The sequence below is a fragment of the Streptomyces sp. NPDC086077 genome (assembly GCF_040686175.1).
GTDB lineage: Bacteria > Actinomycetota > Actinomycetes > Streptomycetales > Streptomycetaceae > Streptomyces.
In genome coordinates this window covers 1-50,539 of sequence record NZ_JBFBJT010000044.1, presented here as the reverse complement: position 1 = coordinate 50,539, position 50,539 = coordinate 1, and the positions used below count along the sequence as shown (strand labels likewise).

47 protein-coding genes and 6 pseudogenes are annotated in these 50,539 nt (G+C 70.5%); 35 read left to right on the top strand and 18 right to left on the bottom strand.

What is annotated here, in order from left to right; all coding sequences use genetic code 11:
* From AB0O67_RS15615 to AB0O67_RS15595, 5 genes are all read left to right on the top strand, one after another.
* On the top strand, positions 1-889 hold an 889-nt coding region (locus AB0O67_RS15615), incomplete at its 5' end, for an LLM class F420-dependent oxidoreductase (RefSeq protein WP_365450164.1).
* Between the two features lie 3 nt (positions 890-892).
* Positions 893-1,663, top strand: coding sequence for a glucose 1-dehydrogenase (locus AB0O67_RS15610; RefSeq protein ID WP_365450162.1), 771 nt, complete (start codon positions 893-895; stop codon positions 1,661-1,663).
* 95 nt (positions 1,664-1,758) lie between these two features.
* A complete protein-coding gene (locus tag AB0O67_RS15605; RefSeq protein ID WP_365450160.1) occupies positions 1,759-2,877 on the top strand; it encodes an LLM class flavin-dependent oxidoreductase in 1,119 nt (372 codons plus the stop codon).
* 4 nt (positions 2,878-2,881) lie between these two features.
* A complete protein-coding gene (locus AB0O67_RS15600; protein WP_365450158.1) occupies positions 2,882-4,633 on the top strand; it encodes a D-aminoacylase in 1,752 nt (583 codons plus the stop codon).
* A complete protein-coding gene (locus AB0O67_RS15595; protein WP_365450156.1) occupies positions 4,630-6,105 on the top strand; it encodes an aldehyde dehydrogenase family protein in 1,476 nt (491 codons plus the stop codon). The genes AB0O67_RS15600 and AB0O67_RS15595 overlap by 4 nt, the downstream gene beginning before the upstream one ends.
* A 12-nt stretch (positions 6,106-6,117) precedes the next feature.
* On the opposite strand, the gene AB0O67_RS15590 is transcribed toward AB0O67_RS15595, so the two are convergent.
* Both AB0O67_RS15590 and AB0O67_RS15585 read right to left on the bottom strand, forming a co-directional pair.
* Positions 6,118-7,521, bottom strand: a complete 1,404-nt coding sequence (locus AB0O67_RS15590) for an alpha/beta hydrolase (RefSeq protein WP_365450154.1) — start codon at positions 7,519-7,521, stop codon at positions 6,118-6,120.
* Positions 7,522-7,590: 69 nt separating this feature from the next.
* A complete protein-coding gene (locus AB0O67_RS15585) occupies positions 7,591-8,001 on the bottom strand; it encodes a nitroreductase/quinone reductase family protein (RefSeq protein ID WP_365450152.1) in 411 nt (136 codons plus the stop codon).
* An 81-nt stretch (positions 8,002-8,082) separates the two neighbouring features.
* Between AB0O67_RS15585 and AB0O67_RS15580 the strand changes: the two genes are divergently transcribed.
* Complete coding sequence (locus AB0O67_RS15580; protein WP_365450150.1) at positions 8,083-8,898, top strand: endonuclease/exonuclease/phosphatase family protein; 816 nt, start codon at positions 8,083-8,085, stop codon at positions 8,896-8,898.
* A 6-nt stretch (positions 8,899-8,904) separates the two neighbouring features.
* Here the strand turns inward: AB0O67_RS15580 and AB0O67_RS15575 are convergent, their stop codons facing one another.
* The gene (locus AB0O67_RS15575) at positions 8,905-10,422 is read right to left on the bottom strand and encodes a CehA/McbA family metallohydrolase (protein ID WP_365450148.1); all 1,518 of its coding nucleotides are present in this window, start codon (positions 10,420-10,422) and stop codon (positions 8,905-8,907) included.
* A gap of 119 nt (positions 10,423-10,541) precedes the next feature.
* On the opposite strand from AB0O67_RS15575, the gene AB0O67_RS15570 reads away from it, so the two are divergent.
* The 3 genes from AB0O67_RS15570 to AB0O67_RS15560 all read left to right on the top strand — a co-directional run bounded on the left by AB0O67_RS15570 (position 10,542) and on the right by AB0O67_RS15560 (position 14,659).
* A complete protein-coding gene (locus AB0O67_RS15570) occupies positions 10,542-11,390 on the top strand; it encodes an LLM class F420-dependent oxidoreductase (RefSeq protein WP_365450146.1) in 849 nt (282 codons plus the stop codon).
* 38 nt (positions 11,391-11,428) lie between these two features.
* The gene (locus tag AB0O67_RS15565; RefSeq protein ID WP_365450144.1) at positions 11,429-14,014 is read left to right on the top strand and encodes a bifunctional FO biosynthesis protein CofGH; all 2,586 of its coding nucleotides are present in this window, start codon (positions 11,429-11,431) and stop codon (positions 14,012-14,014) included.
* A gap of 81 nt (positions 14,015-14,095) precedes the next feature.
* Positions 14,096-14,659: a hypothetical protein gene (locus AB0O67_RS15560; protein WP_365450142.1), complete on the top strand. Its 564-nt coding sequence runs from the start codon at positions 14,096-14,098 to the stop codon at positions 14,657-14,659.
* On the opposite strand, the gene AB0O67_RS15555 is transcribed toward AB0O67_RS15560, so the two are convergent.
* The 3 genes from AB0O67_RS15555 to AB0O67_RS15545 are packed head-to-tail and all read right to left on the bottom strand — an operon-like array spanning position 14,652 to position 16,187.
* A complete protein-coding gene (locus tag AB0O67_RS15555; protein WP_365450140.1) occupies positions 14,652-15,167 on the bottom strand; it encodes a DUF2165 domain-containing protein in 516 nt (171 codons plus the stop codon). The two genes, AB0O67_RS15560 and AB0O67_RS15555, sit on opposite strands and share 8 nt — an antisense overlap.
* 34 nt (positions 15,168-15,201) lie before the next feature.
* Positions 15,202-15,378 carry a DUF397 domain-containing protein gene (locus tag AB0O67_RS15550; protein WP_365450138.1) on the bottom strand — a complete coding sequence of 59 codons (177 nt, stop codon included), beginning with the start codon at positions 15,376-15,378 and terminating at the stop codon, positions 15,202-15,204.
* Entirely contained in the window at positions 15,375-16,187 is an 813-nt protein-coding gene (locus AB0O67_RS15545) for a helix-turn-helix transcriptional regulator (protein WP_365450136.1), read from the bottom strand. The genes AB0O67_RS15550 and AB0O67_RS15545 overlap by 4 nt, the downstream gene beginning before the upstream one ends.
* Positions 16,188-16,302: 115 nt before the next feature.
* Between AB0O67_RS15545 and AB0O67_RS15540 the strand changes: the two genes are divergently transcribed.
* The 7 genes and pseudogenes from AB0O67_RS15540 to AB0O67_RS15510 all read left to right on the top strand — a co-directional run bounded on the left by AB0O67_RS15540 (position 16,303) and on the right by AB0O67_RS15510 (position 20,395).
* A complete protein-coding gene (locus AB0O67_RS15540) occupies positions 16,303-16,737 on the top strand; it encodes an ATP-binding protein (RefSeq protein ID WP_365450134.1) in 435 nt (144 codons plus the stop codon).
* Between the two features lie 240 nt (positions 16,738-16,977).
* Positions 16,978-17,289: pseudogene (locus AB0O67_RS15535) on the top strand (helix-turn-helix domain-containing protein); the annotation flags it as partial.
* A 53-nt stretch (positions 17,290-17,342) separates the two neighbouring features.
* A pseudogene (locus tag AB0O67_RS15530) lies at positions 17,343-17,673 on the top strand (DUF6247 family protein); the annotation flags it as partial.
* Positions 17,674-17,831: 158 nt separating this feature from the next.
* Positions 17,832-18,947: an ADP-ribosylglycohydrolase family protein gene (locus AB0O67_RS15525; RefSeq protein WP_365450132.1), complete on the top strand. Its 1,116-nt coding sequence runs from the start codon at positions 17,832-17,834 to the stop codon at positions 18,945-18,947.
* A gap of 99 nt (positions 18,948-19,046) precedes the next feature.
* Positions 19,047-19,478 carry a TM2 domain-containing protein gene (locus tag AB0O67_RS15520; RefSeq protein ID WP_365450130.1) on the top strand — a complete coding sequence of 144 codons (432 nt, stop codon included), beginning with the start codon at positions 19,047-19,049 and terminating at the stop codon, positions 19,476-19,478.
* Positions 19,471-19,896 (top strand): DUF2752 domain-containing protein, encoded by a 426-nt coding sequence (locus tag AB0O67_RS15515; RefSeq protein ID WP_365450128.1) that lies wholly within the window; start codon positions 19,471-19,473, stop codon positions 19,894-19,896. Before AB0O67_RS15520 ends, AB0O67_RS15515 begins: the two co-directional genes overlap by 8 nt.
* A 235-nt stretch (positions 19,897-20,131) precedes the next feature.
* Positions 20,132-20,395, top strand: a complete 264-nt coding sequence (locus AB0O67_RS15510; protein WP_365450126.1) for a TM2 domain-containing protein — start codon at positions 20,132-20,134, stop codon at positions 20,393-20,395.
* Positions 20,396-20,470: 75 nt separating this feature from the next.
* Here AB0O67_RS15510 and AB0O67_RS15505 read toward each other — a convergent pair whose 3' ends face one another.
* Together AB0O67_RS15505 and AB0O67_RS15500 are read right to left on the bottom strand one after the other, a co-directional pair.
* Entirely contained in the window at positions 20,471-22,042 is a 1,572-nt protein-coding gene (locus tag AB0O67_RS15505; RefSeq protein ID WP_365450124.1) for a sodium:solute symporter family protein, read from the bottom strand.
* Positions 22,043-22,190: 148 nt separating this feature from the next.
* Entirely contained in the window at positions 22,191-22,979 is a 789-nt protein-coding gene (locus AB0O67_RS15500) for an SDR family oxidoreductase (RefSeq protein WP_365450122.1), read from the bottom strand.
* Between the two features lie 76 nt (positions 22,980-23,055).
* Between AB0O67_RS15500 and AB0O67_RS15495 the strand changes: the two genes are divergently transcribed.
* Positions 23,056-23,886 carry a hypothetical protein gene (locus AB0O67_RS15495; RefSeq protein WP_365450120.1) on the top strand — a complete coding sequence of 277 codons (831 nt, stop codon included), beginning with the start codon at positions 23,056-23,058 and terminating at the stop codon, positions 23,884-23,886.
* Here AB0O67_RS15495 and AB0O67_RS15490 read toward each other — a convergent pair whose 3' ends face one another.
* A complete protein-coding gene (locus tag AB0O67_RS15490) occupies positions 23,887-25,776 on the bottom strand; it encodes an MFS transporter (protein WP_365450118.1) in 1,890 nt (629 codons plus the stop codon). It lies immediately after the preceding gene.
* A gap of 205 nt (positions 25,777-25,981) precedes the next feature.
* A complete protein-coding gene (locus tag AB0O67_RS15485; RefSeq protein ID WP_365450116.1) occupies positions 25,982-28,636 on the bottom strand; it encodes a D-alanyl-D-alanine carboxypeptidase in 2,655 nt (884 codons plus the stop codon).
* Between the two features lie 234 nt (positions 28,637-28,870).
* Here AB0O67_RS15485 and AB0O67_RS15480 point away from each other — a divergent pair, with 234 nt between their 5' ends.
* From AB0O67_RS15480 to AB0O67_RS15470, 3 genes are all read left to right on the top strand, one after another.
* Positions 28,871-29,620, top strand: coding sequence for a GPP34 family phosphoprotein (locus tag AB0O67_RS15480; RefSeq protein WP_365450114.1), 750 nt, complete (start codon positions 28,871-28,873; stop codon positions 29,618-29,620).
* 451 nt (positions 29,621-30,071) lie between these two features.
* Positions 30,072-30,929 carry a helix-turn-helix transcriptional regulator gene (locus AB0O67_RS15475; RefSeq protein WP_365450112.1) on the top strand — a complete coding sequence of 286 codons (858 nt, stop codon included), beginning with the start codon at positions 30,072-30,074 and terminating at the stop codon, positions 30,927-30,929.
* Between the two features lie 190 nt (positions 30,930-31,119).
* Positions 31,120-31,311 carry a DUF397 domain-containing protein gene (locus AB0O67_RS15470; RefSeq protein WP_141311170.1) on the top strand — a complete coding sequence of 64 codons (192 nt, stop codon included), beginning with the start codon at positions 31,120-31,122 and terminating at the stop codon, positions 31,309-31,311.
* A 117-nt stretch (positions 31,312-31,428) separates the two neighbouring features.
* Here AB0O67_RS15470 and AB0O67_RS15465 read toward each other — a convergent pair.
* The 3 genes and pseudogenes from AB0O67_RS15465 to AB0O67_RS15455 form a co-directional block, all read right to left on the bottom strand.
* A pseudogene (locus AB0O67_RS15465) lies at positions 31,429-32,324 on the bottom strand (MerR family transcriptional regulator).
* A 52-nt stretch (positions 32,325-32,376) separates the two neighbouring features.
* Positions 32,377-32,886, bottom strand: a complete 510-nt coding sequence (locus AB0O67_RS15460) for a glutathione peroxidase (protein WP_365450109.1) — start codon at positions 32,884-32,886, stop codon at positions 32,377-32,379.
* Positions 32,883-33,875, bottom strand: a complete 993-nt coding sequence (locus AB0O67_RS15455) for a winged helix-turn-helix domain-containing protein (RefSeq protein ID WP_365450107.1) — start codon at positions 33,873-33,875, stop codon at positions 32,883-32,885. The genes AB0O67_RS15460 and AB0O67_RS15455 overlap by 4 nt, the downstream gene beginning before the upstream one ends.
* Before the next feature lie 73 nt (positions 33,876-33,948).
* On the opposite strand from AB0O67_RS15455, the gene AB0O67_RS15450 reads away from it, so the two are divergent.
* The 7 genes and pseudogenes from AB0O67_RS15450 to AB0O67_RS15420 all read left to right on the top strand — a co-directional run bounded on the left by AB0O67_RS15450 (position 33,949) and on the right by AB0O67_RS15420 (position 41,264).
* A complete protein-coding gene (locus AB0O67_RS15450) occupies positions 33,949-35,232 on the top strand; it encodes an MFS transporter (protein ID WP_365450105.1) in 1,284 nt (427 codons plus the stop codon).
* Positions 35,213-35,512, top strand: coding sequence for a CU044_2847 family protein (locus AB0O67_RS15445; protein ID WP_365450103.1), 300 nt, complete (start codon positions 35,213-35,215; stop codon positions 35,510-35,512). The genes AB0O67_RS15450 and AB0O67_RS15445 overlap by 20 nt, the downstream gene beginning before the upstream one ends.
* Before the next feature lie 5 nt (positions 35,513-35,517).
* A pseudogene (locus AB0O67_RS15440) lies at positions 35,518-36,081 on the top strand (trypsin-like peptidase domain-containing protein); the annotation flags it as partial.
* A 9-nt stretch (positions 36,082-36,090) separates the two neighbouring features.
* Positions 36,091-38,889, top strand: coding sequence for a response regulator (locus AB0O67_RS15435; protein WP_365450166.1), 2,799 nt, complete (start codon positions 36,091-36,093; stop codon positions 38,887-38,889).
* Between the two features lie 276 nt (positions 38,890-39,165).
* A complete protein-coding gene (locus AB0O67_RS15430; RefSeq protein ID WP_365450101.1) occupies positions 39,166-40,485 on the top strand; it encodes a phosphatase PAP2 family protein in 1,320 nt (439 codons plus the stop codon).
* A gap of 2 nt (positions 40,486-40,487) precedes the next feature.
* A complete protein-coding gene (locus tag AB0O67_RS15425; RefSeq protein WP_365450099.1) occupies positions 40,488-40,679 on the top strand; it encodes a VOC family protein in 192 nt (63 codons plus the stop codon).
* 150 nt (positions 40,680-40,829) lie between these two features.
* Complete coding sequence (locus tag AB0O67_RS15420) at positions 40,830-41,264, top strand: VOC family protein (RefSeq protein WP_365450097.1); 435 nt, start codon at positions 40,830-40,832, stop codon at positions 41,262-41,264.
* Positions 41,265-42,294: 1,030 nt separating this feature from the next.
* Here the strand turns inward: AB0O67_RS15420 and AB0O67_RS15415 are convergent.
* Complete coding sequence (locus AB0O67_RS15415) at positions 42,295-42,759, bottom strand: hypothetical protein (RefSeq protein WP_365450095.1); 465 nt, start codon at positions 42,757-42,759, stop codon at positions 42,295-42,297.
* 249 nt (positions 42,760-43,008) lie between these two features.
* Between AB0O67_RS15415 and AB0O67_RS15410 the strand changes: the two are divergent.
* A pseudogene (locus tag AB0O67_RS15410) lies at positions 43,009-43,508 on the top strand (YfbM family protein).
* 484 nt (positions 43,509-43,992) lie between these two features.
* Positions 43,993-44,553, top strand: a pseudogene (locus AB0O67_RS15405) (site-specific integrase); the annotation flags it as partial.
* A 275-nt stretch (positions 44,554-44,828) separates the two neighbouring features.
* Here the strand turns inward: AB0O67_RS15405 and AB0O67_RS15400 are convergent.
* Positions 44,829-45,395: a Uma2 family endonuclease gene (locus tag AB0O67_RS15400; RefSeq protein ID WP_365450093.1), complete on the bottom strand. Its 567-nt coding sequence runs from the start codon at positions 45,393-45,395 to the stop codon at positions 44,829-44,831.
* Positions 45,396-45,812: 417 nt separating this feature from the next.
* Positions 45,813-45,986, bottom strand: a complete 174-nt coding sequence (locus tag AB0O67_RS15395) for a hypothetical protein (protein ID WP_365450091.1) — start codon at positions 45,984-45,986, stop codon at positions 45,813-45,815.
* Between the two features lie 153 nt (positions 45,987-46,139).
* Here AB0O67_RS15395 and AB0O67_RS15390 point away from each other — a divergent pair, with 153 nt between their 5' ends.
* Together AB0O67_RS15390 and AB0O67_RS15385 are read left to right on the top strand one after the other, a co-directional pair.
* Positions 46,140-46,361, top strand: coding sequence for a hypothetical protein (locus AB0O67_RS15390; RefSeq protein WP_365450089.1), 222 nt, complete (start codon positions 46,140-46,142; stop codon positions 46,359-46,361).
* Between the two features lie 35 nt (positions 46,362-46,396).
* Positions 46,397-46,882, top strand: a complete 486-nt coding sequence (locus AB0O67_RS15385; protein WP_365450087.1) for a tyrosine-type recombinase/integrase — start codon at positions 46,397-46,399, stop codon at positions 46,880-46,882.
* 150 nt (positions 46,883-47,032) lie between these two features.
* Here AB0O67_RS15385 and AB0O67_RS15380 read toward each other — a convergent pair whose 3' ends face one another.
* Positions 47,033-47,554, bottom strand: coding sequence for a GNAT family N-acetyltransferase (locus tag AB0O67_RS15380; protein ID WP_365450085.1), 522 nt, complete (start codon positions 47,552-47,554; stop codon positions 47,033-47,035).
* Positions 47,551-48,333: a GntR family transcriptional regulator gene (locus AB0O67_RS15375; RefSeq protein ID WP_365450083.1), complete on the bottom strand. Its 783-nt coding sequence runs from the start codon at positions 48,331-48,333 to the stop codon at positions 47,551-47,553. Before AB0O67_RS15375 ends, AB0O67_RS15380 begins: the two co-directional genes overlap by 4 nt.
* Before the next feature lie 447 nt (positions 48,334-48,780).
* On the opposite strand from AB0O67_RS15375, the gene AB0O67_RS15370 reads away from it, so the two are divergent.
* From AB0O67_RS15370 to AB0O67_RS15355, 4 genes are all read left to right on the top strand, one after another.
* On the top strand, positions 48,781-49,044 hold the full coding sequence (locus tag AB0O67_RS15370; protein ID WP_365450081.1) for a DUF6284 family protein: 264 nt from the start codon (positions 48,781-48,783) through the stop codon (positions 49,042-49,044).
* Positions 49,041-49,931 (top strand): DUF2637 domain-containing protein, encoded by an 891-nt coding sequence (locus AB0O67_RS15365; RefSeq protein ID WP_365450079.1) that lies wholly within the window; start codon positions 49,041-49,043, stop codon positions 49,929-49,931. The genes AB0O67_RS15370 and AB0O67_RS15365 overlap by 4 nt, the downstream gene beginning before the upstream one ends.
* On the top strand, positions 49,931-50,278 hold the full coding sequence (locus tag AB0O67_RS15360; RefSeq protein WP_365450077.1) for an RRQRL motif-containing zinc-binding protein: 348 nt from the start codon (positions 49,931-49,933) through the stop codon (positions 50,276-50,278). The genes AB0O67_RS15365 and AB0O67_RS15360 overlap by 1 nt, the downstream gene beginning before the upstream one ends.
* A gap of 1 nt (position 50,279) precedes the next feature.
* On the top strand, positions 50,280-50,539 hold a 260-nt coding region (locus AB0O67_RS15355), incomplete at its 3' end, for a hypothetical protein (RefSeq protein ID WP_365450075.1).

The following is a 50,539-nucleotide window of genomic DNA, read 5'->3' as shown; positions in this document are numbered from 1 at the left end:
CACCCCCCACCCCCCCCCCCCGGGGGGGGCGGGCGGGGGCGGTCACGGGGGGGGGGCCGTCGCCCGCGCCGCCGACCGCGCCGGGTTCTGCTACGTCGCCTGGTGCGACCACGTCGGCGTCCCGCGCCGCCTCGCTCCCGCGATGAGCACGGTCTGGTACGACCCTGTGGCCACCCTGGCCCACCTGGCCGCCGTCACCGAACGCGTCCGGCTGCTCTCCCATGTCGCCGTGGTCGGCCTGCGCCACCCCCTGCTCACCGCCAAGCAGTACGCCACCCTCGACCATCTCAGCGGGGGGCGGCTGATCCTCGGCGTCGGCGCCGGTCACGTACGGGAGGAGTTCGAGACGCTCGGGGTGGACTTCACCCAGCGCGGGGCCGTGCTGGACGAGACCATCGACGCGCTGCGGGCCGCGCTCGGGCCGGAGGAGTTCCCCGTCCACCACGGAAAGCTCCACGACTTCGAGGGACTCGGGCAGCTGCCCCGGCCCGCCCAGCGGCACGTCCCTCTATGGGTGGGCGGATCGTCCCCGGCGGCGGTGCGCCGGGCCGCGCTCAAGGGTGACGGCTGGCTGCCGCAGGGCGACCCCCGTGACCGGCTGCCCGGTCAGATCGCCACGCTGCGGCGGTTGCGCGCCCAGGCGGGCGTCGACACGCCGCTCACCGTCGGCGCGATCGCCGAGCCGCTGTACGTCGGCCGGCCCGCCTGGGACGTCGGGCGGCGCACGATCAGCGGCCCCCCCGAGGCCCTCGCCGAGTCGCTGCGCGAGTACCCGGCGATGGGCGTGCACCAGATCCAGGTGCGGTTGCGCAGCCGGAGCCGCACCGAACTCGAGGACCAGATCGAGGCGTTCGGGCGGGACATCGGCCCGCTGCTGACCCAGGAGTGAGATATGGGCAAACTGGACGGACGTGTCGTGATCGTCACCGGTGCGGCGCGGGGGCAGGGGGAGCAGGAGGCCCGGCTGTTCCGGGAGGAGGGTGCCGACGTCGTCGTCACCGACGTCCTCGACGACCAGGGCGAGGCCCTCGCCAAGGAGATCGGCGCGCGCTACGTCCATCTCGACGTGGGCCGCGAGGACCAGTGGTCCGCCGCCGTCGCCGCCGCCAAGGAGGCGTACGGCCGGATCGACGGGCTCGTGAACAACGCCGGCATCCTGCGCCTCAACGCCCTGGTGGACACGCCGCTGACCGAGTTCATGCAGGTCGTCCAGGTCAACCAGGTCGGCTGCTTCCTCGGCATCCGGGCCGTCGCCCCGGAGATGGCGGACGGCGGCACGATCGTGAACACCGCCTCGTACACGGGGATGACCGGCATGGCCGCCGTCGGCACGTACGCGGCGACCAAGCACGCCGTCCTCGGCCTCACCCGCGTCGCCGCGCTGGAGTTGGCCCATCGCCGGATCCGCGTGAACGCCGTGTGCCCCGGCGCGGTCGACACGGCCATGTCCAATCCGGCCGCGCTGGCTCCCGGCGCCGACCCCGAGGAGACACGCCGGGCCCTGGACGGGCTGTACCGCAAGCTGGTGCCGCTCGGCCGGGTGGGGCGGCCCGAGGAGGTGGCCCGGCTGGCCCTCTTCCTGAGCTGCGACGACTCCTCCTACATCACCGGACAGCCGTTCGTGATCGACGGCGGCTGGCTGGCCGGAGTCACCATCGTCTGATGGCCCGTCAGCTATTGACGGTGCGCACAGGTGGTGCCACAGTCGGCCGCACGACGATCTGACGGAGCGTCAGAAACAGAGGACGGTGAACCTCCGTGGAATTCGGGCTCTTTGTACAGGGATACGTGGGCAAGCGCGCCGAGACCGACCCGCTCGCCGAGCACAAGGCGCTGATGGAGGAGACCGAGTACGTCATCGAGGCGGACCGGTCCGGCTTCAAGTACGCCTGGGCGTCCGAGCACCACTTCCTGGAGGAGTACTCGCACCTCTCCGCCAACGACGTGTTCCTCGGCTACCTCGCGCACGCGACCGAGCGCATCCACCTGGGCTCGGGCATCTTCAACCCGCTCGCCCAGGTCAACCACCCGGTGAAGGTCGCCGAGAAGGTCGCCATGCTCGACCACCTCAGCGGCAACCGCTTCGAGTTCGGCAGCGGCCGGGGCGCGGGCTCGCACGAGATCCTCGGGTTCCTCCCCGGCATCACCGACATGAACTACACGAAGGAGATCTGGGAGGAGACGATCGCCGAGTTCCCCAAGATGTGGCTCCAGGACGAGTACGCCGGCTTCCAGGGCAAGCACTGGTCGCTGCCGCCCCGCAAGGTGCTGCCCAAGCCGTACGGGAAGTCCCACCCCGCGATGTGGTACGCGGCCGGGTCACCGCCGTCCTACGCCATGGCGGCCCGCAAGGGGCTCGGGGTGCTGGGCTTCAGCGTGCAGAAGGTGGCCGACATGGAGTGGGTGCTGGAGCAGTACAAGACGGCGGTCGTGGACGCGGAGCCGATCGGGGACTTCGTCAACGACAACGTGATGGTGACGACCACCGCGATCTGCGCGCCGACGCACGACGAGGCGATACGGATCGCCGTGAACGGTGGGCTGCACTACCTGCCCTCGCTGGTGTTCCGGTACCACGACACCTTCCCGCGGCCCGAGGGGTTCCCGGTGTGGCCGCAGACGCTGCCCGAGTACACGGCGGAGTTCGTGGAGGTGCTCATCGAGGAGGAGCTGCTGATCTGCGGTGATCCGGACGAGGTGCTGCGGCAGTGCGAGCGGTGGGAGCAGGCGGGTGCGGACCAGCTGAGCTTCGGGTTGCCGGTGGGGGTGCCGAAGCAGGAGACCCTGCAGACGATCCGGCTGGTCGGGGAGCACGTGATTCCGAAGATCGACACGGATCCGGTGCACAGGACGTCCCGGTTCCGGCAGGGGGTCTGAGGAGTTGAGTTGCAGGAGGAGCGTCATGCTTGATCACGTCATCAGAGGCGCGTCCGTCGTCGACGGCACCGGGGCGGCCGCCCGCAGCGCCGACGTCGGCATCCGGGACGGCCGGATAGCCGCCGTCGGCCACCTCACCGAAGCGGCCCGTACCAGCGAGGACGCCGCCGGGCTCGTCCTCGCGCCCGGGTTCGTGGACCCCCACACCCACTACGACGCCCAGCTGTTCTGGGACCCGTACGCGACGCCCTCGCTCAACCACGGGGTCACCACCGTCGCAGGCGGGAACTGCGGGTTCACGCTCGCGCCGCTCCATCCGGACCGGCCCGAGGACGCCGACTACACGCGCCGGATGATGTCCAAGGTCGAGGGGATGTCGCTCGTCGCGCTGGAGGAGGGTGCCCCCTGGAACTGGCACGGGTTCGGGGAGTACCTGGACGCCCTGGAGGGGCGGATCGCCGTCAACGCCGGTTTCATGGTGGGGCACTGCGCCCTGCGCCGGTACGTGATGGGGCCGGACGCGGTGGGCGGCCGGCCGACCGAGGAGCAGCTCGCCGCCATGGTGCGGCTGCTGCACGACGCCATGGACGCCGGGGCCTGGGGGCTGTCCACCACCCAGTCGTCCACCCACTCGGACGGCGACGGGCAACCGGTCGCCTCGCGGCACGCCGGGCCCGCCGAGCTGCTGGCCCTCTCCCGCGCGGTCGGCGAGCGCGAGGGGACGCAGATCGAGGCGATCGTCGCGGGCTGCCTGGACCAGTTCAGCGACGCCGAGATCGACCTGTTCGTGGAGATGAGCGCGGCGGCCGGACGCCCCCTGAACTGGAACGTCCTGACGATCGACGCGTCGGTCCCGCAGCGTGTGCCCCGCCAGTTGCTGGCGAGCGAGCGGGCCCGCAAGGCGGGCGGCCGGGTCGTGGCGCTGACGATGCCGATCCTCACGCCGATGAACATGTCACTGGGCACCTTCTGCGCGCTCAACCTCATCCCGGGCTGGGGCGAGGTCCTCGGCCTGCCCGTGCCCGAGCGGATCCGGCGGCTGCGGGATCCCGCCGTACGGGCGGGGATGCTGGAGCGGGCGGCGTCCAAGGAGGCGGGCGTCTTCCGGCGGCTGACGGACTTCGGCCGGTACGTCGTCGGTGACACGTACAGCGCGGAGAACGCCGGGGTGTCGGGCCGGGTGGTACGTGACATCGCCGCCGAACGCGGTCAGGAACCCTTCGCCTGCCTGGTCGAGATCTGCGCCAACGACGACCTGCGCACGGTCCTGTGGCCCATGCCCACCGACAACGACGCCGCGTCCTGGGCGCTGCGCGCCGAGACCTGGCGGCACGAGGACGTCCTGCTCGGCGGCTCCGACGCGGGCGCGCACCTGGACCGCATGTGCGGGGCGCCGTACACCACGCGCTTCCTCGGGGACTGTCTGCGGGGGCGGAAGCTGGTGGGCCTGGAGCAGGCGGTGAAGATGCTGACCGACGATCCGGCCCGGCTCTTCGGGCTGAGGGACCGGGGCCGGATCCAGGAGGGCTTCCACGCCGACCTCGTCCTGTTCGACCCGGAGCGCGTCGACGCGGGAACGGCCACCCTGGTGCACGACCTGCCGGGCGACAGCCCCCGGCTCGACTCCCGGGCGATCGGCGTGCGGGCGGTCTGGGTCAACGGCGTCGAGGCGATCCGGGACGACGTGGTGAGCGGGGCGGTGCCGGGGCGGGTGCTGCGGTCGGGGCGGGACACCCGCACGGTGAGCACCCGGTGAGCCGGCGGCTGTACATCGACGGGGCGTGGGTCGAGCCGGACGGCGGCGCCTACGAGGTGACCGACCCGGCGACCGAGGAGACCGTCGGGTGGGCGCCGGAGGCCTCGCCCGAGCAGGTGCGCTCGGCCTGCGCCGCCGCCCGCGAGGCATTCGGACCGTGGTCGCGCACGGCACCCGAGGAGCGGGCGGCGATCCTCGCCCGGGCGGCGGACGTCATCGCGGGCCACCTGGAGCCGTACACGGAGCTGGCCCGCGCGGAGACCGGGGCGACCACGGTCACGGCGCGGCGCATGCAGGTCGGGGTCGCCGCCGCCCGCTTCCGCCGGTACGCGCGGATCGAGCCCGCCGAGTGGCCGATCGCGCCGCAGATCAACGAGGCCGGTGGGGGCACCTCCCACGCCTTCAGGGCAGTGGGGGAGGGGAGGGCCGGCGTCATGGGCGCGCTGGCCGTGCGCCAGCCCGTCGGTGTCGTCACCTGCGTCACCTCCTACAACAACCCCTGGGCGAACACGGCCGGGAAGGTGGCCCCCGCCCTGGCCATGGGCAACACGGTGGTGGTGAAGCCGGCCCCGCAGGACCCGCTCTCCGTGTACCGGATGGCGGAGGCGCTCCAGACCGCCGGTGCGCCCAGGGGCGTCGTCAACGTCGTCTCCGGCCGGTCGGCCGGCGTCGGCGAGGCGGCCGTCGAGTCCGGCGACGTCGACATGGTGAGCTTCACCGGCTCCACGGCCGTCGGGCAGCGCATCGCCGAGGTGTGCGGGCGGTCCATGAAGCGCCAGTTGATGGAGCTGGGCGGCAAGGGCGCGGCGGTCGTGTTCGACGACGCGGACATCACCTCCGCGGTGGCCGGCATCGGCACGACGTACTCCTTCTACAGCGGCCAGATCTGCACGGCACCGACCCGGGTGCTGGCCCAGCGGGGTGTGTACGACCGCCTGGTCGAGCAACTGGCCGCCTACGCGGGCCGTCTGAAGGTCGGTGACCCCCGGGAGCGGGACACGGTGGTCGGCCCGTTGATCTCGGCGGCGCACCGGGACCGCGTGGAATCGTACGTCGAACTCGGCCGCAAGGAGGGTGCGGTGGTCGTCACCGGAGGCGAACGGCCGCCCCTGGACACCGGCTTCTACGTCGCGCCGACCCTCCTCGCGGACTGCACCAACGACATGCGGGTGGCCCGCGAGGAGATCTTCGGCCCGGTGGTCGTCGTCGTCCCGTTCGACGACGAGGACGAGGGCGTGGCCCTGGCCAACGACAGCGACTACGGCCTCATCGACTACGTCTGGTCCGGTGACGTGGCCCGCGCCTTCCGGGTGGCCCGCCGTCTGCGGGCCGGCGGCGTCGGCGTCAACACGGTCGGGCGCAACATGGAGGCGCCGTTCGGCGGTTTCAAGCGCAGCGGCGTGGGCCGCGACGTCGGCTCGTACGCCCTGCACGCCTACAGCGAGGTGCAGGCGATCGTGTGGCCGGGGTGAGGGGCCGGGAGGTCAGTCGGCCGGCAGCGTCTCGTCCAGCCAGTCGAAGACGACCTCGCAGTGCTGCTGCGGTGCCATCGGGGAGCAGTGCAGCTGCGCTCCGGTGGCCGCGGTGAGCTTGACGTAGTCCTTGGGCGAGGTCAGTTTGTCGAACATCTGGCGGGCCTGGCCGGGGTAGAACTGCTCGTCCTCGTAGTCCAGGACCAGCGTGGGCATCTTGATCCGGCCCACGACGTCCGTGATGTCCAGCGCCTCGATGCGCTTGGCGGGCGTGTAGAAGTCGGTGAACATCCTGCCCTGGCGGGCGTCGAGCATCGCCTGCACGGAGAAGGGCTCGAAGCGCTTCCTCAGCGTCGCGGCGTCGGCGGCGGGCAGCTCGGGGACGACCTCCTTGTTCCAGATGTTGTTGGTCTCGGCCTTGTTCGGGGTGAGGATCTCTCGGACCTCCGGGGGGAAGCCCAGCCAGGGCGTCAGGCAGCCGGGCATCGCCACCACGGCGGCGAGCCGGTTCTCGTAGGCCGCGGCCCGGGGCGCCAGGTCGCCCGCCATGCTCAGCCCGGTCAGGGCGATCCTGTCCGGGTCCACGTCGGATCGGGCGGTCAGCCAGTCGACGAGCGGGCCGACGACCTTCTCCCAGGTCGGGGTGAAGACCACCTGGTCCACGAAGAGCAGCTGTCCCTGGCCGGGCCCGTCGTAGACGAGGGCGTTCCAGCCGCGTTCCAGGGCGGCCCGGACGCCGTACGTCCACATGTCGACGTTCTGCCCGTCGCTGCCGTTCGTGAGGATCACCGTGGGGCGGCGCCGCACGGACGTGTCCGGCCGGAAGAACCACACGGGCAGCGGCGTCCTCCCGTACGGGACGTTCGCGGTGACCGGTGCCGGATCGCACAGGCCGCAGAACTTGTCCCAGGCCCCACGTCCGGCCTGGTACATCCGCTCCTCGCTGCCCGGGTCGTCCGAGCCGAGGACGAAGAACAGCGCCTGGCCGTAGTACTGCGCGGCCCGCAGCGCGCGCCACCGGGTGGTCTGGTCGTCGGGCCTGCTGCCCGCGGGCGCCGCCATGAGCTGGTCGCCGAGCTTCTTGAAGGTGCTGACGAAGGACTGGGCGGACAGGCCCGCCTTGTTGATGGCGTTGACGGCGGTGAGCACCTCGCCGACCTCACCGGCGCCCTGGCCGGACCCGCCGAGCGCCATCAGCCCGCTGAAGTTGAACCCCGGATCGTCGAACAGCGTCATCACGCCCGGGGTGGGCCCGCCCGCCGTCGCGGATGCGGTGGTGGTGGCGCGGGCCGCGGGCGCGCTCGCGCCGGTCGGGGTGCACCCGGCGGCCAGTACGGCGCCGGCTCCGCCGACCAGCCCGGCGAGTGCGGTGCGACGGGTGGGCGTGGGCGCGCAGTCTCCGGAAACGTCCTTCATACGACGGGAAAATACGACTCCGGTCACCGGGCCCCGGCACGCCACGCGCCCGCCTCGCCCGAACGGCCGTCAGGGGCGGGCCTTGCCGTCCTCCAGGTCCACCCGCACCGTGAGCAGGTTCGTGCCGATGGCCCGCACCGCCGAGCTGTTCATCATCGGCAGGTCCCGCAGCCGGGCCTTCGGATCGTCGTCCGGCAGCAGGTGGGCGGTCCCTTCGTGCCACCGTCCGCCGAGCCGCACCCGCACCCTCGGATCGGCGTGGATGTTGCGGACGTACTGGGAGCGGTCGCCGAATTCGGAGACCAGCCAGAAGGAGTCGCCGACGCGGCGCCCGCCCACCGGGGTGCGGCGGGGGAGACCGGAGACACGGCCGGTGGTCTCCAGCAGGGTCTGGAGGGGGACCCGGCGCAGGACGGGGTTGAGGACGCGGCGCTGGAAGGTCGTGGCGACGCGGAATCTGAGGTCGTCTATGCGGCTCATCGGTGTGGCGACTCCTGTGTCGTGACGGGGCGGGTGTTGCTTCAATGGTCCTCGCAACGCGGCGCGACGAGGACGGTGGGCATGCGGGTCGTGACCTGGAACCTGTGGTGGCGGTTCGGGCCCTGGGCACAGCGGCAGAAGGCGATCCTCGGCGCGCTGCGCGAGCTGCGTCCCGACGTGGTGGGCCTTCAGGAGGTGTGGGAGGCCGGCGGCGAGAACCTCGCCGGGTGGCTGGCCGGCGAGCTGGGCCTGCACTGGACCTGGGCCCCCTCGCACGCCCCCGAGCGCTGGCAGCGACGCATCGGCGATCCGACGGTCGGCATAGGCAACGCCGTCCTCAGCCGCTGGCCGATCACCGAACAGGCCGTCCTCCCCCTCCCGGCGCCCACGGAGGTCGACGACGGCCGTCTGGCCCTCTACGCCCGCCTGGCCACACCTTCGTACGGCGTGCCCTTCTTCACCACCCATCTCACCTCGCAGCTGCACGCCTCGGCCATCCGCTGCGGCCAGGTCGGCGCGCTCGCCGAGTTCGTCGCCGAGCACCGGGCCGGCACCCCGTACCCGCCCGTCGTCACCGGCGACTTCAACGCCTGGCCCGACTCGGACGAGATCCGCCTCTTCGGCGGCTACCGCACCGCCCCGGCCGTGCCCCGCCAGGTCCTGCTCGACGCCTGGGAGTACGCCGACCCCGCCGCCCCGTCCCACACCTGGGATCCGGCCAACCCCTACGTGGCCGCCGGCCACCCGCCCGGCGCCCGCATCGACTACGTCCACGTCGGCCCGCCCGGCCCGGACGGACTCGGCCATGTCCGCTCCGTCCGGCGCGCGGGCGACGGCCCGGTGGACGGCGTCTGGCCCTCCGACCACCTGGCCGTCGTCGCGGACCTGGCCCTGTAGGTCACCTCACGCGCGCCCCAGGAAGATCGGGTTCGTGAACGCCGCCATCGCGCCCGGCAGCGGACCGAGAGCCGTCTCGTGCCGCAGTTCGGCGCGGACGTACGCCGCGTACGAGGGCGTGGTGCGCCACTCCACGACGCCCGCGCCGGACACCGGCAGCGGGGCGCTGGTGTGCAGCGGGCCCTGGTCGGTGACGAAGCGGACCACGCACCGCGGCGCCCCGCCCACCTCCAGGCGTACCGTCACCGGCGTCTCCCGGTCGACCTGCAACCGCTCGCCGATGCCCGCGTGTCGGGCCCGCCCGCCGGACGCCGTGAAGGACAGGGACACGCTGCGGGACTCGGCGACGTAGGAGCGGCCCGCGCGGATGCCCTCCTGGACGGCCTCGCGGGTCAGGTCGTCGGCGAGGACGACGGTCTGCGGGTGGCCGACGACGTCCGGGTCCCGGTGGGCGTCGCTGCTGCCCATCGCCGGGATCCAGTCCCGCCCGGCCTCCCGTCCCTCCGCGCGCGCGGACGCGGCCAGCATGCTGTCCCAGTCGGCCAGCGCCATCTCGTCGTCGGGCGTCCAGGGGCCGTTCCACACCTCGATCGCGTCCGCCTCGCCGAAGCCGAACTTCCAGTTGCAGCCGATGCAGTTGGAGTGCGGGTGGGCCGGTACGACCAGGCCGCCGGCCTTGCGGACCTGGCGGGCGAACCGGCCGTAGCGGTTGTCGCGGGCCCGGTAGCGCCAGTCGACGAAGGTGCCGGGGTCGGTGCCGAGCGCGACCACGTGGCCGTTGCGGGTGGTGATCTCCTCGCCCAGCATCACCAGCAGGTCCTCGCCCGCGACGTCGGCCCAGTGCGCGTGCCCGGAGTGGGTGTTGTGCTCCGAGCTGTTGACGAAGTCCAGCCCGGCCGCCCGCGCCAGCGCCCCGATCTCGGCGGGTGTACGGCGGCCGTCGGAGTGCCAGGAGTGCAGATGGCAGTCGCCCCGGTACCAGTCCCGGCCCCGCCCCCTGGCCCGCTCCGGCGGGTACACGACGGCCGGCGCCGCGCCGGGCTCGCCGTACGTCAGCGTGATCGTGATCTCGTACGTCAGCCCCTGCGGCGCCACCGTGTACGGGCCCAGCGCGATGTGCCACGTGCCGCGCCGCACCGGGCCCGGGAGGTAGCCGGGGGTCGCCTCGTCGGCCCGGATGAGGAACTCCGTGCGCGCCCCGCCCGACCAGCCCCGGAAGCCCTGGCCGCCCAGGTCGGTGCCGCGCTCGTCGAAGATGCCGATGTCGAGGGCGTTGCCCGCGGTGCCGGCGGGGACCGAGGGGCGGTCGTAGGTGTAGGCGACCTTGAGCTCCCGTACTCCGGCGGGGATGTCCACCGGCACGTACACGAAGTCGGGTGAACCGGGCGGGAGGGTGCCCCGCACGGTCTTCGTCTGCTGCCGGCCGGCGCCCGCCGCGAAGCTCACACCCGAGAGCGTAAGCGCGGCGGCGGTCCCCGTCACGAACAGCGTGCGTCTTCCGATCCCTGCGTCGTCGTCACACATGCCGCCCAGCATGGGCGCCCGGCGTGAACTCCGGAACACCTCGGGGCGGCACCTTCTGCACCACGTGATCCCGACCAGTCGGTATGGACAGATGGACGTTCCCCGGGTAGAGATGGGGCATGCGCATCTCCGTCACCATCTTCCTCACGGACGAGACCATCACCCCGACCCGGCTCGCCCGTGAGCTGGAGCAGCGGGGCTTCGCCGGGCTGTATCTGCCCGAGCACACCCACATCCCGGTCGAGCGGACCACCCCGTATCCGGCGGGCGGCGACCTGCCGCCCGAGTACGGCCGCACCCTCGACCCCTTCGTCGCCCTCGGCCAGGCCTCCGCCGTCACCGAGCACCTCGGCCTCGGCACCGGCATCACGCTGGTCGCCCAGCACGACCCGATCGATCTGGCCAAGCAGATCGCGACCCTGGACCACCTCTCCGGCGGCCGCTTCACGCTGGGCCTCGGCTACGGCTGGAACGTCGAGGAGGCCGCCGACCACGGCGTCGAGTGGCGGACGCGACGCGAACTGGTCCGGGACCGGATGGCGTTGATGCGCGCCCTGTGGTCGGAGCAGCCGGTCGGCCACGCAGGCGAGTTCGGCAGCGTACGCGCCAGCCACGCGCACCCCAAGCCCGTGCAGAAGCCGCGCGGCCCGGTCGTGGGCCCCCGCACGCTCGTCGGCGGCGCCGCGGGGCCGAAGCTGTTCACGCACATCTGCGAGTACGCCGACGGCTGGCTGCCGATCGGCGGGCGCGGCCTGTCCGAGTCGCTGCCGCGGCTGCGCGCCGCCTGGTCCGACGCGGGCCGCGACCCGTCCGCCCTCCAGGTCGTCCCGTACGCCGTCTTCCCCACCCCGGGCAAGCTCGCGCACTACGCGGAGCTGGGCATCGAGGAGGTCGTCGTGCAGTTGCCGCCGGCCGGTGAGGCGGAGGTGCTGCGGGCGCTGGACGGGTACGGCGGCTTCCTGGCGTGACCGCCGGGCACTGATCAGCTCGACCGTATGCTCGAAGAATGACGACTTCCGCGACCTCCGGAACCGGCCCCACCGAGAACTCCCTGCGTCGCGCCCTCAAACGCGCCCGTGACGGCGTCGCCCTCGACGTCACCGAAGCGGCCGTACTGCTCCAGGCCCGCGGCGAGGCCCTCGACGACCTCGCCGCGTCCGCCGCCCGGGTGCGGGACGCGGGACTGGAAGCGGCCGGCCGACCTGGCGTCATCACGTACTCGAAGAGCGTCTTCATCCCCCTGACCCGGCTGTGCCGGGACAAGTGCCACTACTGCACGTTCGTCACCGTGCCCGGCAAGCTGCGCCGCGCCGGGCACGGGATGTTCATGTCGCCGGACGAGGTCCTCGACATCGCCCGCAAGGGCGCGGCCCTCGGCTGCAAGGAAGCCCTCATCACCCTCGGCGACAAGCCCGAGGACCGCTGGCCCGAGGCGCGCGAGTGGCTCGACGCGCACGGCTACGACGACACCATCGCCTACGTCCGCGCCATCTCCATCCGCGTCCTGGAGGAGACGGGCCTGCTGCCCCACCTCAACCCGGGCGTCATGACCTGGACGGACTTCCAGCGTCTGAAGCCCGTGGCGCCGAGCATGGGCATGATGCTGGAGACGACGGCCGAGCGCCTCTGGTCGGAGCCCGGCGGCCCGCACCACGGCTCCCCGGACAAGGAACCCGCCGTACGGCTGCGGGTGCTGGAGGACGCGGGCCGCTCCTCGGTCCCCTTCACCTCCGGCGTCCTCATCGGCATCGGCGAGACCTACGAGGAGCGTGCCGAGTCCCTCTTCGCGTTGCGCCGCGTCTCCCGGGCCTACCACGGCATCCAGGAACTGATCATCCAGAACTTCCGCGCCAAGCCGGACACGGCGATGCGCGGCATGCCGGACGCCGAACTGGACGAACTGGTCGCGACGGTGGCGGTGGCCCGGCACATCATGGGCCCGTCGGCCTGCCTCCAGGCGCCGCCCAACCTGGTGGACGCGGAGTACGAGCGGCTGATCGGCGCCGGCATCGACGACTGGGGCGGCGTCTCCCCGCTGACCATCGACCATGTCAACCCCGAGCGCCCCTGGCCGCAGATCGAGGAGCTGGCGGAGAAGTCGGCGGCGGCCGGTTTCGAACTGCGCGAACGCCTCTGTGTCTACCCGGAGTTCGTGCGCCGCGGCGAGCCCTGGCTGGACCCGCGCCTGCGCCCGCACGTCGCGGCCCTCGCCGACCCGGAGACGGGCCTCGCGCGTGCCGGGGCGCTGCCCGAGGGGCTGCCCTGGCAGGAGCCGGACGAGGCGTTCGTCTCGTCCGGCCGTACGGACCTGCACACCACGATCGACACCGAGGGCCGCACCTCGGACCGCCGCGACGACTTCGACGAGGTGTACGGCGACTGGGGCGCCTTGCGCGAGGCGGCCGCCCCGGGCATGGTCCCGGAGCGCATCGACACGGACGTGCGCGCGGCGCTGAGGACGGCGGCGGACGACCCGACGCGCCTGACGGACGAGGAGGCGCTGGCGCTGCTGCACGCGGACGGCCCGGCGCTGGACGCCCTCACCCGCATCGCCGACGACGTGCGCAAGTCGGTGAACGGCGACGACGTGACGTACGTCGTCACCCGCAACATCAACTTCACCAACGTCTGCTACACCGGCTGCCGCTTCTGTGCCTTCGCGCAGCGCCGCACGGACGCCGACGCGTACACGCTGTCCCTGGACCAGGTGGCGGACCGCGCCCAGCAGGCCTGGGACGTGGGCGCGGTGGAGGTGTGCATGCAGGGCGGCATCCACCCGGACCTGCCCGGGACGGCGTACTTCGACATCGCGAAGGCGGTCAAGGAGCGCGTCCCCGGCATGCACGTGCACGCCTTCTCGCCGATGGAGGTGGTGAACGGCGCGAGCCGGACGGGGATGTCCGTCCGGGAGTGGCTGACCGCCGCCAAGGAGGCGGGCCTGGACTCCATCCCCGGTACGGCGGCGGAGATCCTGGACGACGAGGTCCGCTGGGTCCTGACCAAGGGCAAGCTGCCCACGGCGACCTGGATCGAGGTGGTCACCACGGCCCACGAACTGGGCATCCGCTCCTCGTCCACGATGATGTACGGCCACGTGGACCAGCCCCGCCACTGGCTGGGCCACCTGCGCACGCTGGCCGGCATCCAGCAGCGGACGGGCGGGTTCACGGAGTTCGTCACGCTCCCCTTCATCCACACGAACGCCCCGGTGTACCTGGCGGGCATCGCCCGCCCCGGCCCCTCGGTGCGGGACAACCGGGCGGTGACGGCGATGGCGAGGCTGCTCCTGCACCCCCACATCCCGAACATCCAGACAAGCTGGGTCAAACTGGGCGCGGAGGGTGCGGCGGAGATGCTCCGCTCCGGTGCCAACGACCTGGGCGGCACCCTCATGGAGGAGACGATCTCCCGCATGGCGGGCTCGTCCTACGGCTCCTACAAGTCGGTGCGCGACCTGGTGGCGGTGGCCGAGGCGGCGGGCCGCCCGGCCCGTCCCCGCACCACTCTGTACGGCGAGGTCCCCGAGGAGCGGCAGCGGGCGGCGGCGGCCTCCGACGGCCACCTGCCGGAGCTGCTGCCGGTGCTGGACTGAGGGAGGGGCGTTCAGGCACGCACAGTACGATGATCCGACCCTCGGTGTGTCGGGGGTCGGAGACTGAGGAGATGCGTGCCCGTGCCTGCCCGACGGCTTCCCTCCTGGGCCTGGGTGTCCGGCCTGACCGTGGGGGCGATCGCGGCGGTCGTCGTGCTGGCCGTGCAGGCCGGGCAGGGGCAGCGCCCCACGGCCGCGGCGACCCGGCCCAGCCCCTCGGCGTCCGTCAGCGCCAAGCCCAAGCCGAGCAAGCCGGCCCCGCCGGTCGTGCCCGACGACTCCGGGACCGGCCGGCGGATCGTCTACGCGCTGGGGGAGCGGCGGGTGTGGCTGGTCGACGCCAGTGACAGCCCCCGCCGCACGTTCACGGTGTGGCCCGGCACGGTCGACCCCGACCCCGGCACGTACACGGTCGGGACCCGGACGGACGCCACCACGGGCTCGGACGGCGTGGAGATCGAGCACATCGTCTACTTCGCCGGGAAGTCCGGTGTCGACATCGCCTTCTCCGCCGCGGTGGACGGCTCCTCGCCCCCGCCGGCCGCGTCCGGCACACAGACCGGCGGTATCCGCATGAAGTCGGCGGACAGCTCGGCGCTGTGGACGTTCGGGACGGCGGGGACGAAGGTCACGGTCGTCAAGTAGTGGGGTCGGCCTGACCGGTGGGCAGGTGGTTCACCAGCAGGACGACACCGCTGACCAGGAAGATCCGGGTCGCCGCGTCCAGCCCGTTCCAGTCCTGCGACTGCCACATCGCGAACCACTCACCGCCGATCGCGAGGAACCCGGCGCCGAACAGCAGCATCACCATCAGCAGCCCGTACGTCGATATCCGCCGGGCCAGCGCCTGGGGGCCGCGCGCCCAGAACCACGTACCCGCGAGGAGGACGAGCGCGGCGACCGTCTCCCACACGATGATCGCGACGTACGCCGCGTCCTGGAGCGCGGTGTCCGTGACGGCCCGCCACATCAGGTCGTCGTCCTTGAACGTGGTGTCCATGGCGAGAACATGCCGGACGAAGTCCTGGTTGGTGCCGAAGTCCGTGATGTTCCCGAAGGCGACGAAGGCGATGTAGAGGGCCAGGGTGCCGGTGAGGACCGTGGCGGCCAGGGGGAGGGTGCGTCTGGTGGTGCCTGAGGTGGTTGTGGACATGCCTATTCTCTACCAGCGTCAGGGCATGCCCAAGCTAACGAGTGCGCTCCACGAAGTCGCTCCAGGCCTGCGGCCCGAAGGTGAGGGGGGTGCGGCGCGGGTCCTTGGAGTCGCGGACGTGGATGGCGGGGTGGGATATGGCGACCTCGACGCAGTCGGAGTCGTCGTTGCCGCTGTAGCTGCTCTTGAACCACTCCAGGGCGGAGGTCATGTCTCTTCTCCCAACACTTTCTCGATGAAGGCCCGTGACTCCCGCGGTGAGAGGGCCTGCGCCCGGATCATTCCATAGCGCATCTCCAGGATCTGTACGTCCCGGGGTTCACTGATCACGCGGCTCAGGAGTTGCCCCTCCGAGTGCCCCAGAGACTTGCCGCTCCGGAGCTTCAGTACCCGCAACGGCCCCATCATGCCCGCGTGATCCTCCCGGTCCGTGGGCATCACTTGGATCTCGACGTGCCGCAACTCCCCCATCTTCAACAGATGTTCGAGTTGTCGCCGGAGCACCATTCTGCCCCCGATCGGCCGCCGCAGCGTCACCTCTTCCTGGACAAAGGTGAGGAGCGGTAGAGGTGTCCGCTCGAAGATGCACTGCCGAGCCATGCGGGCGGCCACGTGGCGTTCGATCTCATCCTCCGTGAAGGCAGGTTGCCGCATCGCGTACAGGGCACGTGCGTACTCCGGGGTTTGCAGCAGCCCGTGCATGTTGAGGCCGGCGTAGGCTCCCAGCTCGACGGCCTCCTCCTCCAGCTTCCCCAAGTCCCTGGCGTTCTTCGGGTACCGAGCCTTCTCCACGTCCTCCTTCATCACGGACAGCTTGCCGCCCGCCCCAAGCACCTCATCGGCCTTGTCCAGGAAGTCGGGCTTGGGAATCCGCCGCGCCCGCTCCACGGACGAGACCATTTCCTCCCCGTACCCGATCGCGGCCCCGAACTCCGCCTGCCTCATCCCGGCGGCCTCGCGCCACACCTTGATCTGCCGGCCGACCGCCCTGAGAACGGCCGCGGCCTCCTCGTCCTCCACGCGTCTTCCCCTCCCTCTGTACGAGCCGTACGACCCCGCTCAGCGTCCGGACAGTCACGGAACGTACCGAGGCCGTTGCTGTTCAGAGTAGGAGCGGATGACCACGCTGGGTGACATGAGCCAGAAATTCCCCCCGCAAGTCGTCAGCCTCACCCAGCACTTCACGGTCCTGTTGTCCGCCACCCGCAGGGGCGCACGCCTCGCCCGCCTGCTGACGGAGCGGCAACTGGAGGAGTGGGGCACGTACTTGGACGGCTCCGCTGACGTCGTCGCCGAGCTGGCCGCGAACGCCGTGACGCACGGTCGGGTCCTGGGCCGCGACTTCAGGCTGGCGCTGAGGCTGTACGAGGACGGCACCCTGCGCGTCGAGGTGACCGACGCCCGGGGTGACCGGCTCCCGCACATCCAGGAAGCGGGCGCGGAGTGCGCGGAGTCGGGACGGGGCCTCCTGATCGTCGCGGCGTACGCGGACCGCTGGGGCGTCGACCAGGCACCGGCCGGCGGCAAGACCGTATGGGCCGAAATGGCCCCGGATCGAGGTGACCTGTGACCCGGTCGGGCCCGACGCCAAAGACAAAGAACCAGGGAAAGAACCCACCCCGCCCCACCCAGCCCGTCATCAACCGCACCACTGGTCACCTGTTCGGGTGATCACCTCCAGTTCGACTGGTGGCGCGCCGAGTTGGTCGGGCACCGTCGACTTCACCAGACCCCGCACAACGAATCGGCCCCCGCCGGGACTGCCATCCCGAACGAGGGCCTGATCACCCAGGAAGAAGAGACCTTCCCGATGACTGAGAAGCACCTTAGCGCGCACGCGCGCCCCCGATCCGTCCGTTCCCACCTCGGAGTCGCCCACGTGGAAGCACGCCACGACGAGGAGTTCACCGTCATCGGAAATCATCTGGCCCAGCACCCCGACCTCTCGCTGACGGCGATCGGTCTGGCCACCCACATCCAGTCGCTGCCGGACGGAGCCCTGGTCGGCATCAAGGTCCTGGCGGCCAAGTTCCCCGAGGGCGAGACGCGGATCGCCTCGGCACTGCGGGAGCTGGAGAAGCACGGGTACCTGTCGCGCACCAAGGAGCGCCTGCCGTCGGGCTCCCGGGCCGCTGCCGCGACTGCCGCCACCCCGCTCGAGAGGCGGCGTAGGAGATGCCGGTAACCGGTCCGCCGATTCCCCTGCCGAGCTGACCCCGGACGCGCTGCGGCGCGCGGTCGCCCGCATTGCCCCGAGCCGGCTTCCCGCCCTCACGCAGCACCTTTCCGAGGCCACGACCAACGCGCCCAGCAGACCCGGAGCCTGGCGCCTCTGCGCGCGTTCGTGCACTCCTGGGCGGTGTTCGTCGCGATGGAACGCCATCCGGTGCGGGCTGAGCGCCTGCGGGAGCTGGAGCGACTCGTGGAGACCGGAGACCGGGACCCGTCCGAGGCGATCGCCGGGATCAGGGTGATCCGCGATGCGGCGGAGGCCGAGGCAGGGCTGTGCTCGCAGCCGCAATGTGACGCGGTACGGCTCATAAGCGACCGATCACGACCACGTCCAGCAGATCCCGCACACCGATCCGCCCCCTGAACGGACCGTTCCCCGTCGAATACAGTGCTGAGCTGTCGTACGTACGGACGGTGCCCTGGGGAGGTCTGGTGGATGCGACAGCGGGCGCCGTGTGGGGTCGTGCCGAGCAGCAGGACTTCCGTAGCCGGGTGCGCGGGACGCTGCTCGGTGCCGCCGTGGGGGACGCGCTGGGCGCGCCCGTCGACGGGCTGGACATCGACGGCATCCGGGCGGCGCACGGCCCGGAGGGCGTCGTGGACCTCGCCCCGGCCTACGGCAGACGCGGCGCCGTCACCCACCTCACGCAGCTCGCCCTCTTCTCCGTCGACGGGCTGATCCGCGCCCAGGTCCGCCGCGACACCGGCGCCTGGCACCCGCCGACCGACCTGCACCGGGCGTACCTGCGCTGGGCCGCCACCCAGCGCGACTGGGGCCCGGACGAGCGCCGCAAGGACGACGGATGGCTGGCCCGCGAGGAGTGGCTGTACGTCCGCCGGGACCCCGCGCGCACCCTGCTGCTCGGACTCGCCGACGAGATCATGGGCACGCTGGAGGCACCCAAGAACCCCGGCGAGACCGGCCCCGAGGCCGCCGCCCGCTCCGCGCCCTTCGGGTTGCTCGTAGGGTGGGAGCCGCAACTCGTCGTCCAGCTCGCCGTGGAGTGTGCCGCCCAGACCCACGGTCACCCCACCGCCTACCTCGCGGCGGGCGCGTACGCAGTCATCGTGCACACCCTGGCGCGCGGCGAGAGCCTCGACGGCGCCGTGCAGCGGGCGCTGGCGCTGCTCGCCGCCCGGCCCGGCCACCAGCCGGTTTCCGCCGCCCTCCAGCAGGCGCTGGGCGCCGTACGGCAGGGCATCCCGACCCCGGACCGCGTCGCCGACCTGGCCGGTGACGGCACCGCCGACCGGCTTGTCTCCGCCGCCGTCTACTGCGCCCTGGTGGGCGAGGACGTACGCCACGGCCTGCGCCTCGCCGCCAACCACGACGGCCCCTCCGCCGCCACCGCCTCCCTCACCGGCGGCCTCCTCGGCGCCCTGCACGGCGAGACCGCCCTGCCCCCGGCCTGGCTGGCCGAGCTGGAGGGCCGCGCCACGATCCTCGAACTCGCCGACGACTTCGCCATGGAAATGACCCAGGGCCCGGCCCTCCACACCCCGGCCACCGCTTCCCCGGCCTGGCTGGCCCGCTATCCGAGGTCCTGACCTGCGGGCGCGGCTTTCCTCCCGGCGGTTCACTCCTGCAAGATGACCTTCGTTCATCTCACTTGCCTTTCATGCGATCACCAACGGGAGAATCCTCACGTGTCCGAACAGCCGCAGCAGCCGTCTCAGCCGCCTCAGCCGCCTCAGCCCCCGCCGTCCGGGTACGGCTACCCCGGCTCGGGCCCCTACCCGGGCGGCCAGCCCGGCCCGTACGGCTACCCCCACCAGTACCAGCAGCAGCCGGGCTATGCCGGCCCGGTCCCGCCCGGCACCTACACCGGTGACCCCAACGCGCCCTACGGCTACGACCCTTACGGACGCCCGTACTCCGACAAGTCGAAGATCGTCGCGGGCGTGCTCCAGTTCGTCCTGGGCTGCTTCGGTGTCGGACGCTTCTACACAGGCCATGTGGGCATGGCTCTGGGCCAGTTGTTCACCTGCGGCGGGCTCGGCATCTGGGCGCTGATCGACGCGATCCTCCTGCTGACCGGGGACCACACCGATGCGCAAGGACGCGTCCTGCGTGGCTGAGACGGTCCGTCCGCCCCGCCGCGGCCCGGTTCTTCGGCTCCTGCCGAGACATCCGGCCACGGCGCCGCTCGCCGTGCTCGCCGCCGGGGCGGCCGGATCCGTCCACCTCTACGGCACCGACCCGCACCGGGCGGGGCAACTCCTGCCGCGGTGCCCGTTCCACTTCGTCACGGGGCTGCTCTGCCCCGCCTGCGGCGGCACCCGCATGGTGTACGACCTGATGCACGGCCGGCTCGACGCCGCCTGGCTGGACAACCGGGCGTTGCTGCTCGCCTCGCCCTTCGCGCTCGCGCTGCTGGGCTGCTGGATCCGCGAGGGGCTGCGCGGCCGGCACTGGCGGCCCCGCATCGGCCGGCGGACCCAGGCGCTGATCCTCACCGCCGCCGTGGTCTGGACGGTCGCCCGCAACGTCTGCTGACAACCCGCCCGATGGTCTTGATCACGGAACAGGCACAATCACTTCCCGCCACTCCCTTCGGCCTCGGTCGTCTCCATATGCTCCTGGTCATCGGGGGGACGGCCGGGCGTGACGAGGTCATGTGCGGGCGTATTCAGGACACGGCCGCAGGATGCGGACCTGGTCGGTGACGGCTGCCTCCTGCTGCCGGAACTCCCCGTTCCGGCCCTTCGCGTACTTCTCAGGAGCAGTTCACATGACCGTCCCCACCGCCGACGCCCCGTACGGTGTCGACCCGCTCGGCCGCCCGTACTCGGACAAGTCCAAGATCGTCGCGGGCATCCTCCAGATCTTCCTCGGCACCCTCGGCATCGGCCGCTTCTACGTCGGCTCCGTCGGCGTGGGTGTGGCGCAGCTGCTCACCTGCGGTGGCCTGGGCTTCTGGGCGCTGATCGACGGCATCCTGTTCCTCACCAGCAAGGACCGCACCGACAAGCAGGGCCGCGTGCTGCGCGGCTGACGCCGGCCGGCAGGCGGCGCAGGGCCCCGCTTCCCGGAGGAGCGGGGCCCTGCGCCGTATCCGTGTGACGTGTGCTCAGCTAGTCCTTGACCCCGCGCCGAGGCCGTCCTCCACGCCGCCGCCCTGCGCCGGCACCGTCGCCGCCGCGCTGTCGTCGTCCGTGTTGATCTTCTCGATGACCGCCAGCCGGTCCGGTGTGTCCTCCGGCTTCAGGTAGCCGATGAGGATGTACAGGACCAGCGACACCGCCAGCGGGATCGACACCTGGTACTGGAGCGGCACCCCGCCCTCGACGCTCCAGTTGATCGGGTAGTTGACCAGCCAGAAGGCCAGCAGCCCCGCCGCCCAGCTGGTGAGCGCCGCCGTCGGGCCGGAGCGGCGGAACGGGCGCAGCAGGCCGAGCATCATCGGGATGGCGATCGGTCCCATCAGACCGGCCACCCACTTGATGACCACCGTGATGATGTCCTTGAACGTCGGCGAGTTCACCTGCGTCGCCACCGCCATGGACAGCGCGAGGAACACCACGGTCGTCAGCCGCGCGCTGATCAGCCCGGACCGCTCCGACCAGGTGCGTGCCTTCGCCGACAGCACCGGTGCGACGTCCCGGGTGAAGACGGCGGCGATCGCGTTCGCGTCCGAGGAGCACATGGCCATCGTGTGGGAGAAGAAGCCGACGATGACCAGACCCAACAGGCCGTGCGGCAGGAGCTGTTCGGTCATCAGGGCGTACGAGTCGGAGCCGTCCGGCTTCTGCGCGTCGACCAGCAGCGGCGACATCCACATGGGGAAGAACAGCACCAGCGGCCACACCAGCCACAGCACCGCCGACAGCCGTGCCGACCGCTCGGCCTCCTTGGCGTTGGGGGTCGCCATGTAGCGCTGGGCCTGGTTGAGCATGCCGCCGTTGTACTCGAACAGCTTGATGAACAGGAACGCCAGCAGGAACACCGTGCCGTACGGCCCCACCAGCGGCTTCTCGTGGCCGGCCAGCTCCGGCCGGTCCCAGACGCCGAAGAAGCCGCCGTAGTCGCCGAGTTTCACCACGACCGCGACGAACATCGCGACGCCGGCGAGGAGCTGGATCACGAACTGCCCCAGCTCGGTCAGCGCGTCGGCCCACAGCCCGCCGATCGTGCAGTAGATGCCGGTGACGACACCGGTGATGAGGATGCCCTGGTTCAGGGAGACGCCGGTGAAGACCGACAACAGGGTGGCGATCGCGGCCCACTTGGCGCCCACGTCCACGATCTTCAGCAGGATCCCGGACCAGGCCAGGGCCTGCTGCGTCTTCAGGTCGTAACGGTTCTTCAGGTACTCCAGCGGGGAGGCCACATGGAGTCTGGAGCGCAGCCGGTTGATCCGGGGCGCGAACAGCTTCGACCCGATGGCGATGCCCAGCGCGATGGGGAAGGACCACGTCACGAACGACGTGACCCCGTACGTGTAGGCGATCCCCGCGTACCCGGTGAACATCACCGCGCTGTATCCCGACATGTGGTGCGAGATACCGGACAGCCACCACGGCATCTTGCCGCCGGCGGTGAAGAAGTCGCTGACGTTGTCGACGCGTTTGTGCGACCACACGCCGATCGCGACCATCACGCCGAAGTAGCCGATGAGCACGGCCCAGTCGAGACTGTTCATGTGTCAACCTTCCGGGATCCGCCTGGTGAACGGCCCGCTCATCCTGGGTGCGTCGACGCGAGCACGACAAGCAAGTGGAAGGTCAAGAGCAAGCAAAAAAGTTCTGCACGATGACCTGAGTTCATCTACTTGAACACTGGTGAAGAGGTCAGCGCATCAGCTCCCCCGCGTTGACCAGCAACGACTGCCTCGTGACGGCCCGCGCCCGGTCCGACGCCAGGAACGCCACAGCGTCCGCCACGTCCCCGTCCGTGGCCAGCTCCGGCAACGCCATCCGGTCCGCCAGGCGCGCCAGCACCTCCTCCTCCGGCACCCCCTCGGTGTGCGCCGTGAACCGCACGTACGCCTGCACCGGCGGGCCCCACATCCAGCCCGGGAGCACGGTGTTGACCCGGATCCGGTGCGGACCCAGCTCCCGTGCCAGCGAGTACATCGCGCTGGTCAGCGCCCCCTTCGACGCCGCGTACGCCGCCTGCCGCACCTGCGACGGGGCCGCCACCGCCGACTGCGTACCGATGAACACCACCGACCCCCCGCCGCGCTCCCTCATTCCCGGCAGGCACGCCCGCGTCATCCGCAGCGAGCCCAGCAGGTTCACGTCGAGCACCGCGAGCCAGGTGGCGAAGTCGGCGTCCTGGAGCCCGCCGAAGCAGCTGTCCCAGGCGGCGACGTGGACCACCGCGTCGATCCCCCCGAACCGCTCCCGCGCCAGCCCGGCCAGCGCCGCGCACCGCCCCTCGTCGGTGATGTCCGTCGCGCGGTACGCGGTGTGCGCGCCGTCCGGATCGATCGCGGCGGCGCTCTTGGCGAGGTTCTCCTCGGTCCGCGCGCCCAGCACCGCGTTCCCGCCGTCCCGGACCACGGCGGCCGCGACCTGGTGGCCGAGTCCGGCTCCGACGCCCGAGACGACGACCGTCTTTCCGGAGAGCAGCGACATGGGGGCCTCCCTGGGTCTGGCACGTCATCTGACGGAGCGTCAGAGTATGGGGGAGCACAGGAGGAGGGAAGGTTCGATGTCCGAGGAGACCCGCAGCGACCTCTACGCCGGGCTGGCCGCCGTCGGCCCCTACGGCGTCCACCCAGGCCACGCCCTGATCACCATGGTCGAGCCGCACCCGGGCCACGAGTACGCCTACAACCGCTGGTACGAGGAAGACCACTACTACGCCGGCGCGATGGCCATGCCCTGGATGTACGCCGGCCGCCGCTGGGTCGCCACCCGTGACCTGCAACTCCTGCGCCACCCCGAGAAGTCGGCGATCGCCCAGCCCGTCACCGTCGGCTGCTACCTCTCCACGTACTGGATCACCGAGGGCCGCCACGCCGACCACATGCGGTGGACCGTCGCGATCAACAAGCGCCTCAACCGCGACGCCCGCGTCCACCACGCCCGCACCCACGTCTTCACCGCGTTCCAGGACCACGAGGCGACCGTCTACCGCGACGGCGCCGCCGGGCCCCGCGACTTCCACGCCCTCGACCACCCCTACGCGGGACTCGTCCTCCAGGTCGTCGACGCAGAGTCGCCGCAGCGCCGCGCCGCCCTGCTGGAGTGGCTGCGCGACCGCCACCTCCCCAGGCGGCTCAGGAACTCCCCGGCCGCCCTGGTGACCGTCTTCCGCCCGGTGCCGCTGCCCGGCGACCGCATGACCTACGTCAAGCAGGTCGAGGGCGTCGACACCCGGCTGACCCTGCTGTGGTTCCTGGAGGCGGATCCGAGGGACTGCTGGGAGGAGCACTTCAGCGACCTCGACGTACCCCGCGAACTGGGCCGTACGGAGCTGGTCGCCCCCTTCATCCCCACCGTGCCGGGAACGGACCGGTACGTCGACCGGCTCCGCTGATCACCTGAGCTCCTCCGGGCACGACGTTCCCCGCGGCAGTTCGTAGGGCGACGCCAGCCGGTACGTCCCCGCGCGCGGTGCGACCAGCACCGTCCACTTGTCGCCCTCGGCGTCCTCCTCGGTCTCCATCAGACAGCCGTTCACGTTGCGGTACGTCTTCGGTGTGCCCTCGGGCCGGTCCTTGGAGGCCTCCGTCTCCTGCGGCGCCTGAACCCCCTCGCCCTTCGCGTCGACCAGCTTCAGCCACGGCGAGTACGGCACCCGTATCAGCACCCGGCCCGGCTGTTCCACCCGCAGCGTCATCTCGCCCTGCTCGGCCCGCTCGACGGTGGCCGGCGGATCGGCGAGCGGGGTCGGGTCGGTCACCTCGAACAGTTGCCAGTTCGCGTCCCCCCAGATCTGCGTCAGATACGGCAGCCCGCGCTGCACCAGCTGCCGCTCGCGCTCACCGCCGTCCCCGTCCGGCTCGTCCTTGGGCAGTACGACGTAGTGCACGGCCCAGCGCTTGAGCCACTCGTGGTAGTTGGCCGAGTTGAGGGTGTCGTCGTAGAAGAGCGGATTGCGCTCCATGTCCGCCTGCCGGTTCCAGCCCCGGGCGAGGTTGACGTACGGGGCGAGCGCGGAGGCCTCGCGGTGGGAGCGGGCCGGGACCACCTCGACGCGGCCCTTCCCGGCGGCGACCTCCTGGAGCTCGTTGACCAGCGGGGCCAGCTCACGCGCCCAGGACGCCCGCGGCGTCGTATGGACCACGTCGTCGACCGACTTGTAGCCGATCCAGACGACGAACCCGGTGAAGGCCACCGCGATCGCGTACCACTTGCGCGAGCGCGGCACCGCGAACGGGAGCGCGGCCAGCAGCGCCACCCCCGCGAACAGCATCGACAGCCGCGTGATGTTCGACCCGATCTGCGAGCTGATCAGCCACACCAGCAGCACCGACAGGCCGTACACGGCCGAGGTGATGCGGACCGTCGTCCAGTCGCGCGGGACCAGCAGGAAGACGAGCACCGCGTAGACCACGGGCAGCAGGGTCGACCCGAAGGACATCGGCTGGGTGCCGGAGAACGGGAACGCCCAGGCCGACACCGCCACCACCGCGGCGGGCGCCAGCCCCAGCGCCCACGCGCCCGGCCGCCGCTTCTGCAGGAACAGCGCGACCGCGACCAGCCCCACGAACAACCCCGCGACCGGCGAGGACATAGTGGCGAGGGCGGCGAGCGGCGCCGCGCACAGGGCCTTGGCCCACCGTTTGTGACGCCAGCGGTACGGCCAGCAGAACACCACCGCGACCGCGCCCAGCGCGAACAGCGTGCCGAGTCCGAACGTCACCCGCCCCGACGCCGCGTTGCACAGCAGCCCGAACACCCCCGCGAGCCCGGCCCACAGTGGCTGCCGCACCACCCGGCTGCGCATCAGGATCAGCGTCAGCAGCCCCGCGGAGAGCGTCCCCGCGATCATCATCGTCGTCCGCACCCCGAGCAGCGACATCAGGTACGGCGAGACCACGCTGTACGAGACCGGGTGCATCCCGCCGTACCAGGCGAGGTTGTACGCCGAGTCCGGGTGCCGGCCGACGAACTCGGCCCAGGCGTCCTGCGCCGCGAGGTCCCCTCCACTGTTCGCGAAGGTGAAGAACCAGGTGACGTGGAGCACTCCCGCGACGGCGGTGGTGAGGAGGACGGGATGCCGTGCCAGCCGCTTCAGCCGCTCACGCAGGGCCATGCCGGGCGGCGCGTCCGGCGCGTCGGGCTCGCGAGGGGAGTCCGGTTCGCGTGCTTCGCGCGGTTCGCGCGGCGATCCGCCGGGCGGCCGGGCGGGCACGCGTATTCGCGGACCGGCTCCCTGGTCCGGACCGGTGTCGTCGGTGCGTGTCGGCTCCGCAGTGGCCACCTGTGGCGCTCCCCGTGTCCCGTCTTCTGCTCTCCCCCGCATACCCCGTTTCCCGGCCGTTCCCGGCCCTGTGACGAGGCGTTCCCGCTCCCGTCCCGTACGCGGGTACCCTGTCCCGTTTCGTGACGCTAGCACGCACCCCGCCGACGGGCGCCCGGGGAGGGCTCTGTCGACGGGGTGCGAGGGGTGGTGAAGCGCTGCCCGGTCAGGCGACGCGGGTCAGCTTGTCCAGGAAGGCCGGTTCGGCGAGGTCCGACTGGAGGGCCACCGGCACGTCGACCGCGCCGCCGCTGCCGTCGCCCACGGTGAGCGTGCCCACCTTGGTCCCGGTCTTCGCGGTGTGCGGTACGTCGTCCGCGGTGAACGACAGCTCCACCTTGTGACCTGCCCAGCCGACCGCGGTGACGTCCTGCGTGACGACGACCGGCGTCCGGCCGCCGAGCCGGTCGTCGACGTACCCGACGACGTCGCCCTTCTTGAGGATCTTCGCCGAGGCCAGGGCTTCCTGGGCGCCGAGCATCGCGGTCCTGCTGACGGCGTTCACCGTGTCGATGATCGGCGCGGTGTGCTGGCCGAGGATCGCGCCGACCACCGTGACCGTCTCGCCGCCGACCTCCTTGGTGGCGGCGAACAGCAGGTTGCCGCCGGCCGCGCTGGTGGTGCCGGTCTTGATGCCGATGGCGCCGTCGTAGGGCACGAGGGTGTTCCAGTTGCGCCACTTCTGACCGGACGGGTCGACCCACTCAGGGAGCTTGGTGATCTCCACCAGGGCCGGGATCCGCACCAGTTCGTTGCCGAGCTTCACCTGGTCCGCGGCTGTCGAGACGGTGGTCTCCTTCAGCCCGGACGGGTCGGTGTACGTCGTGTCGGTCATGCCGAGTTCCTTGGCGGTGTCGTTCATCTTCTTGACGAACGCCTCCTCGGAACCGGAGTCCCAACGCGCCACGAGCCGCGCGATGTTGTTGGCGGACGGGATCATGATGGCCGAGAGGGCCTGCCTCTCGGTGAGCTTGTCGCCCTTCTTGACCGTGTTCAGCGTGGACTCGTTGCCCTGCTGGTCGTACCCGCCCTCCTTCTCGGCCGTCGCGTCGACCTCGATCTCCGGTCCCTCCTGGCCGGCCTTCAGCGGGTGCTCCTTGAGGATGACGTACGCCGTCATGGCCTTGGCGACCGAGCCGATGGCGACGGGCTTCTGCTCGCCGAAGCCACCCATCGTGCCGATGCCGGCGACGTCCATCGCGCCCTGACCCTCGCTCGGCCACGGCAGGGCGACGTCGTCGCCCTCGAAGCTGTACGACTCCTTGGCCGTGAGCTCCAGCGTCGGCGCAGGCAGCGGCCGGACCGCCTGCGCGATCGCAAACGCGACCACCAACAACAGGACCAGCGGTGTCCAGATCTTGACCCGCCGCGCGGCCGTCCGCAGCGGAGTCTGCGGCGGCGGCGGAGTGTTGGTCAGCTCGGCCAGCAGGTCCAGCGGCGGCTTCGGCGGCAACGGCTGCTGCGTCGTCCGCTCCGGCCCGACCTGCGGTACGAAGGCGGTCTCGTCGGCGGGGGCCTTGGGCCTGTCCGAGGGGACCCTGGGCAGCGCCGTCGTCGCGTCGGCGGCAGGCGGGGGCTTGCGCGTCGACGGGTCGTCCAGCGGCTTGAGCGCGACGAACTTGCTGGTCCGCTCGGCCTCCGACTCGGACTTCGGAGCGGGCTTCTTGGCATCCCCCAGCTTCAGCGTGGTCGTCGGCTGATCGACGGCGGGCTTCACGGCCCGGAACACGGCGGTGGGCTGGTCCACGGGCGGTGCGTCGGCCTTGGGAGCGTCGGCGGGGGAGGACTTGGCGCCGACGCGACCGTCCTTGGCGTCGGGCGCGGCAGCGGGGGTCCGCTCGGCGCCGCCGCGGTCGCCCTCGGCGTCGGGCCGGGCGTCGGCACGGGAGTCGCCGGGCGCGCTCTTGGAGTCGCCCTTGGCGCGGGGCGTGGAGCCGGGCCCCGCCTCGGTGCGGGGGCCGCTCTCGGCGGTGCCCTTGGCGGCGAGCCCCGGGTCGCCCTTCGCCTCGTCCTGGGAGCCGCCCCGGGGGTCCTGGACGGCACCGGCCGTCTCCTTGGCGTCAGCCTCGGAGTCGCCGTGCTCGCCCATGCCCTCGGCGTCGGGCGTGGTGTCGCCCTTCGCGTCGTCCCGGGCGCCGTCGGCGGCGTCGTGCGCGTCCGTGGCGCCGCCCGGAGCGTCGTGGGGCGCGTCGTCGGTGCCCTCCGGGCTGCCGTGCGGCGCGTCCTCGGCGTCGTCCGAGGTGCCGCGTCGTGCGTCCTGGGAGTCGCCCTCGGCGTCCTCCCGGGCGTCCTGGGCGCCGTCGTTCGCGCCCTTGGCGTCCGCCTGGGCGCTGCGCCGCGCCTCCTCGGCGTCGGCGTGCGTGTCCTCCGCCGCGCCCTCGGTGCCGTCGTCCCCGGCCTTCCCGGCAGAGGCGTCGGCGGAGCCCTCCTCGCCCGGGCCGGAGGTCACCCAGGCCGCCACAGCCGCCCTCAGCCGCTCGTCGCCCGAGTCGCCCGAGCCTGCGTCGCCCTCGGCCCCCTCGCGCTCCTCACGGCCCGCGCGCTCCTCGGAGGCCGCATCCCGGGAAGGCGTTTCGGAAGCCGCCTCCCCGGCAGCTCCCTGTGCCGCCTCCTCGGACCGCTCCTTGACCGAGAGCACCCGCGTCGCCGTGTCCGGGCGCCCGTTCTCGGACTCCCGCGCCACGGCGAGCCGTGGGTCACGGGCGGTGGCGCCGCTCCTCGCCTCGGGAACCGGACTCGCGCTCCCCGACGTCGGTTCTGCCGACGACTCGCGCTGCTTCGAACTGTCGGGGGACTCGCCCGCCACCGATGCCTCCTCCATGCGCCGCACGCCTCCGTGCGCGTACCGAACCGTGAACCGCCGTCCGGACGACCGCCCCCACAGCACTGCCCGAAGCGCTGTCCGAACCATGTACCAGTGTCCTGTGTGCGGACCTGACCAACGCTGAAGACGAGAACGACATACCTACTGGTTCCCTTACAAACAGGTCACGCGCCCTCGACAGACCAATGTGAGAGGGGTCACCCTGTCATTCATCCACGCGGGGAGGCATGGATGGGCAGGAGCCGCAGAACACTTCCGGAAGAGCTTCTGCTGCTGGCGCTGGACCCGGCCACGGGTACCACTGCACAGCCGCAGTCGCTCGACCTCGGTCTGGCCGGAGCACAGCTAGTGGAGCTGGCGCTGGCCGGACGGATAGCCCCGGACGGGGATCGTATCGCCGTGGTGGTACCACGGCCGACAGGAGATCCGACACTGGATTGCGCGTTGGAGTTGCTGCGCAGACGCGGCGCCCCCGTACGGGCGGTCCACTGGATCGGCGGGCCACGATTGGGGCTTCGCCAGACCTACCTCTCGCATCTGGAGCGGTGCGGCATGGTGCACGCCGTGGCCGGACAGATGTGCGGAGTGTTGCCGACGACTCGTTACCAGGCGACGGACAACGCCATCAGCCGGGAGATCAGGGCCCGGCTGGATTCAGCGATCCGCACCGGCGTACCGCCGGACCCGCGGACCGCGGCGCTCGCCGCGCTGGCCCACGCGGTCGGTCTCGGCAAGCACCTGTATCCGGGCAACGAGGGACGCTCGTCCCGCTCCCGGCTGCGGGACCTGATCAGGCACGACCCGATGGGCGGCCTCGTGGCACACGCCGTGATGGACGTTCAGAACGGCGTGGCGGCACAGCCCCGTCGCAGCCCGGCCCCGGCCGGCCGTCAGGCCGCCCCCGGAGCCAGGCCGGAACCGGTCCGGGGTGTCCCGGCGCAGCCGCACCACGGCACGATGGCACGCGCCGTGGCCCACTGAGCCGCAGTCCCACGGCAGCGCACCAGCACGCCGTACCACCGAGCACCACCACGCAGCATCAGGCGTCACCACGCAGCACCAGGCAACACACCAGGCATCACCACGCAGCACCAGGCAACACACCAGGCATCACCACGCACCGTCAGCGCCGCAGTCGAGTCCCCAAGACCCGTTCCGGGAGCCGCAGCGGTCCGCGCGGGGCGGTGGGAGCCGTCGTCGGGACGACGCACGGCCCCGGCCGCCCCGCGCGTCCGTGTGCCCGCGCGACGGCCGGTCCGCGCGCCCGCGCCTCCAGGGACTTCGCGTAACCCTCGTACGAACTGGCGTCCCGCCGCGTTCCCGCCGCATATCCGCTGTTTCCCAGCGGTAAGCAGGACCTTGGTGGCAGTCTGCTCAACAGCAGATACGCATAGTGGCAAGTTCGAGGCACGCAGCCGGAGGTGCACGTCCCGTGGCGTCCAATGTCAATCCCACCGTCAGGCGACGCCGGCTGGGCCAGGAGCTGCGCCGGCTCCGCGAGCTCAAGGGCATGACGGCCGAGGAGGTCGCCGAGCGGCTGCTGGTGTCCCAGTCGAAGATCAGCCGGCTGGAGAACGGCCGGCGCAGCATCAGCCAGCGCGACGTCCGCGACCTGTGCGGTGTCTACGAGGTGGAGGACCACCGGATCGTCGACTCGCTGATGCAGATGGCCAAGGACTCGCGCCAACAGGGCTGGTGGCACTCCTTCGGCGACATCCCCTACAGCGTCTACATCGGCCTGGAGACCGACGCGGCGAGCCTTCGGGTGTACGACCCGCAGGTAGTGCCCGGCCTGCTCCAGACCCGCCAGTACGCCGAGGCGCTGATCCAGGGCGCCCTGCCGGAGGCGACGCCGACCGACATCGACAAACGCGTGCAGGTGCGACTGCGCCGGCAGGAACGTATTGCCGCTGCCGAGAACCCGTTGCGGCTGTGGGCGGTGCTGGACGAGGCGGCCGTACGCCGCGAGGTGGGCAACAAGCAGGTGATGATCGACCAGCTGGAGCATCTGCTGGAGATGTCCCAGCTGCCGCACGTCACCGTGCAGTTGATCCCGTTCCAGATGGGCGCGCACCCCGGCGTGAGCGGGCAGTACGCGATCCTGGAGTTCCCGGACGCCGCGGACTCCAGCGTGGTCTACATCGAGGGTGTCACCAGTGACCTCTACCTGGAGAAGCCGCTCGACGTGCAGAAGTACAGCGTGATGTACGAGCACTTGCGGGCACAGGCCCTCAATGTGGACCAAACCCGGGAATTCCTCTCGGATGTGGCGAAGAGCTACGCCCGCTGAACCCTCTGGGACGCGGGCGCGGAAAGATACACCGTTGCCCGGCCAATGCGGAAGACCCCACTGGAATATGCCAGCCGGTCGAGTGAATAGTCGCTCCGTCCGCCGATGTTGGCGAGTAGCGTCGATCACGCCATCGAGCAAGAACGTTGGCGCAATCACAGCAACTCAGCAACTGCTTACCGGAGCGAAAATGGCAATCAAGCAGGGCGCGACGGACACGTGGGTCAAGTCCTCGTACTCCCAGGGCAACGGCGCCTGCGTCGAGATCAAGTCCCCTGTCCTGTCCGCAATCTCCGTCCGGGACTCCAAGGTGACCGAGGGCCCCGTCCTCGCGTTCCCCGCGACCGCGTGGAGCGTCTTCGTGGCCTCTGTCAAGGCGTAAGGAGAGAACGTCCCTGACGCCTCCCGACGACAACTGCACAGCAGGATCACAAGAGCCCTCTCGACCAGTTCGCCGTCCTAGCCGAGAGGGCTCGGTCCTGCCCCGGGGCGCTTCCCGTCACCGCACGTCCGACGCCTCCCCGACGGGGAACGCCACGTCACACACCGGGTCCTCGGCCCCGGCCGCGCCCCAGTCCGCGAAGTACACCTCCCGGCAGGGCCCGTCGTACGACAGCCCCTTCTCCCTCATCCACTCCTCCACCGCCTCGAACGCGGCCAGGATCTGCGGATGTGCCACCTGCGCCTTGGTGATCCGGGTGTACGCCAGCCGCCGCGCCGGCTCCACCCGCACCGCTGCCTGACGGGCCCGCCCGGCGGCCTCGGCCCACGCCCGCGCCGCCGCCTCGTCGGCGACCGGCACGCACGCCTCGACCGGCCCGTCGCTGTCCATCGACACCTCGGAGTGATAGACGACGAACGGCGCCGCGACCACGCCGCCGCACTCCCGGGCCGCCTCCTCCAACCGCCCCAGCGACGCTCCGATCCAGGCCGGCAGCTCAGGCGCCAGCGTGTGCCGGGACTCGGTGATCACCACCTGCTGCGGCACGTCGACCGTCTCGACCACGAACTTTCCGTACATCTCGGAGCTCCTCCCCGACAACCGTCCACGGAGGTACTCGGCGAGCGTCCGCTGCCCCGCCACCCGCGCCTCGACGTCCGCCCAGTACGCGGTGAGCCGGTCGGCGGCCTGTACACCCTCGGCCTCGACCACCTCGGCGATCCGGGCCAGCGGCATGTCCAGTCGGCGCAGCAGGGCCACCAGCCGGGCGCGTTCCACCTGCCCGGCGCGGTAGTAGCGGTAGCCGCTGGCCCCGTCGACGTACGCCGGGCCAGCAGCCCCATGCGGTCGTACAGCCGCAGGGCCTTGGCCGACAGCCGGGCCCGCGCCGCGAACGCGCCGATGGTGAGCAGTTCCTCGTCCTGGGAGTCGGTCACCACGTCATCCTCCGTCACCGGGCGCCTGCCGCCCGGTGACAGGAGACTGATGTCTGCCCCAGGGGCAGGGTCAACCCGCGAGCTGGGCCTCGACGGCCGCCACCAGCTCGGCCGCCTCCGGCTCGGTCTGCGGCGAGAACCGCGCGACGACCCGGCCGTCCCGCCCGACCAGGAACTTCTCGAAGTTCCAGCGGATGTCGCCGCTGTGGCCCCCGCTGTCGGCGAAGCCGGTCAGCCGCTCGTACAGCGGGTGCCGGCCCTCCCCGTTCACCTCGACCTTCTCGGTCATCGGGAAGGTCACGCCGTACGTCGCCGAGCAGAACTCGGCGATCTCCGCGGAGGTGCCGGGCTCCTGCCCCATGAACTGGTTGCAGGGCACGCCGACCACGGTGAACCCACGGTCCGCGTAGCGCTCGTGCAGCCGCTCCAGCCCGGCGTACTGCGGGGTCAGCCCGCACTTGGAGGCCACGTTCACGATGAGCACGGTCTGACCCAGGTACTGCTTGAGGTCGGCGGAGCCGCCCTGGAGGGCGTCGATGTCGACGTCGAGAACCGATACGTGTGCGTCATTGGTCGTCATGGTGCGGATGCTACGTGCTGCCCCGCGGACCTGATGAGCACCTCTCCCGCCGCTGTCCGGGAGTACAGCACCGAGCGTCCCGCCCGGTGCCGCGCCACCAGGCCCGCGTCCAGCAGCACCCGCAGATGCCGGCCCGCCGACCCCAGCCGCTGCCCGGTCACGGCGACCACCTGGGTCGTGCTCATCGGCGCCTCCAGCAGCACCAGCACCTCGGCGCGCGCCCGCCCGAGCAGCGCGCCGAGACCGGCGGGCACGGGTGGCCGGCTCCGTTCGCCGGCGAGCACGCCCGCACACGGGTAGACGACGGCGTACCGCTCCCGCCGCGGCTCCTCCCACGACACCCACCCGGTCTGCGGTGTGACGGGCACGAAGAGCAGCTCCGCGCCCGAGAGCTCCCGCGGCGGATACTCGTGCAGATTGACCTGCAGCCGGCTCTCCCCGAGCCACCGCGTCCGCCCCGGCCGCAACGCGTCCAGCACGGCCGCCCAGCCACCGCGGCTGACCTGCGCGGTCCGCGCGACCACATCGGCCTCCAGCACCCGCCGCCGGCGCTCCCAGTACGGCAGTACGCCCTCCTGCCAGACCCACTCGACGAGCCGCGCGGCCCGATCGGCGAGATCGTCCCGCTCCAGCTCGGCGGGGAGCGGGCAGCCCAGGGACGTCCGCAGATGCCCGCGCACGGCCCCGGGCGGCGCCGCCCGCACCCGCGCGACCGCTTCCGCGAAGCTCTCCCCGTCCCACGGCGTCGGCGTCAGGAAGTCGGCGATCCAGTGCCGGCCGAGCCCGGCGCGGACCAGCAGCGCGGTCACGGGATCGGCCGCGAGCCGGGCCCGGTACGCCGGGAGGTGCGCGCGCAGCCAGGCCTGCTCGCCGGGATGCGCACCGGCACCGGCGTGCAGCAGCTTGAGGCTCGCGAAGGTCTCGGCGTAGGGGGAGAGGACGAAGCGGCTACGGGCGAGCGTGTCGGCACTGACCTGCCACCACCCCACGGCCCCGCCCCCGTCCTTTCGCGTGTGCGCGAAACAATAACGACCGGGCGGCGGGCGCCAGCAGACTCCGCCCATGCGCAGCTACCGCCATCTGTTCCGCACACCGGAGTTCACCCCGCTCTTCCTCGCCTCCTCCGCCCATACCGCGGGCCAGACGATCGGCGGCCTGGCCCTCGGCACGCTGGTGTACGAGGCGACGCGCTCGCCGCTGCTGGCGGCGGTGAGCATGTTCGGTCCGTCGCTGGCGCAGGTGCTGGGTGCGACGCTGTTCCTGTCCTGGGCGGACGGTCTGCCACCGAGGCGCGCCCTGACGGCCGTACCGCTGGCCTTCGCGACGGGCACGGCGCTCCTCGCGCTCCCCGGCCTGCCGATCTGGTCCGTCCTCCTCGTCGTCCTCGCGCAAGGACTGATCGCGTCGCTGGGCGGGGGAGTGCGATGGGGCCTGCTGACCGAGATCCTGACCAAGGACGGCTATCTGCTGGGCCGTTCGATGTTCAACATGATGAGCGGCGTCATGCAGATCACCGGTTACGCGACGGGCGGCGCCCTTCTGGTGCTCCTCGGCTCGGCACGCGTGACGCTTCTCCTCGCGGCGCTGCTGTTCCTGTCGGCGGCGGCCGTGGCACGCCTGGGCCTCACGCCCCGCCCCCCGCGCACGGCCGCCCGCCCTTCGGTCGCGGCGACCCGGCGCACCAACGCCCTCCTGTGGTCCTCCGCCCCGCGCCGGCGCCTCTACCTCGCCCTCTGGGTCCCCAACGGCCTGATCGTGGGCTGCGAGTCGCTGTACGTGTCGTACGCCCCCCGGGCCGCCGGCCCCCTCTTCGCCTGCGCGGCGCTGGGCATGCTGGTGGGCGACGTCCTGATCGGCCGCGTCGTACCCCCGGCCCACCGGCAGCGCCTCGGCATCCCGCTCCTCCTGCTCCTGGCGACCCCGTACGCCGTCTTCTTCGTCGGCCCGGGGCCGGTGCTGTCCGGGGCGCTGGTGGCGGTCGCGTCGGTGGGCTTCGGGGCAAGCCTCGTACAACAGGAACGCCTGGTGGCCGAGACCCCGGAGGAACTGGTCGGACACGCCCTGGGCCTGCACTCCGCCGGGATGCTCACGATGCAGGGGATGAGTGCGGCGGTGGCGGGGGCGGTGGCTCAGGTGACGTCGCCGGGGGTGGGGATGTCGGTGATGGCGGGGGTCTCGGTGGTGGTTACGGGGTGGGTGGGGTGGGGGATGTGGGGGGAACGGAACTCCACCAACTCCGGGGCGGAGCCGTACCAGATGCCTCAAAATGGGTATCGCCCTGTCAGGGCCGAACGCGCGGGGGGTTGCGGTGGCGGAACTTGTCGAGATGACTGTTGCCGACGGTGAGGGCAACGCCGTCTTCGAGGTCGAGACCGATCTGGCTGGATCGGACCTCGACCTGGCGGCTGACGACGGCGTGGTGCGACGCGCGGAGACCTCGCTGCGCGAGGCGCTGGCGCGGGTCAGGCCCGCTCTGGCGCAGGTCTCGCAGACGGTCAGAGCGCTCGAACCGGACGAGACCGAGATCCAGTTCGGCCTCAAGATCAGCGGTGAGAGCGGAGTGATCATCGCCAAGGGGACGGCCGAGGTGAACTTCGCCGTTCGGGTGGTCTGGAAGCGGACCTGACGGCCATGCAGGTGCAGCGGGAAGGATTCATCGTCAAGATCCGGTCCCGGGCCTCGGACACTCCCGTCGGAGTCGGATTCGTCGTCGGTGGACGGCACATCGTCACCTGCGCCCATGTCGTCAATGCGGCGCTCGGCGCGGACAAACGCTGCCAGGAACGGCCACCCGACGACGCGCGGGTCCAGGTCGAGTTCGTCCTGCTGGGCGACGGCGAGGGTGCGCCGCTGCGCGCGTGCCGGGTGGTGGCCTGGGACCCGCCGCCGGGGCTCAACGGCACCGGGCGCGATGTGGCCGGGCTGGTCGTGGCCGGTGACACACTCCCGGCGAAGGCCGGGGCGGCCCGTCTGGTGGACGCGACGGGCGGCCTGGTCAGCGATACGTCGGTCGCGGTGTTCGGCTTCGCGGGCACGCCACCGAGGAAGGCCAACGGCGCCTGGAGCACCTGCGTCCTACGGGGGGCCGTGGGCGGCGGGCTCATCCAGCTGGACGCGCGCACCGAGTCCGCCCTGCGCGCGCAACCCGGCTACAGCGGAGCCCCGGTCGTCACGACGGACCGCTGGGGCGACTCGGTCGTGGGGATGCTCGCGATCGCCGGCAAGGACGGTGCCGCGCAGGACGCCTACGCCATCCCCTTGTCAGAAGTGGCGGCCGCCTGGCCCGACCTGCTGGGCCGGACCCTGCTCCCTCCCTGCCCCTATCGTGGGCTGGAGTCCTTCACCGCCCAGGACGGGAAGAGCGGGGTCTTTGTCGGGCGCGAGGCCGAGGTCGAACGGTTGCGGAACATGGTGAAGGCCAAGCCGCTGGTCATGGTCACGGGCCCTTCAGGAGTGGGCAAGTCCTCCCTTGTGGCGGCCGGGCTGCGGCCCGAGCTGGAGAACGAGGGCTGGCGGGTGGCCACCTTCCGCCCGGGGACGGCTCCCTTCGAAGCGGTGGCCCGGGCGCTGCTCGAAGTCGAGCGTCCGGGCGCGCAGCACTCGCTCGAAGAGCTGGAGCGCCGGGCCGAAGCACTGCGGCTGGAGGGCTTCTGGCCGGTGGCTTCCAGGATCGCGGTGCTCACGGGACAGCCACTCGCCCTGGTCGGAGATCAGTTCGAGGAGACCTTCGGAAGCAGGGCTGGGGCCGATCCCCTCCCCTTCCTGCACAGCCTGCTTCCGCCCGCGGAAACCACCCTGGACCCACGGGTGCGCCTCGTCTGCACGCTGCGCGCGGACTTCCTGCCGGACCTGCTGGAGCTGCCCGATGTCGGAGGCCGCATACAGGACCGGCAGCTGAACGTGTCGCCGTTGGACGAGGCGGCACTGACGAGGGTCATCGTCGAGCCCGCCCGACTCTGCGGTGTCAGCTTCAGCCCGGGCCTGCCCGAGCGGATCGCCGGCGAGGCGAGCAAAGCGGTGGGCAGCCTGCCGCTGCTGGAGTTCACGCTGACCGAACTGTGGCCGTTGCAACAGGAACGGCAGATCAGCTTCGACAGCTACCACGGCTTGGGCGGCGTGTCGGGAGCGCTCAACCAGCACGCGGAAAAGGTGTACCACTGGCTCGGCGAGCACATGCGCTTGGAGGAGCACCGCATCCGTCGCGTTCTGCTGGCCATGGTGCGGGCACGGGGTGGAAGCGCCAACGCCGTGCGTGTCACGGCACATCGTGCCCACCTCGGGGACGACTGGCACGTCGCCCGGCTGCTCGCCGAACCCGAGCACCGAATCGTCGTCCTGGGAACCGCCGGTCCCGACACGGCCGAGATCGCTCACGAGGCCCTGATCCGGGAGTGGGACAGACTGTCCGGCTGGGTCCAGGAGGACGCGGCCTTCCAGCAGTGGCTGAGCGTCATGGAGGAGCGGGCCCGGGAGGGCGACCTGCTGTCGGCGACCCGAGTGGCCGAGGCCCAGCGGTGGCTGGGCGAACGCAAGAGCGACATCCCCCCGGACGTGGCGGCCTTCATCGAGCACAGCAGCGAAGTGCTGCTGCGGCAACAGCAGCAGACGAGGCAGCTGCTGACCCAGTCGCAGGAACTGACGGAGCAATTGCGGCTCCGTACCCGGGAACTGGAGGACCAGGCCGCGCTGCTGGCCCGGCAGAACCGGGACCTGGAGGTCAAGAACAGCGAGATCGAGGAGGCCAGGCAGAGCCTGGAGGAGCGCGCCGAGCAGTTGGCGGTCTCCACGCGCTACAAGAACGAGTTCCTGGCCAACATGTCGCACGAACTGCGGACACCGCTGAACTCGCTGCTGATCCTGGCCAAGCTGCTCGCTGACAATCCCGACAGCAACCTCTCGCCCAAGCAGGTCGAGTTCGCCGCGGTCATCCACTCGGCGGGCTCCGACCTGCTCCAGCTGATCAACGACATCCTGGACCTGGCGAAGGTCGAGGCGGGCAGGATGGAGATCCATCCCACGGACGTCTCGCCGCGCGACGTCCTCGCATACCTGGAACAGGCCTTCCAGCCGATGACCGACGAGAAGAACCTCCAATTCCTGGTACGGGTCTCCTCCGAACTGCCGGAGACGCTCTTCACCGACGAGCAACGGCTTGTCCAGGTGCTGCGCAATCTCCTGTCCAACGCCGTCAAGTTCACCGACACGGGATCGGTCGAAGTGGTCGCTCGTCACGCGACGGCAGTACCCGTCGGCCTGCGCGAACAGATGACGCGGTCCGGTTCCCTGGCCCACCTCGACGCACCCGTCATCGAGTTCCGGATCACCGACACCGGTATCGGCATCCCGGCCGCCAAACTCGGAGTGATCTTCGACGCCTTCAAGCAGGCAGACGGCACCACCAGCCGCAAATACGGCGGAACGGGCCTCGGGCTGTCCATCTCACGGGACATCGGCCGTCTGCTCGGAGGCGAGATCGGCGTGGAGAGCGAGCAGGGACGTGGCTCGGCGTTCAGTCTGTACCTGCCGTTGTCGAGACCGGTACCCATACAGCCGTTTCAGCCCCGTGAGCGGCGTGGTGCGCCCGCATCGCGAACGGTCGAGGTCCGGTTCCACGGCGAGAAGGTGCTGGTCGTCGACGACGACCTCCGCAACGTGTTCGCCCTCACCCAGATCCTGGAAGGGCACGGCCTGACGGTGCGCTACGCGGAGAACGGCCGCGAGGGCATCGAGGTGCTGGAGGAGGATCGCGACATAGCGGGCGTTCTGATGGACATCATGATGCCGGAGATGGACGGCTACGAGGCGACCGCCGCGATCCGGGCCACGCCGGGACTGTCCCGTCTGCCTGTCATCGTGCTGACGGCACGAGCGATGGCGGAGGACCGTGCCCGGGCCCACGAGGCCGGCGCCTCCGCCTACCTCACCAAGCCCGTCGACCAGGACGACCTGCTCACCACCCTGCGGACCTGGCTGCCCGCGAACAACCAGCGCGACTCCCGGTAGCCCCCCGCTCAAGCCGCGGGACCGGTCCCGGGCGTACTGATCCGTCGGCCGGAACCCGGACCGTGATTCTGCCGTCTTCCCACGTCGGACGGGCCGCCCGCTGTGAGGGAGGAGGGAGCCCGACCTTAAGGTGGCGATCGGAACCACCTTGACGTGCACTTGATATCTAGAAAATCGGCCCAAAAATTGCGATACGCACCATCACGTGATTTCTCGCGAATAAGTCGCAGAATCTCTTTCTCCATATGGCGTCACCCACGGGCGAGACTCTGGGCCGTGGCGGGTGTCGTGGCCATCGGATTCCTCATCGCGCTGGAGATCGCCGCACGCCGCTACGGCCTGCCCGGCCCGATCACCAACCAGGTGCGAGAGGTGATATTCGCCCCCAAATCCGGGTTCTTGTTGTACGCGGGCATGGCATTGATGATGGTGGTGCTGACCTGGCGGCAACGACTCGTCGCGACAGGCGCCGCGATCGGTATCGACCTCGCCTTCTTGGTGGTCCGGTGGGCCGTCGGCGCCGAGATCACCGACGGCCACCCCTTCGGCAACGGCGCGTTGTGGGTGATTCTGGGCTGCGCGGTCATCGCTCTCACCCGTCGTACCGGCCGGGAACGCGTCCTGCTGCTGAAGGGCGTCGGGCTGGCCCTGCTGCTGGTGGCGGGCCGCAAGACCGGCGACATCTGGCTGCTCATCACCTCCAAGAGCCGTCCGGAAGTGCTCGACCAGTACCTGGCGACCGCCGATCACGCGCTCGGTAACCCGTCGTGGCTGGCGGGCCGCCTCCTGACGGCCACCGGCCCCATCGGCTTCAACTTCCTCGACATCGTCTACGGCCAACTCGCGGTGGCCGCCGTCGTCGTCGCCCTGTACCAACTGCGCAACGTGGCGGTCGAGCGCCGCTTCCCGGGCCACCACCTGGTGCGCACCTTCCTGGTGATAGGCCTCCTCGGCCCCGCCATCTACATGATCTTCCCGGTGGTCGGACCGATCTTCGCCTACGGCACCGGCGCCGAGCACTGGGCATCGGTGAGCCTGTGGGCGGACACGCCGTCCAGTGCGCGATGGGCGGTGGCCGACCTGTGGCCACATACGCCCCCGCCGCTCGACACCCCTCAGCACATGCCGTTCGACGAGATCACCCCGCGGAACTGCATGCCCAGCCTGCACACGGCGTGGGCCACCGCGATCTTCATCCATTCCCGGCGGGGCCCGCGGCTCCTACGTTTTGCTGGAACGTTTTGGCTGATCGCCACCCTCGCCGCGACGCTGGGATTCGGCTACCACTACGGCGTGGATCTCATCGCCGGCGTGGTCTTCACGCTCACGATCGAGGCGGCTCTGCGCGCCCTCGACCGCGGCTGGGACCGATCGGCGACCCGACTGGTCGCCCACGGCACAGCCGTCTTCGCCGCGCTCCTGGTGTCCTACCGCTTCCTGCCGTTGGAGATGGCCAGGTACCCGTGGGTCTCCGCACCACTTCTCCTGCTGGCGATGGCCTCGGTGATCCACGGCTACGTGAAAACCGCCGCCCCGCGGGAACCGAAGACCCCGCCGGCGCGACAACCTGATCCGCAATCCGAACTGGTGCTGTAGTCATGGCAGGCCGGCCACCATGCGCGCGCATGGCCTCAACGGTGACGAACGTGGCGATCGACTGTGCGAACGCCGCCCAACTGGCGCGGTTCTGGAGGGAGGTGACCGGACACCCGCCGGATCCCGAGAGCGAACCGGGTGACGACAAGACCGAGATGATGCCGCCAGGCGGCCCGGCTTTGAGGGGGTGCTGAAGCTGGGCGCCTGCCTGGTCGCCGATCGCCGCAAGCCCGACGACTGGGGCTGGGTCGTTCCCGCCGACCGGAGGGATGCGAGTTCTGCGTATTGCCGACCGAATCCGAGCGGGCCGCATTGTCCTCGTGACCCCCTGTTATGGTGCGCCGATGTCATCGATCAAACAGTTCCAGGTCACCTTCGACTGCGCGGAACCTGAGCGTGTCGCCCGCTTCTGGTGCGAGGTGTTGGGGTACGTCGTGCCGCCGCCACCGGAGGGGTTTGCCACGTGGGACGACTTCGATCGCTCGCTGCCGCCGGAGCGGCAGGGTGCGGCGTTCGCCTGCGGGGACCCCTCGGGCGTGGGCCCGCGGCTGTATTTCCAGCGCGTCCCCGAGGGCAAGGTCGTCAAGAATCGGGTGCATCTCGACGTGCGGGTCGGCACCGGGCTCGTGGGTGAAGAGCGCCTGGCCACGCTCGAGGCCGAGTGCGCACGACTCGTCGCGCTCGGCGCGACACGCGTGCGAGTGCTGCTTGCCGATGAACACAACGAGTCGTGCATCGTGATGCAGGACATCGAGGGCAACGAGTTCTGTCTCGACTGAGAATCCCGCGAGCCGGCGAGGCACGAGCCGTCGCCCCTGAGCCTCTCCGCGCTCCGGTCGGCGGCAGCCGTCAAAGGCCCCGGACCATGATCGGTCCGGGGCCTCTTGGCTGGTGCCCCCGGCGGGCTTCGAGCCTGCGACACCCGCTTCAGGAGAGAGGCTGGCGGATCGCGTTGCTGAGCTGGGCTTCGATACCTGGCCAGGCTGCCGATGCCGCGAGACGCCACCGTCCACCGTGACTGACCCATGCGTCTGGCAGGGCAGTGGCACGAATCTAAGCCGAGGACGACCAGCCACTACGGCGGGTGCGTCGACCGAACCACGTACGCGTAGGCACCGCTGTACCCCCACCGGCCTCAGCCGCGCTATGGGGGTGTGTCGTCGACCAGAGCAAGCGGACACAGCCGGCCCGTGCCGATGGCCGGAGCACCCTCTGTTCCGGCCCGCTTCGTACGGGGTGGACTCCGCTGTGCGAAACCCGCTTGGCACACCGATCGCAGGGGAATTCCCCTGATTTCTGACGATCTTTGACAGACACCCCAAACTACTACTACAGCGAAGACGACGACCCAGTCCGCACCCCAGCAGGAGGGGCTCCCGTCTACGGCGCACCGGAGCCTTACCGCGAAGATCCCTCGACTGTGCCGGTTGCGGACACACGCACCCAGAGAGCCTTGACGAACGAGGTCGCTGCCCCTACTGCCGCTGACGACGAGCCATGGTCAGGGAACGAACGAGACCCAGGTACCAGTTCGGTGCCGGCGCGGCCTGAGCACAGCAAAAAGGCCCGGCTCGATGACCTAGGCCCCCTTGAAGCGGGTGACGAGGGTCGTACTCGCGCTCTCAGCTTGGGAAGCTGCGAGCATTTGGCGCCTGTCCGGGCAATGACCTGGGGGAATACCCCGTGCCGCCTCCTCAGGCTGGACCGCTTTCACCGTGATTCCCCGCTGTTCCCCGCCTCATCTGGTGCGCTTGTGGTGCGGCGCACGGCTCTGGCGGACTGACCCTTGCAGACGCGTTGGCAGGTGCATCAGAGATGGCGCTTGGACGCTCTAACCAGTCGACTGATGTCATCGCGGGTCTTCACCCTGCGCTGGTCCAGTTCGGTCCTGCTGTCCGTCTTGGGCAGGGCTGTGACGTCCGCAAGTGCCGTTTCTGCCGCCTCGCTCAAGGCGTCGTCATCGGTGAGCATCTGCACCCGGAAGAGCGCTTCTTGGGCGTTGGAACGCAGGTCGTATGCGCGGACTCGCACCACGCTGGGGTCGTCGTGCGGTGGTTGTTCGTGTTCGCAGAACCAGAGATGTACCAGGCAGCGGCGGTAGTTGATGAGTGCGCCTGCGTAGGCGGAGTAAGCATCGAGTCGCTCCTGCCGGAGCCTCTCATGGCGGGTGAACTCATGCCCCTTGTCGGTGGTGCGCTGCTGAAACGCCAGGGTGAGCCCCGAGCCGAGCAGGGTCCCCAGAACGGCTATAGCACTGGCGATGATGGTCTCCACACCCCAAGCTGATCACGTATTGCCGACCGGGCGCAGTACCCGCTCTGCTCTCACGCCAACACGACTTAACCGTGTTGGTGGGGTGGTGGGCTGTGTGCGGGGGCGTTCACCTGGGCTCGTGGGCGGCTGGCTGTCGACACGGGACGGTTGAGGGTCTCGCCTGAATGGCCTTGCATGGGGCTGAAGGAGACGGAAACTGAGACCACCCGTCCGACGGCCGCTGTCAGTGGCCTCGCCTAGTCTCCGGCCATGAGCATGATCGGTGAGTATCTCCGTGTCACGGCTGCTGAGCTGGAGCGAGCGATCCAAGATCCTGATGGGGCTTTGGGCTTCGTCGAAGAGGTCCAGGACGCAGAAGAGGAGACGGAGCCTGCGCCGGCCGAAGCGCGCCACTTCAGCACGTACAAGACATGGGACCTGCTCCGTTTCCTGCTGGCGCGCGCCGATTTTCCCGCAAACGTGATCCACGGTGAGGAGCCGTTCGCCGAGGATGAGGATTGGGGGTACGGGCCTCCGAGGTACCTGCGGCCGGAGCGGGTCCGGCTCGCGGCGGAAGCTCTGCGGTCTGCCAGCTAAGACCAGCTCATCAGTGGCGTGGATCCTGCTGAACTGACCAGCGCCGAGGTGTATCCGCTCGGATGGGGTGAGCCTGATGCGCTGGACTGGGGGCGACCCTGGTACGACGGCTTACAGAGTTCTTTGAGGCTGCTGCCAGGACGGACGATGCGATGCTCGTCTGGCTGGACTGATGGGCCACGACAGAGGTGAGACCTCAGCTTGGGAAGCTGACGCGATTCAACTTGTCGCCGGGCTGACCTGCGGGCGGAGCGACACTCGCGCCTGAGGGGCCGTCGGCTGGTTCACCGGGGTTCCCCGTGGCTTCCCGCAGGATCTCGCACGCAACTGGCACGGCCTGACGCTTCTACAGTCATCGGGAACAGTGGCTGGGACGGGGGTCCGGGGGCACCGAACTCGACTACAGACACCCAGAGTTGCAGGTCATAGGCTGTGATATAGGCCTGACGTCAGGTGGGCGAGGGCGCGTTCGTGTTCCGCCTCGTCCGTCAGCCAGCAGCGGCCTGGCTGCGCGTACGCCGTGTCGAGCTGGTCAACCACATGGCTCGTCCGGTCGCGGATCCATCGCAGGGCGAGGCGGAGGCTCGTTGACTGGGGAAGTGCGAGGTTGATCGAGTCGGGTGTGTGCCAGGGGTATGCCGCTGCCCAGCACTCCCCGCGGCTTTCGTGCTCGCCATCGCCATGGGCCTCCGCCGAGGTGAGATTGTCGGTCTCCGGTGGTCGGACCTCGACCTTGACAGTCGCGTTCTCTACGTCCGCAAGCACACGCAGCGCCGTGGGGGCGTCCTCTACGAAGACGATCCCAAGAGCCGTCGTCGTCGGGCCGTCCCGCTGCCCGCCCTCTGCATCGCGCCCCTGCGCTGGCACCGGATGCGCCAGGCAGCTGCTCGTGCCAAGGCGGGGGAGCAGTGGGAGGAGTCCGCCTACGTCTTCACCACGCGCACGGGGCGTCAGGTCGAGCCGCGGAACGTCTACCGCTCCTTCACCCGCGTCGCCGAGTCCGCCGGCCTCCGCGTCATCCGGCTGCACGACGCCCGCCACGGCACGGCCACCCTCCTCACGGCGGCCGCAGTGGCGCCGCGCGTCGTGATGGAGATCCTCGGGCACTCCCAGATCAGCATCACCATGGCCGTCTACACGCACGTCGTCCAGGTCACCCAGCGCGAGGCGATGAGCCACACGGACTGGCTGCTCAGGAAGCGTCCCGGTCGTCAGTGACCGTGCTCGTTGATGTCAAAGCTGGATGCCAACGGCCCCGGACCATGATCGGTCCGGGGCCTCTTGGCTGGTGCCCCCGGCAGGATTCGAACCTGCGACACCCGCTTTAGGAGTGGGATCGCTTCCTTGCCGGGTGGTGCATGGCGCTGCCGCGCGATGCTGTTCCCCCTGGTCAGAAACACGCGGCGAGCCACTTGATCCGGCTCATGCCGCCCTGTATCAGACCGTCCGCTCACGCATCGCTCACGCGCTGTCGACGGTGAGCAGCGCGTGGGTCAGATCTGGCCGAGGTCGATCTCCACCGGGAAGGGGGCCGCTACCTTGAGGACGCCGGTGAACACGTCTCCGTCCCGGTAGGTCTTCGTCGCGGGGTCGAGCACGTAGGTGTACACGAGAGGAACGCCTGTCGCGGCCTGCTCGATCCGCCAGTAGAAGCCGATGCCTGCCTTGGCGTACTGGTCGACCTTCACGATCCGGTCGGTGGTCTCCGAACCCGGCGACACCACCTCCGCGACCAGCAGCACGTGCTCGGGGCGGGTGGGGGTGATGTCGATGGTGGCTGCCTGGTACACGACGACGTCGGGGCGGCGATTGGTGAGCGGGACGTCCTGAAGCCGGACGTCGAAGTCAGTGTCGGCGTTCCACTCCGGGCCCGCGGCGGCATCCAGGGCGTTCGCCAGAATCCGAGCGAGCCGGTTGTGCCGCTTGGACGCACTCGGACTCACCACGACCATCCCGTCCACGATCTCGATGCCGGCGCACTGCTCCTCGGACCAGGACTCGTACTCCTCCGCCGTGATCTGCTCATGCATCCACGCCGGGGCCACCATCTCGGCCGTCATGAAGCACCTCCCGGACACTGTGCTGCGGGCCCGATCCCGCTGGATTCAGCGTACTGTCTGCCATCCTTCCGGCACGCTGATCTCGCTCACGCTCCCTCCCGTCGGCCGGCATCCGACCAGCGAGCCCACGACAAGTGAGGAGGCGGCGCGGTGGACTCATCACCAGGGGATCGGAGGGGCGGCTGGCTAGGTCCTGGCTACCGAGGTCATGGCAGGATGTCCCGCCGACCAGTCGTCAGTGACTTGCTTCAGGCCACCTGATCTGTCGGTGGGACCGGCAGAACACCGCTTCCGCAGAGGTGCCCGTCCTCAACGGCTGCCGCCTCATCCGCAGGTGTGGACGATCAGGCGTTTCTTGGGGGCGGTACAGCGGGCCGGGTGACCGGAAGGATTCCGGTCACCCGGCAGTGGTTCCGGTCAGCCGCCGGCCCGATGGGTCTCGGCTGCGGCTTCGAGTTCGGCCCGGAGTATGTCCATCACCTCGGTCAGCCTCTTACTGCCGACCGTCAGCCCCTTGTCGTCGACTGCCGTCCGGGCGACGGCCCGGGTGAGCTTGCCCTGCTCAGCGGCAGCAGCCCGGCCGATCTCCACGGGTACCTGGAGCGGGGCACCGGGCGGACGGCCACCGCGCAACCTGCCCGCTGCAGCATCAGCCGGCGATTCCGGCGACTGGACGGATACGGCAGCCGACGGAGGACCGCCTGTACGCGCTGTTCCACCTGATCGCGTTCCGCGGACTGCGGCGTGGCGAGGCGTGCAGGCGGAAAGTGGACCGACACCAACCTGGACGCCGGTCTCATCACCGTCGCCGAGCAACTCGTCGTAGAAGGCTGGGAGGTGTACGAAGACGACCCCAAGACCGATGCCGGCGCTCGCACCATCACGCTGGACTCCGACACGGTCCAGGCCATCAAGCGGCACCGCGCCCAGCAGGACAAGGACCGTAAGGAGTGGGAGAACGCCTAGGTGGAGATCGGCCGCGTCTTCACCCAGGAGACGAGATGCTCCACCCCGCCAATGTCACACGGCAGTTCATCGAGCTGTACGAGGAGATCGGCCTCCCACCTGTCCGGCTCCACGACCTCCGCCATGGCGCCGCGACCCTCGCCCACGCGGCCGGGGCCGACCTGAACGACATCCAGGAGATGCTCGGACACTCCTCGATCACCATCACGGCAGACACGTACACGAGCCTCCTCCCGGAGGCGGACTTGGCGATCGCAGAGGCCGCAGCTCGGCTCGTACCGCGTGCCCGCGCCACCTCGGAGAACACCGCTCCCGAAGCGGAGCCCGAGGAGCCTGGGGAGCCCGACGAGGCCGATGACGCGGAGGTGGAGTCCGTGCCGGATGGTGCTGGTCCGTCAGGAGAGATATCGGAGCCTGACCCCCATCCGCTCACGCACCGCTCACGCAAGCGGCCCCGGACGAGGAGTCCGAGGCCGACTGAAGCGCCTCCCTGGGGGAGAAACCCCAGGTCAGGGCAGTAACGCGTTGTGCCCCCGGCAGGATTCGAACCTGCGACACCCGCTTTAGGAGATCTTCCGGTGGAGGATTCAACCAGCCGCGAGACGCCTCATGGCGGCCCACAGCGTGTTCAAGCGGTTCTGGACGTACGGCAATGTGCACCCACGTTGCCGTCAAGAATCGCCGTCAGTGCCGTACCCCGTTGGACGCTGGAAGAGTGCTCCTGACCTGCGATGCGGGAGATCCACGATGCGGAGGGCCGTGAAGCCTGCACCCTTGTAGTAGCGGTGCAAGCCCTGGTTGTCCTTCCATGCGTCGAGCCGCAGCCACCGTTTGCCTTGCAGTCTGGCCCGCTCCGATGCCCAGTCCAGCAGCATGCCGCCGATACCGACCCCGGCCGTGTGGCGTCTCACCGCCATGCGGTGGACATAGAGGGCCGTGTCCGGCTCGTCGTCCGGAGTCCAGAATTCGGGGTCCGCGAAGTCGTCCACCTGGATGGTCGCGATCGGCTCACCGTCCTCGAACGCGAGGAAGCACACACCCCGCTCCAAGGCTGCCGCAATGCGGTCACTGTGCGGCGGATACTGCCATTGATCGATGCTGCGTGAGGCAAGCCATGCCGATGCATCACGCAGCAGCGCTTCCACGACGCCCAACTCATCAGGGTGCCCGGGGCGGATGATCAGGTCTTTCACGTGTCCTCGTTCGGCGCTTCGCGCTGTCGTTCGTAAGAGATGACGTGGCGATCGCCGGGGAGCACTGAAACTGCGACTCGCACAGGCTTCCCCTCGACCGTATAGCCAGTTACCACGTGAACCCCGACGGGGGTCCCGGGGCCCAGGTCAAGCCGATGCGCCTGCTCGGGAGTTGGCATCCGGATGTACAGCTCATCCAGCGCTCGCACCTGCCGATAGCCGAGTTCGGCTAGGACCTCGTTCGCGCCACGGGAGATGTCCTCGGGGCGCATGATCTCGGAATCCCGCACGAGGGCGAGAGGGAAGTAACTGTCGTTGATGTTGAACGGCTCGCCATCGAGGTAGCGCACACGCTTACGCACCGCGACCAGTTCGCCCGGCTCCAAGTGGAGTCGCTTGGCTACGTCTTCCGGGGGCTCCACGATGGCAACCTCGATCTCCTGTCGCGGCTCGCGCCCCTCTGCTGAGTACTCGGTCATGAAGGCGTCCATCTCCGGCGAGTACGGCCGCTTCCGGAACTCCGCTTGGGGACGGAACACCATCGGCCGGCGGCGCCGGACGAAGTGGCCCTGTGGACGCGCCGAGACGATGAGCCCCTCGTTCACAAGCTGGGCCAGCGACTTGCGCACGGTTTCCCGCGACACACCGTACTGATCGCGCAACTCCGCTTCCGTCGGAAGCTTCGCGTCTGGTTCGAGTTCCCCGGACGTGATCTGCTCCCGCAGGGTGTCCGCAATCTGCTGGTACATCGGGTTTCGCCCGAGACGAGTCACTGCCATGCCTCCCATGGAAGCCGCTCACCGACCCCATTGTCTAGTCAATGCTGCCAATGCCCTTGCGGCCTGGCCTCTGCTCTGCCAACATCCTGTCTGTAGCCATTGTACGGACAATGGCTACAGCGTCCGGCCATCCTGCGCTGCCGTAGGGCTGCTTGGTCGCGCCTGTCGGCTCGGGATAGCTCGTGCAGTTGGGGCCCTGAGCTAGTTGTTCCTTGAGAACTGCATAGGTGGGCCCCGTCTCCCCGAGTCGAAAAGACGGACCGCGCGGCTACGTCGCGCATCGACCTCTCCGCAGCTCGTCTGCTGCGGGCCGGTTGCCTCCGCTGCTCGTCTCGCACGAGCAGCGCTGAGGGGAGCCGGGAGCCGACTCCAACGGCGCGCGGCCCCGGGTGGCTAGACCCGGGGCCGCTGTTCGGGCCGTTTCACCTGCGAGGGAGACCACGACCCATGGACCACATCGTGACTGTTCAGGACGCTGTTACCGCGTTCGAGCCGTGGATGGAACCCACGGATGCGGAGCTGGACGCCATCGAGCGGGAGCTCCCGCTCATCTCCGCTGAGGTGGAGTTGCTGGACGCGCAGATCATCGTGATTGACCGCACGCCGACCGAGCTGGACGAGCGGCGCATTCGTCGGGCCCGCCGACGCGTGCTCGCCGCGCACCGCGACCACGTCAACGGCCTGTCCGGGCAGACGGGCGGTGCCGCATGAACCTGCACCGCAAGGGCCGCACGGCCCTCGTGCTCGCGCTGGTCGTCGTGGTCGCGATGGCCTTCCGGGTGTCCTGGAACGCGCTGCGCGACATCGCGGGCGCCATCGGCGCGGACGACACGGCCGCGATGCTCTACCCGTTCGTCGTCGACGGCCTGATGGCCCTGGCCCTGATCGCGACGCTCGTGCTCGCCGGGCGGGACCGCACGTTCGCGCTGCGGGTGCTGGCCGGCTACACGATCGCCTCACTCGTGCTGAACTACGTGCACGGCCTGGTCCCGGAGCTGCACGGCCGCTCCGTCGACTGGGGTCGACTGGCCGACTGGGACCCCGCGAACTGGGCCCTTGTACTGCTCGCCACGTCGCTTCCGGTCGGGTCGATCTACTTCGGCTCCGACCTCGTGGCGAAGGTGCTGCACCACCGCCCCACCCCGATCACTACCCTGACCGCGAATGCGGAGGAATCGACCGAGACCGTAAGGAATCGGTCTAGTTCTGACCTCACGGTATCGACCCCGGCGCCGATCACGCCGAACGCGCCGGTGCTGCCCCGGCCGGTGGCTGTCGGGTTCCTGAAGTCGACCGTCCCGGCCAAGCCCGTTCAGGCGATCGAGCAATCAACCGCGGCGCCGATCGAGTCGCGCGCGGTGGCTGCCGAGTCGACCCGCCCGCGCCGTGCGACGGGCCGTGTGCCCGAGGTCGCCCGCACCCCGCGCCCGAAGCGCACGGCGGATGAGCTGCTGGACGAGGCACGTAAGGCCACGGCCGATTGGCCGGACGCCAAGCTGACCGCCGAGGGCATCCGCCGTGAGGTTCGCACCTCCCCGGCGAACGCCCGGACCCTGCGCGACACCCTGCGCGGCGAGCGCGGCCTTCAGGCCGTGTGATGGCTGCCCTGCCGGTCTATCGGTGGCGGCTCGCCCCGGACGGCTACGCCACCCGCCGTCAACTCCGTGCCGCCGGGCTCCGGCCCGGCGGTCAGGGCGTGGCCGCGCAGCTCGAACGGCCGCGCCGACGGCGGGGCCCGCTCGTCGCCTACCTCTACCGCGTCGACCTGGCCCAACCGGTCCGGCCGATGACCCCGGCCCGCCGGGCGGCGCTGGCGAAGGCCAATGCCGCCCGCCGCGTGTGCCCGTCCTGCCGGCGTGATGCCGGATACGTCATCCCCGTCTCGCTCGGCATCTGCGTGCCCTGCGCCTATCCCGACCCGAACGGGTCCGAAGGGAGCCCCTGACGTGGGCAACTCCGACATACGCCGCCTGGACCGCGAGATCCAGGCGACCACGAAGAAGCTCGAAGCGGTCCGCCGGGGCGAGTGGTGGCCGCTGAACGGCAGCGAGCGACGGGCCATGGCCCGCGCCCTGGCGGGCGGCTCCTACCGCGCCGCCAAGGGCCGCAGCACCGGCCGCGCGGAACAGCAGATGGACACCACCGGATCGGCCGCAGAGATGCGGCTGAACGCAGAGCTGACCGCCCTGCACGCCGAACGGCAGAG

Bases quoted from the DNA above. Each gene is read 5' to 3' on its own strand.
- AB0O67_RS15610 (WP_365450162.1), top strand. From the start codon at position 893: ATGGGCAAACTGGACGGACGTGTCGTGATCGTCACCGGTGCGGCGCGG.
- AB0O67_RS15590 (WP_365450154.1), bottom strand. From the start codon at position 7,521: ATGAAGGACGTTTCCGGAGACTGCGCGCCCACGCCCACCCGTCGCACC.
- AB0O67_RS15585 (WP_365450152.1), bottom strand. From the start codon at position 8,001: ATGAGCCGCATAGACGACCTCAGATTCCGCGTCGCCACGACCTTCCAG.
- AB0O67_RS15580 (WP_365450150.1), top strand. From the start codon at position 8,083: ATGCGGGTCGTGACCTGGAACCTGTGGTGGCGGTTCGGGCCCTGGGCA.
- AB0O67_RS15575 (WP_365450148.1), bottom strand. From the start codon at position 10,422: ATGTGTGACGACGACGCAGGGATCGGAAGACGCACGCTGTTCGTGACG.
- AB0O67_RS15570 (WP_365450146.1), top strand. From the start codon at position 10,542: ATGCGCATCTCCGTCACCATCTTCCTCACGGACGAGACCATCACCCCG.
- AB0O67_RS15565 (WP_365450144.1), top strand. From the start codon at position 11,429: ATGACGACTTCCGCGACCTCCGGAACCGGCCCCACCGAGAACTCCCTG.
- AB0O67_RS15555 (WP_365450140.1), bottom strand. From the start codon at position 15,167: ATGTCCACAACCACCTCAGGCACCACCAGACGCACCCTCCCCCTGGCC.
- AB0O67_RS15550 (WP_365450138.1), bottom strand. From the start codon at position 15,378: ATGACCTCCGCCCTGGAGTGGTTCAAGAGCAGCTACAGCGGCAACGAC.
- AB0O67_RS15540 (WP_365450134.1), top strand. From the start codon at position 16,303: ATGAGCCAGAAATTCCCCCCGCAAGTCGTCAGCCTCACCCAGCACTTC.
- AB0O67_RS15510 (WP_365450126.1), top strand. From the start codon at position 20,132: ATGACCGTCCCCACCGCCGACGCCCCGTACGGTGTCGACCCGCTCGGC.
- AB0O67_RS15505 (WP_365450124.1), bottom strand. From the start codon at position 22,042: ATGAACAGTCTCGACTGGGCCGTGCTCATCGGCTACTTCGGCGTGATG.
- AB0O67_RS15500 (WP_365450122.1), bottom strand. From the start codon at position 22,979: ATGTCGCTGCTCTCCGGAAAGACGGTCGTCGTCTCGGGCGTCGGAGCC.
- AB0O67_RS15495 (WP_365450120.1), top strand. From the start codon at position 23,056: ATGTCCGAGGAGACCCGCAGCGACCTCTACGCCGGGCTGGCCGCCGTC.
- AB0O67_RS15485 (WP_365450116.1), bottom strand. From the start codon at position 28,636: ATGGAGGAGGCATCGGTGGCGGGCGAGTCCCCCGACAGTTCGAAGCAG.
- AB0O67_RS15480 (WP_365450114.1), top strand. From the start codon at position 28,871: ATGGGCAGGAGCCGCAGAACACTTCCGGAAGAGCTTCTGCTGCTGGCG.
- AB0O67_RS15470 (WP_141311170.1), top strand. From the start codon at position 31,120: ATGGCAATCAAGCAGGGCGCGACGGACACGTGGGTCAAGTCCTCGTAC.
- AB0O67_RS15460 (WP_365450109.1), bottom strand. From the start codon at position 32,886: ATGACGACCAATGACGCACACGTATCGGTTCTCGACGTCGACATCGAC.
- AB0O67_RS15450 (WP_365450105.1), top strand. From the start codon at position 33,949: ATGCGCAGCTACCGCCATCTGTTCCGCACACCGGAGTTCACCCCGCTC.
- AB0O67_RS15445 (WP_365450103.1), top strand. From the start codon at position 35,213: ATGACTGTTGCCGACGGTGAGGGCAACGCCGTCTTCGAGGTCGAGACC.
- AB0O67_RS15435 (WP_365450166.1), top strand. From the start codon at position 36,091: ATGCTCGCGATCGCCGGCAAGGACGGTGCCGCGCAGGACGCCTACGCC.
- AB0O67_RS15425 (WP_365450099.1), top strand. From the start codon at position 40,488: ATGGCAGGCCGGCCACCATGCGCGCGCATGGCCTCAACGGTGACGAAC.
- AB0O67_RS15420 (WP_365450097.1), top strand. From the start codon at position 40,830: ATGTCATCGATCAAACAGTTCCAGGTCACCTTCGACTGCGCGGAACCT.
- AB0O67_RS15400 (WP_365450093.1), bottom strand. From the start codon at position 45,395: ATGACGGCCGAGATGGTGGCCCCGGCGTGGATGCATGAGCAGATCACG.
- AB0O67_RS15385 (WP_365450087.1), top strand. From the start codon at position 46,397: ATGCTCCACCCCGCCAATGTCACACGGCAGTTCATCGAGCTGTACGAG.
- AB0O67_RS15375 (WP_365450083.1), bottom strand. From the start codon at position 48,333: ATGGCAGTGACTCGTCTCGGGCGAAACCCGATGTACCAGCAGATTGCG.
- AB0O67_RS15370 (WP_365450081.1), top strand. From the start codon at position 48,781: ATGGACCACATCGTGACTGTTCAGGACGCTGTTACCGCGTTCGAGCCG.
- AB0O67_RS15365 (WP_365450079.1), top strand. From the start codon at position 49,041: ATGAACCTGCACCGCAAGGGCCGCACGGCCCTCGTGCTCGCGCTGGTC.
- AB0O67_RS15360 (WP_365450077.1), top strand. From the start codon at position 49,931: ATGGCTGCCCTGCCGGTCTATCGGTGGCGGCTCGCCCCGGACGGCTAC.